Source organism: Actibacterium pelagium, from assembly GCF_002285415.1.
Classification (GTDB): Bacteria; Pseudomonadota; Alphaproteobacteria; order Rhodobacterales; family Rhodobacteraceae; genus Actibacterium_B; species Actibacterium_B pelagium.
On record NZ_NSBU01000005.1, the window covers coordinates 357170 to 401571 of the forward strand.

Annotated in this window: 50 protein-coding genes (1 of these 50 cut by a window edge); 29 read left to right on the top strand and 21 right to left on the bottom strand. The window is 58.1% G+C overall.

Annotation, left to right across the window (positions count from 1 at the left end):
- The 4 genes from CLM58_RS06710 to CLM58_RS06725 form a co-directional block, all read right to left on the bottom strand.
- On the bottom strand, nt 1-1109 hold the 5' portion of the coding sequence (locus tag CLM58_RS06710; RefSeq protein WP_095595153.1) for an RNA degradosome polyphosphate kinase. The gene continues 1060 nt to the left of window position 1, outside the view; the window shows 1109 of its 2169 coding nt (coding positions 1-1109); the start codon lies at nt 1107-1109; its stop codon lies off the left edge, out of view.
- A 52-nt stretch (nt 1110-1161) separates the two neighbouring features.
- Nucleotides 1162-1818 (bottom strand): P-loop NTPase family protein, encoded by a 657-nt coding sequence (locus CLM58_RS06715; protein WP_095595154.1) that lies wholly within the window; start codon nt 1816-1818, stop codon nt 1162-1164.
- A complete protein-coding gene (locus CLM58_RS06720; protein WP_095595155.1) occupies nt 1811-2908 on the bottom strand; it encodes an AI-2E family transporter in 1098 nt (365 codons plus the stop codon). Before CLM58_RS06720 ends, CLM58_RS06715 begins: the two co-directional genes overlap by 8 nt.
- 86 nt (nt 2909-2994) lie before the next feature.
- Nucleotides 2995-3501 carry a fasciclin domain-containing protein gene (locus CLM58_RS06725; RefSeq protein WP_095595156.1) on the bottom strand — a complete coding sequence of 169 codons (507 nt, stop codon included), beginning with the start codon at nt 3499-3501 and terminating at the stop codon, nt 2995-2997.
- Between the two features lie 152 nt (nt 3502-3653).
- Between CLM58_RS06725 and proS the strand changes: the two genes are divergently transcribed.
- Complete coding sequence (proS, locus tag CLM58_RS06730) at nt 3654-4991, top strand: proline--tRNA ligase (protein ID WP_095595157.1); 1338 nt, start codon at nt 3654-3656, stop codon at nt 4989-4991.
- A 113-nt stretch (nt 4992-5104) separates the two neighbouring features.
- Here the strand turns inward: proS and CLM58_RS06735 are convergent, their stop codons facing one another.
- Nucleotides 5105-6424 (bottom strand): ferredoxin reductase family protein, encoded by a 1320-nt coding sequence (locus tag CLM58_RS06735; RefSeq protein WP_095595158.1) that lies wholly within the window; start codon nt 6422-6424, stop codon nt 5105-5107.
- Between the two features lie 102 nt (nt 6425-6526).
- On the opposite strand from CLM58_RS06735, the gene CLM58_RS06740 reads away from it, so the two are divergent.
- The gene (locus tag CLM58_RS06740; RefSeq protein WP_308422215.1) at nt 6527-6727 is read left to right on the top strand and encodes a D-lyxose/D-mannose family sugar isomerase; all 201 of its coding nucleotides are present in this window, start codon (nt 6527-6529) and stop codon (nt 6725-6727) included.
- Nucleotides 6714-7988 carry a glycerate kinase type-2 family protein gene (locus CLM58_RS06745; protein WP_095595160.1) on the top strand — a complete coding sequence of 425 codons (1275 nt, stop codon included), beginning with the start codon at nt 6714-6716 and terminating at the stop codon, nt 7986-7988. The genes CLM58_RS06740 and CLM58_RS06745 overlap by 14 nt, the downstream gene beginning before the upstream one ends.
- A gap of 7 nt (nt 7989-7995) precedes the next feature.
- Here the strand turns inward: CLM58_RS06745 and CLM58_RS06750 are convergent, their stop codons facing one another.
- The 5 genes from CLM58_RS06750 to CLM58_RS06770 form a co-directional block, all read right to left on the bottom strand.
- Nucleotides 7996-8631, bottom strand: a complete 636-nt coding sequence (locus CLM58_RS06750) for a trimeric intracellular cation channel family protein (protein WP_095595161.1) — start codon at nt 8629-8631, stop codon at nt 7996-7998.
- A complete protein-coding gene (gene rnhA, locus CLM58_RS06755; RefSeq protein WP_095595162.1) occupies nt 8628-9083 on the bottom strand; it encodes a ribonuclease HI in 456 nt (151 codons plus the stop codon). The genes CLM58_RS06750 and rnhA overlap by 4 nt, the downstream gene beginning before the upstream one ends.
- Before the next feature lie 37 nt (nt 9084-9120).
- Nucleotides 9121-9738, bottom strand: a complete 618-nt coding sequence (locus CLM58_RS06760) for a class I SAM-dependent methyltransferase (RefSeq protein WP_095595163.1) — start codon at nt 9736-9738, stop codon at nt 9121-9123.
- Nucleotides 9735-10685 carry a 4-hydroxy-3-methylbut-2-enyl diphosphate reductase gene (gene ispH / locus CLM58_RS06765; RefSeq protein ID WP_095595164.1) on the bottom strand — a complete coding sequence of 317 codons (951 nt, stop codon included), beginning with the start codon at nt 10683-10685 and terminating at the stop codon, nt 9735-9737. Before ispH ends, CLM58_RS06760 begins: the two co-directional genes overlap by 4 nt.
- Before the next feature lie 99 nt (nt 10686-10784).
- Nucleotides 10785-11360, bottom strand: a complete 576-nt coding sequence (locus CLM58_RS06770) for a LabA-like NYN domain-containing protein (protein WP_095595165.1) — start codon at nt 11358-11360, stop codon at nt 10785-10787.
- 123 nt (nt 11361-11483) lie between these two features.
- Between CLM58_RS06770 and folK the strand changes: the two genes are divergently transcribed.
- The 6 genes from folK to CLM58_RS06800 all read left to right on the top strand — a co-directional run bounded on the left by folK (nt 11484) and on the right by CLM58_RS06800 (nt 16381).
- Nucleotides 11484-12059, top strand: a complete 576-nt coding sequence (gene folK / locus CLM58_RS06775; protein WP_229666151.1) for a 2-amino-4-hydroxy-6-hydroxymethyldihydropteridine diphosphokinase — start codon at nt 11484-11486, stop codon at nt 12057-12059.
- 88 nt (nt 12060-12147) lie between these two features.
- Nucleotides 12148-12498 carry a DNA-directed RNA polymerase subunit omega gene (gene rpoZ / locus CLM58_RS06780; protein WP_095595166.1) on the top strand — a complete coding sequence of 117 codons (351 nt, stop codon included), beginning with the start codon at nt 12148-12150 and terminating at the stop codon, nt 12496-12498.
- 34 nt (nt 12499-12532) lie between these two features.
- The gene (locus CLM58_RS06785) at nt 12533-14656 is read left to right on the top strand and encodes a RelA/SpoT family protein (RefSeq protein ID WP_095595167.1); all 2124 of its coding nucleotides are present in this window, start codon (nt 12533-12535) and stop codon (nt 14654-14656) included.
- Nucleotides 14657-14677: 21 nt separating this feature from the next.
- Entirely contained in the window at nt 14678-15319 is a 642-nt protein-coding gene (locus CLM58_RS06790; RefSeq protein ID WP_095595168.1) for a DUF2062 domain-containing protein, read from the top strand.
- A 25-nt stretch (nt 15320-15344) separates the two neighbouring features.
- Nucleotides 15345-16091: a pyridoxine 5'-phosphate synthase gene (locus CLM58_RS06795; RefSeq protein ID WP_095595169.1), complete on the top strand. Its 747-nt coding sequence runs from the start codon at nt 15345-15347 to the stop codon at nt 16089-16091.
- Nucleotides 16088-16381: an RNA 2'-phosphotransferase gene (locus CLM58_RS06800; RefSeq protein ID WP_095595170.1), complete on the top strand. Its 294-nt coding sequence runs from the start codon at nt 16088-16090 to the stop codon at nt 16379-16381. The genes CLM58_RS06795 and CLM58_RS06800 overlap by 4 nt, the downstream gene beginning before the upstream one ends.
- A gap of 3 nt (nt 16382-16384) precedes the next feature.
- Here CLM58_RS06800 and CLM58_RS06805 read toward each other — a convergent pair whose 3' ends face one another.
- Nucleotides 16385-17218 carry an ATP-grasp domain-containing protein gene (locus CLM58_RS06805; RefSeq protein WP_095595171.1) on the bottom strand — a complete coding sequence of 278 codons (834 nt, stop codon included), beginning with the start codon at nt 17216-17218 and terminating at the stop codon, nt 16385-16387.
- Nucleotides 17219-17447: 229 nt separating this feature from the next.
- On the opposite strand from CLM58_RS06805, the gene CLM58_RS06810 reads away from it, so the two are divergent.
- The 10 genes from CLM58_RS06810 to CLM58_RS06855 all read left to right on the top strand — a co-directional run bounded on the left by CLM58_RS06810 (nt 17448) and on the right by CLM58_RS06855 (nt 23985).
- Nucleotides 17448-17630, top strand: coding sequence for a hypothetical protein (locus tag CLM58_RS06810; RefSeq protein WP_095595172.1), 183 nt, complete (start codon nt 17448-17450; stop codon nt 17628-17630).
- Between the two features lie 64 nt (nt 17631-17694).
- Nucleotides 17695-18657 carry an aKG-HExxH-type peptide beta-hydroxylase gene (locus CLM58_RS06815; protein WP_095595173.1) on the top strand — a complete coding sequence of 321 codons (963 nt, stop codon included), beginning with the start codon at nt 17695-17697 and terminating at the stop codon, nt 18655-18657.
- A gap of 21 nt (nt 18658-18678) precedes the next feature.
- Nucleotides 18679-19080 (top strand): holo-ACP synthase, encoded by a 402-nt coding sequence (gene acpS, locus CLM58_RS06820; RefSeq protein WP_095595174.1) that lies wholly within the window; start codon nt 18679-18681, stop codon nt 19078-19080.
- A gap of 58 nt (nt 19081-19138) precedes the next feature.
- The gene (gene lepB, locus CLM58_RS06825) at nt 19139-19939 is read left to right on the top strand and encodes a signal peptidase I (protein ID WP_095595175.1); all 801 of its coding nucleotides are present in this window, start codon (nt 19139-19141) and stop codon (nt 19937-19939) included.
- Nucleotides 19936-20616, top strand: coding sequence for a ribonuclease III (rnc, locus tag CLM58_RS06830; protein ID WP_095595176.1), 681 nt, complete (start codon nt 19936-19938; stop codon nt 20614-20616). Before lepB ends, rnc begins: the two co-directional genes overlap by 4 nt.
- A gap of 74 nt (nt 20617-20690) precedes the next feature.
- A complete protein-coding gene (locus tag CLM58_RS06835; RefSeq protein WP_143226537.1) occupies nt 20691-21242 on the top strand; it encodes a cobalamin biosynthesis protein CobQ in 552 nt (183 codons plus the stop codon).
- 60 nt (nt 21243-21302) lie between these two features.
- Nucleotides 21303-22211, top strand: a complete 909-nt coding sequence (gene era, locus CLM58_RS06840) for a GTPase Era (protein ID WP_095595178.1) — start codon at nt 21303-21305, stop codon at nt 22209-22211.
- Complete coding sequence (locus CLM58_RS06845) at nt 22201-22539, top strand: DUF1491 family protein (RefSeq protein ID WP_095595179.1); 339 nt, start codon at nt 22201-22203, stop codon at nt 22537-22539. Before era ends, CLM58_RS06845 begins: the two co-directional genes overlap by 11 nt.
- 58 nt (nt 22540-22597) lie before the next feature.
- Entirely contained in the window at nt 22598-23323 is a 726-nt protein-coding gene (gene recO, locus CLM58_RS06850) for a DNA repair protein RecO (protein ID WP_095595180.1), read from the top strand.
- Nucleotides 23323-23985, top strand: a complete 663-nt coding sequence (locus tag CLM58_RS06855; RefSeq protein WP_095595181.1) for a DNA-3-methyladenine glycosylase I — start codon at nt 23323-23325, stop codon at nt 23983-23985. Before recO ends, CLM58_RS06855 begins: the two co-directional genes overlap by 1 nt.
- Nucleotides 23986-24047: 62 nt before the next feature.
- Here CLM58_RS06855 and CLM58_RS06860 read toward each other — a convergent pair whose 3' ends face one another.
- Nucleotides 24048-25733: an acyl-CoA dehydrogenase family protein gene (locus CLM58_RS06860; RefSeq protein WP_095595182.1), complete on the bottom strand. Its 1686-nt coding sequence runs from the start codon at nt 25731-25733 to the stop codon at nt 24048-24050.
- A 162-nt stretch (nt 25734-25895) separates the two neighbouring features.
- On the opposite strand from CLM58_RS06860, the gene CLM58_RS06865 reads away from it, so the two are divergent.
- Nucleotides 25896-26663: a sulfite exporter TauE/SafE family protein gene (locus CLM58_RS06865; RefSeq protein WP_095595183.1), complete on the top strand. Its 768-nt coding sequence runs from the start codon at nt 25896-25898 to the stop codon at nt 26661-26663.
- Nucleotides 26664-26679: 16 nt separating this feature from the next.
- Here the strand turns inward: CLM58_RS06865 and CLM58_RS06870 are convergent, their stop codons facing one another.
- Both CLM58_RS06870 and CLM58_RS06875 read right to left on the bottom strand, forming a co-directional pair.
- Entirely contained in the window at nt 26680-27447 is a 768-nt protein-coding gene (locus CLM58_RS06870) for a class I SAM-dependent methyltransferase (protein ID WP_095595184.1), read from the bottom strand.
- A 155-nt stretch (nt 27448-27602) separates the two neighbouring features.
- Nucleotides 27603-29201, bottom strand: coding sequence for a phosphoenolpyruvate carboxykinase (locus tag CLM58_RS06875; RefSeq protein WP_095595185.1), 1599 nt, complete (start codon nt 29199-29201; stop codon nt 27603-27605).
- A gap of 339 nt (nt 29202-29540) precedes the next feature.
- On the opposite strand from CLM58_RS06875, the gene CLM58_RS06880 reads away from it, so the two are divergent.
- From CLM58_RS06880 to CLM58_RS06910, 7 genes are read left to right on the top strand one after another with little or no spacing between them, the layout of a single operon-like run.
- On the top strand, nt 29541-30245 hold the full coding sequence (locus CLM58_RS06880) for a response regulator transcription factor (protein ID WP_095595186.1): 705 nt from the start codon (nt 29541-29543) through the stop codon (nt 30243-30245).
- Between the two features lie 24 nt (nt 30246-30269).
- A complete protein-coding gene (locus tag CLM58_RS06885; RefSeq protein WP_095595187.1) occupies nt 30270-31970 on the top strand; it encodes a sensor histidine kinase in 1701 nt (566 codons plus the stop codon).
- Between the two features lie 8 nt (nt 31971-31978).
- Nucleotides 31979-32407, top strand: a complete 429-nt coding sequence (locus CLM58_RS06890; RefSeq protein WP_095595188.1) for an HPr kinase/phosphorylase — start codon at nt 31979-31981, stop codon at nt 32405-32407.
- Nucleotides 32404-33315: an RNase adapter RapZ gene (rapZ, locus tag CLM58_RS06895; protein WP_095595189.1), complete on the top strand. Its 912-nt coding sequence runs from the start codon at nt 32404-32406 to the stop codon at nt 33313-33315. The genes CLM58_RS06890 and rapZ overlap by 4 nt, the downstream gene beginning before the upstream one ends.
- 5 nt (nt 33316-33320) lie before the next feature.
- A complete protein-coding gene (locus CLM58_RS06900; RefSeq protein WP_095595190.1) occupies nt 33321-33713 on the top strand; it encodes a PTS sugar transporter subunit IIA in 393 nt (130 codons plus the stop codon).
- Between the two features lie 8 nt (nt 33714-33721).
- Complete coding sequence (locus tag CLM58_RS06905) at nt 33722-34000, top strand: HPr family phosphocarrier protein (protein WP_095595191.1); 279 nt, start codon at nt 33722-33724, stop codon at nt 33998-34000.
- Between the two features lie 55 nt (nt 34001-34055).
- A complete protein-coding gene (locus CLM58_RS06910; protein ID WP_095595192.1) occupies nt 34056-34928 on the top strand; it encodes a lysophospholipid acyltransferase family protein in 873 nt (290 codons plus the stop codon).
- A gap of 14 nt (nt 34929-34942) precedes the next feature.
- Here the strand turns inward: CLM58_RS06910 and CLM58_RS06915 are convergent, their stop codons facing one another.
- From CLM58_RS06915 to CLM58_RS06945, 7 genes are all read right to left on the bottom strand, one after another.
- The gene (locus tag CLM58_RS06915; RefSeq protein ID WP_095595193.1) at nt 34943-35818 is read right to left on the bottom strand and encodes a 3-hydroxybutyryl-CoA dehydrogenase; all 876 of its coding nucleotides are present in this window, start codon (nt 35816-35818) and stop codon (nt 34943-34945) included.
- A gap of 238 nt (nt 35819-36056) precedes the next feature.
- On the bottom strand, nt 36057-36983 hold the full coding sequence (locus CLM58_RS06920; RefSeq protein ID WP_095595194.1) for an electron transfer flavoprotein subunit alpha/FixB family protein: 927 nt from the start codon (nt 36981-36983) through the stop codon (nt 36057-36059).
- Nucleotides 36983-37741, bottom strand: a complete 759-nt coding sequence (locus CLM58_RS06925; RefSeq protein ID WP_095595195.1) for an electron transfer flavoprotein subunit beta/FixA family protein — start codon at nt 37739-37741, stop codon at nt 36983-36985. The genes CLM58_RS06920 and CLM58_RS06925 overlap by 1 nt, the downstream gene beginning before the upstream one ends.
- A gap of 292 nt (nt 37742-38033) precedes the next feature.
- Nucleotides 38034-38783, bottom strand: coding sequence for a hypothetical protein (locus CLM58_RS06930; RefSeq protein ID WP_095595196.1), 750 nt, complete (start codon nt 38781-38783; stop codon nt 38034-38036).
- Nucleotides 38759-39331 carry a cob(I)yrinic acid a,c-diamide adenosyltransferase gene (locus CLM58_RS06935; protein WP_095595197.1) on the bottom strand — a complete coding sequence of 191 codons (573 nt, stop codon included), beginning with the start codon at nt 39329-39331 and terminating at the stop codon, nt 38759-38761. The genes CLM58_RS06930 and CLM58_RS06935 overlap by 25 nt, the downstream gene beginning before the upstream one ends.
- 4 nt (nt 39332-39335) lie before the next feature.
- Complete coding sequence (locus tag CLM58_RS06940) at nt 39336-39551, bottom strand: twin transmembrane helix small protein (RefSeq protein WP_095595231.1); 216 nt, start codon at nt 39549-39551, stop codon at nt 39336-39338.
- Between the two features lie 74 nt (nt 39552-39625).
- Nucleotides 39626-40450 (bottom strand): SDR family NAD(P)-dependent oxidoreductase, encoded by an 825-nt coding sequence (locus tag CLM58_RS06945; RefSeq protein WP_095595198.1) that lies wholly within the window; start codon nt 40448-40450, stop codon nt 39626-39628.
- Between the two features lie 292 nt (nt 40451-40742).
- Here CLM58_RS06945 and CLM58_RS06950 point away from each other — a divergent pair, with 292 nt between their 5' ends.
- The gene (locus tag CLM58_RS06950) at nt 40743-43049 is read left to right on the top strand and encodes a DNA topoisomerase IV subunit A (RefSeq protein WP_095595199.1); all 2307 of its coding nucleotides are present in this window, start codon (nt 40743-40745) and stop codon (nt 43047-43049) included.
- Nucleotides 43050-43228: 179 nt separating this feature from the next.
- A partial coding sequence (gene tuf / locus CLM58_RS06955; protein ID WP_095593906.1) for an elongation factor Tu occupies nt 43229-44402 on the top strand: 1174 nt, incomplete at its 3' end.

The following is a 44402-nucleotide window of genomic DNA, read 5'->3' on the forward strand; positions in this document are numbered from 1 at the left end:
CGAACCACCATGTCGAAGGTTTCATAGGGGTGATGCAGCAGCATGTCCTTTTGCCGGATGGCCGCGAACATATCGCCTTCGTGATCCTGTACCCGTTCGGGCACGCGCGGCTGAAAAGCAGGCCACTGCAGATCGTGGCGCGCATCCAGTACCAGTTCCTTCAAGTCGACCACACCGATCAGGCCCATGATTTCAATCACCTGACCTTCGTTGATCTGAAGCTCGTCCATGATGACTCGGCGCAGTTCTTCGGGCGCACCTGCGGACATCTTGATGCGGACAACCTCGCCGCGGCGACGGCGCTTCAGCGCAACTTCGAATTCGCGAACAAGGTCTTCGGCTTCTTCCTCGACCTCCAGGTCGCTGTCGCGCAACAGGCGGAAGGTGCAGCTGCCCTTGGCTTTGTATCCTGGGAACAGCTGGTCGACGTGGATCAGCAAAAGCTCTTCCAAGGGCAGGAACCGATGGCAACCGGCCTCGGACGGCAGGCGGACGAACCTTTCGATCAGCGACGGGATCGGCACCAGCGCCTGTAAGGGGCGGCCATCCCTGATCCGTTCCAGCTGAAGCGCCAGACAGAACCCGGTGTTCGGGATGAACGGGAAGGGGTGCGCCGGGTCGATCGCAAGCGGTGACAGGACCGGGAAGACGTTGTTCAGGAACCGGTCGTCCAGAAAGCTGCGATCCGCTTTGGTCAGCTTGTCGCGGGTCAGAAGGATGATGCCTTCCGATTCCAATTCCTCTTTCAGGTTATTCCATGTGGCTTGCTGGGATTGCAGCAGGCGGCGGGCATCTTTGTCGATCAGCTCTAGCTGTTCGGCCGGGGTCAGCCCGTCTGCGGCAGGCGTCGTGTTGCCCTCTTTCGCCAGTTCGCGCAGGCCAGCCACGCGGACGGTATAGAACTCATCCAGATTTGCGGCCGAGATCGACAGGAAGCGCACCCGTTCCAGCAATGGAACCCGGGGGTTCGAGGCTTCGCCCAGAACACGCCAGTTGAACCCGAGCCAGCTGAGCTCACGGTTGCAGAACCGCTTGGGGCCAGAGCGCTCGGAAACAGGGATTTCTGCCGGAACCGGCAGATCGGATTCAAGAAAATTTGCTGAAGTCATCTTGGTGGAAAAGTAATCCCGGACTTGGGGATGTTCAACCAGCCTTCGCGCGCTATAGCAATTCGCCCGCCAGCTTTTCGCTGATCTTGCGACCGCTCGCCAGCGCAGCCTGATCCAGTTTCGCGACAATATCGGCGGCGGCGGCGAAGGATCGGTCGATACGCGGCAGCAGGTAGGCGATCAGTTTGGCCGACACCGGAAGCTGCCGATCCGAGAACAGTTTTATCAAAAGGGCGGTCAACAGCGCGTCATCCGGCGCGTTCACCGTGGCTGTGGCTGTGGCCTCCATCCGGCTACGCAGGTCGGGCAGGGCCGTGGCCCAATAATGCGGAGCGCTGCGGGCGGTGAGCAGCAGATGACCGCCTTCGGCCAGCACAAGGTTGTGCAGGTGAAAGAGGGCGTTTTCGGCCTCTGCCTGCCCCGCGATCTGGTCGGCGTCTTCGACCACGACAGCGCCCGCCAAATCGGGAATTTCGGTCTGTGCCAACGCATTTGCCGGAACGATGCGCGCACCGGTCGCCGTGGCCCAGACATGGGCCAGATGGGTTTTGCCTGCGCCTTCGGGGCCGACCAGAACCAGCTTGTTCTGCGGCCAGTTGCGCCAGTCATCCAGCTGCGCCAAAGCCACCGCGTTGGCGGGCGACACAAAGAAATCCTCTCGCCCCCGCGCAGCACGGACCGGCAAATCCAAAGTCAGTTGTTCAGCCATCGGTGTCGTCTTTTTCCCAAGACAAGGCGCGGTCTCGGCCAGTATGCCCCTGATACAGGCGGCCCTGCTGGTACTGACCGACCAGATAGCGGACGACAACCCCAATGATGGCAGCGACCGGAACCGCGATCAGCATTCCCACGAAACCAAAGATCGAACCAAAGGCGGAAAGGGCGAAAATCAGCCAGACCGGGTGCAGGCCGACCGAGTCGCCAACCAGCTTGGGCGTCAGGAAGTTCCCCTCGACCAATTGCCCGGCGATGAAGATCGCACCAACCGCCCCGATCATCCACCACTCGCCCCAGAACTGGAACATGGCCAAGCTCAAAGCCAGCGCACCACCAACAATCGATCCGACGTAAGGGATGAAAGAGATTATGCCCGCAACCAGCCCGACGATCATGCCGAATTGCAGTCCGACGACCATCAGCGCAGCGGCATAGAACCCGCCAAGAATTATGCAGACGGTGCCTTGGCCGCGAATGAACGAGGCCATCGTACGGTCAATCTCGCTTGCCAGATGACGAATGGTCGGGGCGTGATCCAGCGGCAGCAGCTTGTTGATCTCGGCGACCATCCGGTCCCAATCCAGCAAAAGGTAAAAGGTGATCACGGGGACAAGCACCACCAGCGCCACGAGGTTCAGCAAACTCAGGGTCGAGGCCAGAACGCCGTTCAAAAGGTCGCCGCCCTTCGAGCGGATCGTCTCACCGATCGAGGTCAGCGTTTGGCGCAGCTCGGAGGTAGGTTCCTGCAAAGAGGGGAAGCGTTCAGACAGGAAGACGCGCAATTGTTCGAACAACTGCGGTGCAACCTCGAACAGGGCAGCGGTTTGCCGGATCAGGGTCGGAAGAACCAAAAGCGCAATCAAGGTGAAGATCACCGCGGCACAGATGGTGATGGTCACCGTGGCCCAAACGCGCGAAAACCCAACTTTTTCAAGCCGGTCTGCGACTGGGTCCAGCGCATAGGCAATTGCCATCGAAAGAATGAAGGGAAGAAGGATACCAGCCAGCAGCCAAGTCGCGATCAGGAACACGACAGCCGCAATGGCCCAGTATTTCATCTGTTGCTGCACCGGCAGGGGCATGGGAACTCTCCGTTACTGCCCATGTCTTGGACGATGCGGCCCGGTGTTGCAAGGGGGCGGATCCATGACCCGCCCCTCGGCATTGATCAGCAGGCGGGGCGTTCGCCCGGCAGCAGAACCTTGTCGATCACGTGGATCACGCCATTCGACGCCTGGATATCTGCGATGATCACGTTGGCCATCTCGCCTGTGCCATCCGAAATCATGACGCCATTGCTGTCTTTCGCGATGCACAGGCGCTCGGACGCCAGAACCGGTTTGAAATAGTTCTTGCCGGCAGGAATGTCGGCGGCAGCCAGATTGCGGTCGTCAACGTGGTACAGCAGAACGTCGGTCAACTGGCCTTTGTTTTCCGGCTTCAACAGCGTGTCGACGGTGCCCTCGGGCAAAGCGGCGAACGCGTCATTGACGGGCGCGTAAACGGTGAACGGGCCTTCGCCCTGAAGGGTTTCAACCAGACCGGCAGCGGTGACAGCTGCGACAAGGGTCGAGAAACGATCATCGCCAGCGGCGATATCAACGATGGTATTGGCCGATGCGACGGTCCCTGCGGTGGCAAAAGCAGCGGCGGCGACAAGAGTACGAAGTTTCATATTTAGGTCTCCCTGTTGGATCTATGACTTCGATTACGCAGGGGCATTCCGCCTGGTTCACGGCTGTCACGCTCCCGTGATTTTCTGTGATCTCTTGTCTGTTTCGGCGCAAAGCCATAAACGGGGACAAACCGTTTTCGTAAGGACCCAAGATGCGCCTGTCCCGCTATTTCCTGCCTGTTCTCAAGGAAACCCCCGCCGAGGCCCAGATCGTCAGCCATCGCCTGATGCTGCGCGCTGGCATGATCAAACAAAGCTCTGCCGGGATCTATTCCTGGCTGCCGCTGGGCTATAAGGTTCTGCGGAACATCGAACAGATTGTGCACGAAGAACAGCAGCGCGCGGGTCACGTGCCGGTGCTGATGCCGACCCTGCAATCTGCCGACCTATGGCGCGAGTCGGGCCGGTACGAGGATTACGGCGAAGAGATGCTGCGCATTCAGGATCGCCACGGTCGCGACATGCTGTATGGCCCGACCAACGAAGAGATGATCACCGACATCTTCCGGTCCTACGTCAACAGCTACAAAGACCTGCCGCTGACCCTGTATCAGATCCAGTGGAAGTTCCGCGACGAACGTCGTCCGCGTTTCGGCGTGATGCGTGGCCGTGAATTCCTGATGAAGGACGGCTACAACTTCGACCTGACCAAAGAAGACGCGATGCACGCCTACAACCGCCACCTAGTCAGCTATCTGCGCACCTATGAGCGCATGGGCCTACAGGCGATCCCGATGCGCGCCGACAGTGGTCCCATCGGCGGCGACGACACGCATGAATTCCTTGTGCTGGCCGAAACCGGCGAATCCGAGGTCTTCTATGACAGCCAGATCACCGATCTGAAGTTTGGTGACCGCGAGATCGACTATGACTCGGTCGAGCAGTGCCAGGCGGTGCTGGAAGAGTTCACCTCTCGCTATGCCCGCACCGACGAGACCCATGACGAGGCCGTCTTCAACGAAGTGCCGGAAGAGCGCCGCCGTTCTGCCCGGGGTATCGAGGTTGGCCAGATCTTTTACTTCGGCACCAAATACTCCGAAGCGATGGGCGCGACCGTCATCAATGACAAGCAGGAACAGATCCCGGTTCACATGGGCAGCCACGGTATCGGCGTCAGCCGCCTGCTGGGCGCGATCATTGAGGCCAGCCATGATGACAAGGGCATTATCTGGCCCGAAGGTGTGACCCCGTTCCACTGTGGCATTGTCAATCTGAAGCAGGGCGATGAAGAGGCCGACGCGGCCTGTGACAGCCTGTACCAGCAGTTGACTAATGCTGGGCTGGACCCGCTTTATGACGATCGCAAGGAACGTGCTGGCGCCAAGTTCGCCACCATGGACCTGATTGGTCTGCCGTGGCGTATCACCGTAGGCCCGCGTGGCCTGAAGAACGGTGTGGTCGAGCTGACCTGCCGCAAGACCGGCGAAAGCGAAGAGATGGCGCCGGAAGCAGCGGTCGCCAAAGTCGTAGAGATCTACAAGTCTCTCTGACGGATCAAAAGGCGCTGCGCAGGGCGAATCCTGCCAGCGCCAACCCGCCAATCAGGCAAAGCACCCAGAAGGTGAAAGAGATCCGCTTGGACAGGGACAGGCGGTTCCAGAATTTAGTCATAGCTGAACCTTTCAGAGATGATCCGGCTGGACGGGATGCCAAGGTTGATCAACGCCTCCTCGACCACCTCCAGCATCGCGGGTGGACCGCATAGGACATAGATCCAGTCGCGATGACTGTCGTCGCCGAACTCACGTTGCAGCAGGGCAGGGGTGATGAACCCGACTTCGCCGGTCCAATCCTTGTCGGGTTCTGACAAAGAGTGGATGATCTTCGTGCCATGCTCTGCCGACAGCTGTTCCAGCTCGTTCGGCCGGGCAATCTGATCCCGACTGCGGTTGGTGTAGATCAGCGTCGTCGGGCGGGTGTCGCCGGTGCGGTGCAATTCTCGCAGGATGCCCATCATCGGGGCGATCCCAACGCCCCCTGCAATCAGCGCCACACCTTTCGCCTTGCGTCCCTTGATTGTCAGGTGCCCATGCGGTGCGTCCAGATAGGCGCGCGTTCCCGGTTGGACCTGTCCAATCTTGTTGGTTGTGTCGCCCAGTTCCTTGATGATGAACCGTACCTCGGGGCCATTTGCCGGGGCGGAGCTGATCGAAAAGGGGTTTTCGGCCAGTGAAAAGGGGCTATGACCGATATTCAGCCACGCGAATTGCCCTGCTTCATAGGCAAGCTTGTGATCCCCTTCGGGTGTGACGGAAACCTCCCAAGTGCGGGTGCCGACGGGCTCGACTGCGGTGACTTTCCACGGGCGCAATGACCGCCAAAAGGGTCGGAGCAGATAGGTGTTCACCAGCGCGAGCAGCGCGATCCCAAGTAACACCCACCAAACCGTACTTAGAACCGGATCGGCGCTATATCGTCCCGCCCGCACCGTGTGCAGCACCCCAAACCCCGCGATCAGGACAGAGCCAAGCCCGTGCGTCAGCCGCCATGTTTCGTATTTGAAATCCATCTTGCTGCGCCCGATCGCCAACAAAACCAGCGTTGGCAGTAGAACCCATGCCAAGGCCCCGGGCCAGATCGCCCAAAACTCGTTGGTGACAAAATACTGTCGGCTGACGTCCCAATCCGGCGCGGTTTGACGGCGTGCGGTGTAAAGAAACGGATGGATCAGCGCCAAAATCGCGGCGGCCCGCGCCAGCAATTGGTGCATTCGCATGACGATATCGGTTCCCGCTTTCCGCGCGACGACGCGGTAGCGGCTCAATAGAAGGAACTCGGCCAGCAACACCGACATGGCCAACAGCCCTGCACCTGAAGCGATCTCGTCCAGAATTGGGCGTGGCGGCAGGCCTTGCGACCAAGCCAGCCCAAGAGGCAATAGCGAGATCGCAACGTAGAACAGGAACAAAAACCAGACAGGCATCGTCTTACCCCTTTATGCGCGCCGTTTAACGGCTAACGGGTCGTGGCCAAGGGAGCTAGAGAAAACGTAGGTTTTCATGCGCTTAAGTGTCAGCTGTCGGTCTTGGGTAACACCTCCGATGTGCAGATCGGCGAAGCCTTAATCGTCAATGACGGTGAAACGGACAATATCTTGCAAGAGCCTGTTGGCCTCTTCCCAGATATCGAAGAAGATAAGGTCCCGACCCACCTTCTGGTTCGTGACCAGGTCTATTGGTTCACGGCCCGGCGACCCGAGCGACTAAAGATACATGACCAAACCTAATCCAGACCCTAAGGGCTTTCTGACAGAGCTTTTTCAAGTGGCCGTTTCCGAGGCTGACCCGATGAAGGTAATCCCGCGTCATCTGCCGCCTAAACCCGAAGGGCGCTTGATGGTCATCGGGGCTGGCAAGGCCAGTGCGCGCATGGCCGAAGCGGTTGAAGGCGTCTATGGCCCCTGCGAAGGGTTGGTGATCACCCGCTATGGCTATGCCCGGCCCTGTCAGGGCATAGAGATTGTCGAAGCCGCCCACCCGGTGCCCGATCAGGCCGGGGTCGATGCCACGCGCCGCATGCTGGACCTGGTCCGCGGGCTTGGTCCTGATGATACCGTCTTGGCACTGATCTCTGGGGGAGGCTCAGCGTTGCTGTGTGCCCCGATCGAGGGAATGACCCTTGCCGACAAACAGGCGGTGAATGCCGCCCTTTTGGCCTCTGGCGCCCCGATCGGTGAGATGAATATCGTCCGTCCGCAGCTTTCGCAGGTGAAAGGCGGGCGCCTTGCTGCGGCCTGCCACCCGGCCAAGGTGATCAGCCTGATCATCTCGGATGTGCCAGGCGATGACCCGGCCGAAATCGCCTCGGGTCCAACATGTGCTGGCAACAGCACCCCCGAGGCCGCGCTTGCGGTTCTTGACCGCTGGAACATCCAGCTTGATCCAAAAGTTCGCGACCTGATCGCCAAACCGAAGATCGCGCAAGATGCGAACTCAGGTTCCGAGGCTGCGGATGTTTTGCAGATCGTGGCTGCGCCGTCCCAATCGCTGGACGCCACAGCGGCCCTTGCACGGAAGCAAGGGTACGAAGTGCGCATTCTGGGGGATGCCTTGGAAGGAGAGGCCCGCGATTTGGCGCGCCATCACGCCCAAATGGCCATCGAGTTGCAGGCCGGGATGGCACCAAGCGACACGCCGGTCTTGTTGCTGTCGGGGGGGGAATGCACTGTCACGCGAACCGGTAACGGGGTGGGTGGCCCGAATGCCGAATACACTTTGTCTGCGGCAATCACTCTGGCAGGGCATGCGGGTATCCACGTCCTGTCTTGTGACACCGATGGCGTGGATGGGGCCGCCGAAGTCGCCGGCGCTTACGCGGGTCCGCAAACACTTGTTGGCGAAGGTCGCCTAGAAAGTGCCAAGGCAGCATTGGCCAACAATGACGCGCATACGTTCTTTGGTAACATCGACAGCCAGATCGTGACCGGCCCCACACTGACAAACGTGAATGACTTTCGGGCGTTGCTGATCTTTCCGGCGGGCAACTGATGTCGGCTTAGTTTGACGGCCCGTCCTTCTTGGGGCGCGGACGGTAGACGGGCAGGGACCACCCGAAGATGATGCTGCCTGCGCGCAGCAGGAAGGTCATGCTGCCACAGGCCAGCAGTACGAAAACCACGGGAAGCCCCAACCACAGACACAGGACAGCCGCCAAGCCCCCCGCAAAAGCGGTGGTCACATAAAGTTCGCCCTTCTGCAGCACCAGCGGAACCTCGTTGCAGACCACGTCGCGCATCAGGCCTCCAAAGCACCCGGTCACGACCCCCATCATCAGGATGACAGCGAACCCATGGTCCAGCGACAGGGCGACGAACACCCCGGCAGGCACCGCAACAGCCAGTGCTGCCGCGTCCAGCCATAGGATGGCCTTGTACCGGCTTTCCAGAAGGTGCGCTGTGAAGAACACCAGAAGTGCTGCAACCGAGATCACGCCGATATAGGTCGGATCCTTGACCCAGAAGACAGGCAGCCGACCCAGAAACAAGTCACGCAACGTACCGCCGCCGACCGCAGTCAGGGCGGCGATGAAGATGAACCCGACCACATCCAATTGCGCCCGGCTGGCCGTCAGCGCCCCGGTCAGCGCAAAGACGAACACCGCCGCAAGGTCTAGGCCCGTCGTCAGTGTCATGACGCGCTCTTTTTGAACGGCGCCATCCCGGCGCGGGCCAATTCATCGGCACGCTCGTTTTCTGGATGGCCTGCGTGGCCTTTGACCCACTCCCATGTCACGTCATGGCTGGCCTGCGCTGCATCCAGCCGCTGCCAAAGCTCCACGTTTTTCAGGCCGCCCTTCTTCTTCCAGCCATTGCGCTTCCAGCCGTGAATCCACTTTGTGATCCCGTCCTTCACATAGGCACTGTCGGTGACAACCGTGATCGCAGTGGCCCGGTCTAGCGTTTCCAAAGCGGTGATCGCGGCCATTAGTTCCATTCGGTTGTTGGTGGTCTCGGGCTCTCCGCCATTGAGTTCACGCTCTTTGACAACCGCGTCCCCGTCCTTGGCTTGCAGCAACACGCCCCAGCCCCCCGGGCCGGGATTGCCGGAACAGGCACCGTCGGTATAAGCGAACAGCTTCGGCATCAGGACCGGCCTGCCAATGTCAGAGTTAGGGGTGCTGTCACAGGGTATCTCCTTCGGCCACGGCCTGGGCTATGATGATGATAAAGGAAGAGACTTCTCCGCTTAACCCTACTTCGCTGCCGGTGTGGCTATGCAGGATTTTCAGGCCAGCATCGGCCAGCAGAGATCGCAATTCGGTCTCTTCATAGAAACTGTAAAACCGTCCCAGCTTGTCACGTTGCTCGCCCGAGCCCAGCTTCAGGCCAAGCAGGACATGACCTTCGGGCTTCAGCGCGCGCGCAATCTGGTCCAGATGGCCCGGGAAGTCCGCGCGCGGGGCGTGCAACAGGCTGAAATGCGCCCAGATGGCGTCGAACTGGTTCTCAGCGCTCAGCGCTGCAAAGGGTTCAATCCGTACCTCAACCCCGAACTTATCGCGCGCCAAAGCGGCCATCTCGGGCGAGGCATCGGTGGCCTCAACCGTGAACCCTGCCTTCGCGAACCGAGCAGCCCAATGCCCGGGGCCACAGCCCCAATCCAGCACGTGTCCCCCTTCGGGAATGTATCGGATAAACTTGTCGAACGTCGGTTTGGGTTTGTCCGTATCCGTCGCGAACTTTTGAGCATAGCGACCCGCTTGCCCAGCATAGACGTCCAGCGTTTTGCGGTCGGTCATGCGGGTTCGCGCAAAACGCGCGGGACTTTGAACTCGACGTTCTCCTGAGCAGTCTCGACCTGCTCTATGGTGACGTCGAAACGGTCACGAAACGCGTCGATGACTTCGTTCACCAGAACCTCGGGGGCCGACGCCCCGGCGGTGATGCCAACCGATGTGATCCCTTCCAAGGCGCGCCAGTCGATATTCTCGGCCCGCTGCACCAGCTGGGAATAGTCACAGCCAGCCGCGGCCCCGACCTCGACCAACCGTTTCGAGTTCGACGAATTTGGTGCCCCGATCACCAGCAGCGCATCTGCCTTTGGCGCAATCGCCTTCACGGCTGCCTGTCGGTTTGTGGTGGCGTAGCAGATGTCTTCTTTATGTGGGCCAACGATCGCTGGGAAACGGTCCTGAAGTGCGGCGACGATTCCGGCGGTGTCATCAACCGACAGGGTGGTCTGGGTGATGAACGCCAGCTTGCCCGGGTCACGCGGATCCAGCGTTGCAACGTCTTCGACGGTTTCGACCAGCAGAACCTCGCCCTCGGGCAGTTGGCCCATTGTTCCGATGGTTTCCGGGTGGCCCGCATGACCGATCATCACCATCTGCAAACCGTTGGCGTGGTGGCGTTCGGCCTCGATATGGACTTTGGAGACCAAAGGGCAGGTGGCGTCGACATAAACCATCTCGCGCCGTTCGGCCTCGGCTGGCACAACCTTTGCCACGCCGTGGGCTGAAAAGATCACGGGGCGATCATCGGGGCAGTCAGACAGTTCTTCAACAAACACCGCACCCAGATCACGCAGCCCGTCGACCACATATTTGTTATGCACGATCTCATGGCGCACATAGACCGGCGCCCCCCACTTTTGCAGGGCCATCTCGACGATCTTGATCGCGCGGTCGACACCGGCGCAGAACCCACGCGGGGCGGCAAGATAAAGGGTAAGGGGCGGTTTGGTCATGGCGGGCTCCTGCTCTGGGTCACAGAGGTAACCCCCGCGCTGCGACCCGTCCAGACCTGCAGAACGAAAAACCGGGGCGCTGGGCCCCGGTTCTGATCTTTAGCTGTCTGCGTATTCCGCAGGTTCGCGCGTCGGCGCCGGCATCTCGCGCGGCGGGCGCCCGATGACATCGCGCAGCTCTGACAGTTCGATGAAGTTGTCAGCCTGGCGGCGCAGCTCATCTGCGATCATCGGCGGTTGGCTCTTGATTGTCGAAACAACCGAAACGCGGACGCCCTGACGTTGTAGGCTTTCGACCAGCGGGCGGAAGTCGCCATCGCCCGAGAACAGGACGATATGGTCCACGCGCGGGGCCAGCTCCATGGCATCGACGGTCAGTTCGATATCCATGTTGCCTTTGACCTTCCGGCGGCCTTGGGCGTCGGTGTATTCCTTCGCCGGCTTCGTCACCATGGTGAAGCCGTTGTAGTTCAGCCAGTCCACCAGCGGGCGGATTGGCGAATAGTCGTCGTTCTCCAGCAAAGCGGTGTAATAGAACGCACGCAGAAGTTTCCCTCGACGCATGAATTCCTGACGGAGAAGTTTGTAGTCGATGTCGAACTCAAGCGCTTTTGCGGCTGCGTAAAGGTTCGAACCATCGATGAACAGCGCAAGCCGTTCGTCGCGATAAAACATCTAATAGTCCTTTCAAAAACATTCTGATCAAAAGGTGGTGAGTGGAGTTTTGGAGTGAGTGAGTGGAATAATTTGATCAGAACGGATAACCAAAGTTAATCCATTCTTTCGCGGAGTCAAAGAGTGTCTTTTTACAAAAGTGACACAATTTTCCTTGTTGCATTGGGGGCGAACGTAGCGTCAACCGCCGGTACCCCGCTGGAAACGCTGCAAGAAGCTCTTCGTTTGCTGGTGAACGATTCGGTCCAAATTAAGAAGGTTAGCCGGTTTTTCGCGACCCCTTGCGTGCCCGCTGGGTCCGGGCCTGACTATGTTAACGCTGCTGCGATATTACGCGCACAGATGACACCCGCTCAGATTTTGGCGCACCTGCACGGTGTCGAGGATCAGTTGGGCCGTGTGCGTGAAACCCGTTGGGGGGCGCGGGGGATCGACTTGGATCTGCTGGCTTGTGATCAAATTATTCTGCCCGATCCGCAGACCCTGCGCCAATGGATAGACCTGCCTTTCGAGGATCAGATGAAGGACGCCCCAACCGAACTTTTGTTGCCGCACCCTCGCCTTCAGGACCGGGGATTCGTTTTGCTGCCGCTGGCCGAAATTGCCCCAGAGTGGTGTCATCCGTTGCTGGGGAAGACCGTAACCCAGATGTTGGCCGCCCTTCCGCCTGCAGAAACCGCCGAAATCACGGTAATCTGACCCGATTTTCAACCGCATCGCTCTTGTCAAGGCGAACGGCAGCCTTTAGGTAGGCTTTTCTAGTTTTCCACATGGATTGGAGTCCCTCATGGCCCGCGTGACGGTTGAAGATTGCGTTGACAAGGTTCCGAACCGGTTTGAGCTTGTAATGCTCGCCGCGCATCGTGCGCGTGAAATCTCGGCAGGCGAAGCCCTGACCGTGGATCGCGACAACGACAAAAACCCCGTTGTGTCCCTGCGTGAGATTGCGGAAGAAACCCAATCTGCCGACGATCTGCGCGAGCGCATGATCGAAAGCCTGCAGACCCAGATCGAGGTCGACGAGCCGGAAGAAGATTCGATGGCTCTGCTGATGGGCAGCGACAACGACAAGCCCGAGGACGACATGTCCGAAGAGAACCTGCTGCGCGCCTTGATGGAAGCACAGGGTCAGAAGTAATCGGCGCTATGCGCCCACAGGATAAGCGGACCGGATGGCCAAGATCGACGTCGAAGACCTGATCTCTCTGGTCCGCAACTACAACCCCAAGACAGACGAAGCCCTGATCCGCGAAGCCTATGCCTATGGCGAGGAGATGCACGAGGGTCAGTTCCGCCGGTCCGGGGAACCTTATTTCACACATCCCGTTGCCGTTGCCGCCATCCTGACCGAACAGCGTCTGGATGATGCGACCATTATCACGGCGCTTCTGCACGACACGATCGAAGACACAAAGGCCAGCTATTCCGAGGTGGCCCAGAAGTTCGGCACCGAAGTTGCTGAACTGGTCGATGGGGTCACCAAGCTGACCAACCTGCAATTGTCCTCGTCCGAGACCAAGCAGGCAGAGAACTTCCGCAAGCTTTTCATGGCCATGTCCAAGGACCTGCGGGTGATCTTGGTGAAACTGGCTGACCGTCTGCACAATATGCGGACGATCAAGTCCATGAAGGACGAAAAGCAGGTCCAGAAAGCGCGCGAGACGATGGATATCTTTGCGCCGCTCGCGGGCCGCATGGGTATGCAGTGGATGCGGGAAGAGCTGGAAGATCTGGCCTTCCGCGTTCTGAACCCCGAAGGCCGCAGCTCTATCATCCGGCGCTTCATCACGTTGCAGCGGGAAACCGGCGACGTGGTGCATCAGATCACCAAAGACATCCGGACCGCTTTGGAAGCAGAGCAGATCAACGCCGATGTCTATGGCCGCGCCAAGAAACCCTATGGCATCTGGCGCAAGATGCAGGAAAAGGATCAGGGCTTCTCGCGCCTGTCCGACATCTATGGATTCCGCGTCATTACCGGGTCCGAGGCCGATTGCTATCGTGTCCTTGGTGTCATCCACCAGCGTTGGCGCGCGGTGCCGGGGCGGTTCAAGGACTATATCAGCCAGCCGAAATCGAACGGCTATCGCTCGATCCACACCACCGTATCGGGGCGCGACGGCAAACGCGTAGAGATTCAGATCCGCACCCGTCAGATGCACGAAGTTGCTGAATCCGGCGTCGCGGCACATTGGTCCTATCGCGATGGGATCCGGGCCGAAAACCCCTTTGCCGTTGATCCGGCCAAGTGGCTGGCCTCGTTGACAGAGCGGTTTGAAAATGCCGACGACCACGGTGAATTCCTCGAACACGTGAAGATGGAAATGTATTCCGACCAGGTCTTCTGCTTCACGCCGAAGGGGGATGTGGTCAAGCTGCCGAAGGGCGCAACGCCGCTGGACTATGCCTATGCGATCCACACGCGGATCGGCGACAGCTGTGTCGGCGCTAAGGTCGACCACATCCGCGTGCCCCTTTGGACCCGCCTGCGCAACGGCCAGCATATCGAGATCATCACCGCCGAGGGCCAGCGCCCGCAGCCAACATGGCTGGATATCGTGGTTACGGGTCGGGCCAAGGCCGCAATCCGCAAATCGCTGCGGGAAGAGGACCGGGAACGGTTTATCAAGCTTGGGCGTGAACTGGCCCGCGTGGCGTTCAACCATGTTGGCAAGAAATCCACTGACAAGGCGCTCAAGACCGCCGCCAAGCATTTCGGTCTGGCTGATGCGGATGAACTCTTGTCCCGTCTGGGCAGCGCCGAGCTGCGCGCGCGCGACGTGGTGACGACCATCTACCCCGAGGTTGCAGCCCTTGCGCCCGCCAATATCGACCCCAAAAGCGCTGTTATCGGCCTGTCGCCCGACCAGTCCTTTACCCGTGCGGGCTGTTGCCAGCCGGTTCCGGGAGAGCGGATCGTAGGCATCACATATCGCGGCGAAGGCGTTGTTGTTCATGCCATCGACTGCCCCAACCTTGCCAAGCTCGAAGACCAGCCAGACCGGTGGGTCGATCTGCATTGGCACAGCGGAACGCACCCGGCGATTCACACGGTCTCACTAGAGATCACTATCCGAAATGATGCCGGTGTACTGGGACATATCTGCACATTGATCGGAGAGCATAAAGCCAATATCTCCGACCTGCATTTCATGGACAAGAAGCCTGACTTTTACAAAATCATGCTGAATGTGGACTTGCGGGACGTAGAGCACCTGCACATGGTCATGACCGCGCTGGAAGCGGAAAGTGACGTCGCAGAGCTAGTCCGACACAGAGACGCCGAGCCCGAGTAGGGCCAAAAGGAGAATGACGTCTTGGTCTTCAAGCGTCGACATAAGCGCAGTTGGCTTCAGATCGTCGCTGACAGTCTCTATCCCAAAGGGGGATGGGGTCGCGCAGCTCTGTATATCCGCCACCGCCTGCATCGGCTTCCTGATACGCCCCACAAAATCGCCCGCGGAATCGGGGCAGGGGTGTTCACGACATTCACGCCATTCTACACGCTGCATTTCTTCATCGCCGCAATCCTTGCGCGGATGATGAAAGGCAATGTGCTGGCGGCCCTTCTGGCGACCTTCTTCGGCAACCCGCTGACCTATATTCCGATCGGTGTGATCTCTTTGAAAACCGGTCATTTCCTGTTGGGAACAGAGTTCGACGAAGAGGTCGACAAATCTTTGGTCGACAAGTTCTTCGGGGCGGCCTCTGATTTCGTGACCAACCTTTGGGCGCTATTCACCGAGGCAGAAGCCGACTGGTCCCATCTCAGCCTGTTCTATGACGAGGTCTTCTTCCCCTACATGGTTGGCGGGGTCATTCCCGGGATCATCGCTGGGGTCATCGCCTACTACCTGTCTCTGCCGGTGATCACGACCTATCAGAAACGCCGTCGGGCAAAGCTGAAGAAAAAGCTGGAACAGCTGCGCGCCAACGCGGTAGCAAAACCCAAAGACTGAACCCGGAATCGTCAGGGGGGCTTCAATGACCCAGAATAAACTGCGCCTTGGCGTGAATATCGACCATGTGGCCACCTTGCGGAATGCCCGCGGCGGCGCCTATCCCGACCCGATCCGCGCGGCCCTTCTGGCCGTAGAGGCTGGCGCAGACGGTATCACCGCCCACCTGCGCGAAGATCGCCGCCACATCGTGGACAGTGATATCGACGGGCTGATGGACGTTCTGACAAAGCCGTTGAACTTCGAGATGGCCGCCACCGAAGAAATGCAGACCATCGCCCTGCGTCACAAACCTCATGCCGTCTGTGTTGTTCCCGAAAAGCGTGAAGAACGGACAACCGAAGGCGGCCTTGACGTGGCCCGCGACGAAAGCAGGCTGGCGGCTTTCATCGCGCCCCTGCGCGAGGCGGGATCACGTGTCTCGATGTTTATCGAGGCCGATGCCGATCAGATACAAGCCTCGGCCCGTATTGGCGCGGCCGTGGTAGAGCTGCATACCGGCACCTATTGCGACCTGCATGCCGAAGGTAACTTCACCGCCCGCGATGCCGAACTGGAAAAACTGCGCGAAGGCGCTGCACTGGCCCATTCTCTTGGGCTAGAGGTGCATGCCGGCCACGGTCTGACCTATGACACCGTGACCCCCATTGCGGCGATGCCCGAGGTGGTCGAGTTGAACATCGGGCACTTCCTGATGGGCGAAGCCGTCTTCCGCGGCCTTGGCCCCGCGATCGCCGAGATGCGCCGCTTGATGGACGAGGCACGCGCGTGACCCAGACCCCACCCGATATGCTGTACCACGGTACCAGCTCGGAAAACGCCACGTCGATTCTGGTCGAAGGGCTGAAGCCGGGGGCAGACGACCATGTTCACCTGTCGTCAGATCCCGCCAAGGCCCGAGAGGCCGCTGCTCATCTGGTAAAGCCTGTGGTCTTTTCAGTCTACGCGGGTGCTGCGTTCTCTGAGGGCCAATCCTTTAGCTCTGCTGCAGACGACCTATGGCTTACAGAGTCGGTTCATCCAGACTTTCTGTATCTGCCCCACGTCAGAGGCGCGGAATAGGGTCTAGGGGCGCTTGGACCGATAGTCACGCCATCCAAGCCCAGGAATGACGCCTTTCATCGAAATGCTGCCACCTCGTTGAGCTGGTGCCAACTTTGAAAGCTCGGCCACCAAGGCCTGTAGCGCCTCTTTGTCTGTTTGGACGCGGGTCTGGGAGCTGTGTTTCGTCAGCGGTTTCATCATCGGGTTAGAGTTGACCTCGTAGATCTGGGGCTTCCCATCCACCATCCCATAATCGATACGCCCGTATTCCAATCCAGCGATTTTCGCTACGTCTTGCATGAGCCTTGTGTGGGGATATTCACGCTGTTCCACCAAATCAGCCAAATAGTTCTCTTCAGTGGCTAGTCCCAGTTCGCCCAGCTTCGCCTGCCAGCCGGAATCGGTCACCGTGAGCCCGCGAATAATCTTTCCGTTCACGAAATGCGCGGCATGTTTGCGGAAGATCTGCGTCCCCGGTTCCGGCTGGGCGCAATACTCGACAAAGACAAGATCGGACAGAACCTTTCCATCCGTCTTCGCGCGATCCAACGCCTGCTTTGCGTCGTCTATCGAGTGAAGTAAGTCCGATTCCGTTCCGCGATGCGCGTGGATCGTGCGCAGAAAAACGGGAAAGCGGTCGGGCCACTCGTCCTGCGCGGGCTGCCAACACGTGAAAGCGTTCACGCCGCGCGCCTTCAAGCGCCTAAGCAACGCAGCCCGGTGCATGAAATTTCTTGGATTGTTCAGAATAGACAGGCCTTCTCGCGTCAAGCGCTCATAGACGAAACCTGCTGCCTCTAAAGTCCAAGGATGAACGCGGTCGAAATCCGCCAGAATGTAACCCGCGCGGGGCAATCGTTTTGCCGTCAGAAATTGATCGTAACTCCACCGTTCCAGCCTCACCCCTGCCTGCCGCATCGGTACAACGAGATATTTGAACGAGTTTCGTTTGGGTGCCGTCGTTACTGATATCAACGTCCGATCCGAGGCCAATCGCCAAGGCCTGTTCAGGAAAGCTAGGTTTGAAACGTTGACCCAAACTGACAAAGTTGTACCGTAACGAAAAGTGAACAGAGAGGGTCCCATGAATAACGTCAAACTGAATATGAGCAAGCTTCTTGGTTATCGACTGTTTACACAAGATTGCACCGAGACGACTTCTGCTTCGGCTATTGCAATTAAACTGGGCGTTAAGAAGGGCGACAAAAGGATCAAAGCCAAGGTTGGCGGTAAGCTTGGCGGCAAGGAAGGCCGTAAGGTTACCTGATAGCTGTTCAATTTAAATAGCAAGGGGCTCTTCAAGGGCCCCTTCTGCGTTTCAGGATGACTTTATGACCCCCTCTTCGGAATTTGCACCCTCTGCCAAGCAAGGCCTTATGGCGGATGAACGGATGCACCACGAACTCGCCGCCAGCCTTGACCACATTGCCGACGCGTTGTCGGAGAGCTTGCCGCTGCAGGCGCAGACACTGCGAGGTCAGGTCGTGGCTTTGCGTGGAGGACGTAAAGTCCCGTCGCACTGTTTTAGGGACTATTACAACCTCGTAGACTCAATACTGACCGATAACAAGAAAGACGTTGAGGCCTTTGTCGAAATGATCGGGGCCAGCGCAGACCGCGTGTCGGGGATGCAGTTCCAGCACTATGGCCAGCCAGAAGCAGCTGCGCTTTGCACGCAATTGATTGAAGAGGGCATGGAATTCGGGGTCGTAGATCCGACCACAGCGTCCGACTTTGAAAGTCTGGTGCGAGAGGGCCTCGCTCTGGCAAAACAAGCGATTCCTGATTTGTATGATGAGGTAACCGCCATCGTTCACGAAGTCCTTTTGGCTCATGCCCCAGAAGGAGCAGCCTTTGAGTTCGACGGTGCCTCGCACTACCAATTCTGGGGGCTATTGATGCTGAACCCAAAGCATCATCGTACACCGATTGCGGTTATAGAGGTTCTGGCTCATGAGGCGGCGCATTCTTTGCTGTTTGGTCTGACGATCGAAGAGCCCTTGGTACTGAACCCAGATGAAGATCTGTTTGCGTCTCCGTTGCGAGTTGATCCTCGGCCGATGGACGGCATCTATCATGCGACTTTTGTTTCGGCGCGAATGGCGTGGGCGATGGAAGCCTTGGCCAAAAGCGATTTGCTGGATGCTGCACAGAAGGAGTGGGCACTGGACGCTGCGGCGAAAGACCGGGAAAACTTCGCAAGTGGCCTATCGGTAGTTGATCAACACGGGATATTAAGCCAGACCGGGGCATCCATTCTAAAAGGCGCGCGCGACTGGATCAACGCCGCCTAGGCGCGTTGAGGGAGCAGCTTCATGATCCTTGGCATTGGCACTGACCTTGCGAATATCGAGCGTATCCAAGGTACGCTGGATCGTTTCGGCGACCGATTTCGCAATCGCGTTTTCACCGAGACAGAGCAGAGCAAGGCAGAACGCCGAGCTGACACAGCTGGCACCTATGCCAAGCGGTGGGCCGCGAAAGAGGCCTGTTCCAAGGCGCTTGGCACGGGGCTGCGGATGGGAATCAGCTGGAAAGACATGGCTGTGACCAACCTGAAAACTGGCCAACCCGTGATGCATGTCACCGGGTGGGCCGCGGAACGGCTGGCCGAAATGACGCCCGAGGGCCACGAGGCCATCATCCACGTCACATTGACAGATGATCACCCCTGGGCGCAGGCCTTTGTCGTGATCGAGGCGCGGCCCTTGGGTTGACACCAAGCGCGCAGCCGACCATTTAGCGATATCCCTTTATTTGCAGGCAGGAACGGGCATGGCTGAGAAGCAAAAAGACGGTTGGCTGGTCGATAACGTCAAGACCATCGTCTACGCACTTTTGATCGCGGGCGTCTTCCGGACGCTGTTCTTTCAGCCGTTCTGGATCCCGTCGGGCTCTATGAAGGACACGCTGCTGATCGGTGATTTCCTGTTCGTGAACAAAATGGCCTACGGCTATTCCCAGTATTCCTGCGAAGTGCCGATCGCCCGGGTCAGCTTCTGCCCCTTTGAAGGTCGTGTTCTCGAAAGCGAGCCTGAACGTGGCGACGTCGTGGTCTTCCGTCACCCGACCCAGAATGTCGACTATATCAAGCGATTGATCGGTATGCCGGGTGACACGGTTCAGGTGCGTGATGGGCGCCTGTTCTTGAACGGGACTGCGGTGGCCCTTGCTGACGGCGGTACCTTTGAAGAGATTAAAGAGGCTCAGGGCCCGCAACGACGTGAACCTCGCTGCATGAACGGACCCGTTGGCATGGGCGGTATCTGCGAAAAGCAACGCCTTATCGAGACCCTGCCAAACGGCGTATCTCACAGCATCCTGAACACGTTCGACAATCACACCGGGGACAACACCCCGCTGTTCACGGTGCCCGAAGATCACTATTTCTTCATGGGTGATAACCGCGACAACAGTATCGACAGCCGGTATTTGCAGCGTGCTGGTGGCGTGGGTTACCTGCATAAAGACCTGCTGATTGGCCGTGCAGATCGGATCATGTTCTCGTCCGCTGGCAAGTCGCTGTTCTACTTCTGGACATGGCGCAGCGATCGTTTCTTCAAGGCGATTGAATGAAGCTGTCTGCGGACCTCAGATCTTTCTGCGATCGGCTTGGCCATCAGTTTGGTCAGCCAGAGCTGATCCAGCGTGCCCTGACGCACCCATCGATTTCCTCGGCGACCCGGCCCGACAACCAGCGGCTGGAATTTCTGGGGGACCGGGTGCTTGGGCTGGTGATGTCAGAGGCCTTGCTGGCCGCCGATCCCAACGCGGCAGAAGGCCAACTGGCCCCACGTTTCAACGCACTGGTGCGCAAGGAAACCTGCGCAGATGTCGCCAGAGAGATCGATCTGGGCGAAGTGCTGAAACTTGGCCGCTCCGAGATGCTGTCAGGCGGACGCCGCAAACAGGCCCTGCTTGGGGACGCGATGGAGGCGGTGATTGCCGCCGTCTATCTGGACGCTGGCTTTGACACGGCCAAGTCACTGGTCCTGCGCCTGTGGGGGGATCGTATACACAAGGTGGATGCCGACGCCCGCGACGCCAAAACGGCCTTGCAGGAATGGGCGCAGGCACGCGGCCAGAAGCCCCCGCAGTATATCGAAAAATCACGCACTGGCCCTGACCACGCCCCGGTTTTTGTAATCGAGGTTCTTCTGGATAGCGGGCAAAGCGCTCAGGCAACAGCCGGTTCGAAACGTCAGGCCCAACAGGCCGCGGCACAAACCTTACTGGATCAGCTGCCAAGCTGAAACGATCTCGAAAATTTGTGGTGCGGGACGATAAGTCGGGCGTCTAGACTGTTGGTACAGCGACAGGAGGCACCATGAACACTCCCGCACATATGGCCCTTGCCTGGGCCGTGCTTGGCCGCAAGTCCCATCCGCCCGGATCCGTCTGGTACATTCTGGGCGGTGCCTTCCTTCCGGATATGGCTTTGTTTGCGCGCGCTGCCTTGGGGGAGCGCGACGGGCTTCCGATTCTGGTGGACGCGCTGAACTCTTTACCGGTCTACGCAGTGCTTCTGGGTGTGGCCTTGTGGTTGGGTAAAAGGGGCGTCGCGTTGCTGGCAGCGGCAGCTTTGCTGCACATCGCTATGGACCTGCCCCTGCATGCCGATGATGCCCGTGCGCATTTCTGGCCGTTGACCGACTGGCGCTTTCAAAGCCCTGTCTCATTCTGGGATGGGGATCACCATGGTCGGATCTTTGGAATTCTGGAAGCGGTGTTGTTTATGGGCTGTGGCATGCTTATCTGGCAGCGGCAGGAGCATTTCGCCGCAAAAGCCCTGCTTGTAGCCTTTGGCGCGCTTTATGCTGTGACATTTGTGCATTTTGTCGGTCATGCCTTCGCCAACGAGCATTGGGCACCGTGGTAAGGCTTTGCAAACCGTACTCTTTGGGCTAAAGCGCCCCCTTGTCAGATAAAAAGGGTCACCATGACAACCAAAGCCGGCTTCGTCGCACTGATCGGAGAGCCCAACGCGGGCAAATCCACGCTTCTCAACCGTATGGTGGGGGCGAAGGTTTCTATTGTGACGCACAAGGTGCAGACCACGCGCGCCCGTATTCGTGGTGTGGCGATGGAAGGGGATGCGCAGATCGTCTTCGTCGATACGCCGGGTCTGTTCCGTCCGCGCCGTCGGTTGGACCGTGCGATGGTGGCCGCCGCTTGGGGCGGTGCCGCAGATGCCGATATCGTTGTCCTGTTGATCGAAGCACACCGTGGTCTGACTGAAGGTGCGCAGAAGATTATCGACGCCCTGCACGAACGAATCAACCCGAACCAGACCGTTGCGCTGGCGATCAACAAGATCGACCGGGTGAAGGCCGAGCAACTGCTGGCCCTGACCACCCAGATGAACGAGGCCTACCCCTTTGCCCAGACCTTTATGATCTCGGCTGAAAAGGGTCACGGCGTCGATGACCTGCGCGGCTGGCTGGCCAATCAGTTGCCCGAAGGTCCGTGGATGTACCCCGAGGATCAGATTGCCGATCTGCCTATGCGCATGATCGCCGCCGAGATGACGCGCGAGAAACTGACCCTGCGCCTGCATCAGGAACTACCCTACCAGCTGACGGTCGAGACCGAGCAGTGGGAAGAACGCAAGGATGGTTCGGCCCGGATCGATCAGGTGATCTATGTCGCGCGTGATGGCCACAAGGGCATCGTGCTGGGCAACAAGGGTGAAACCATCAAGGCTGTCAGCCAAGCTGCCCGCGCCGAGTTGAAAGAGTTCCTAGGTCGCGAGGTGCACTTGTTCCTGCAGGTGAAAGTCCGTCCGAAATGGCTGGAAGAGGCAGAGCGCTATTCCGAAATGGGCCTCGACTTCAAAGATGGTAACTGAGCCACGCCTGACCGCCGACTTCTGGGTCCGCGCCTATCTCGCGCGGCTACGGCTGGCCGATATCCCGGTCTTCGTGACCTCTAAGGGGGATGAAACGGCCGGGGCGGTTTTGGTCAAGCTGAACACGTTGGATGGGCAGGCCAAGCTGTTTCATCGCAGCTATGACCTGATGTCTGGTGCGCGCGAATGGGCGGTTCTGGCGGAAGGGCCAGAGGCTGACGTCGATCAATCCGTCACCAAGCAGCGAGGTTTTGACCCCGATATCTGGGTGATCGAAGTCGAAGATCGCAATGGCCGCCACCTGTTGGACGAGGACGGGCTGGCCTAAGGCTTGACTTTGCCCTCGCACGCCCAAGTACTGTGGCAAGACCAAGCGGAGGGGTTCGATGGATTGGCAGGATGAAGGGGTGATCCTTGGGGTGCGGCCCCACGGCGAGACCTCTGCCATTGTCGAGATTTTCACCCATGGCCACGGGCGTCACGTAGGTGTCGTACGCGGCGGGGTCAGCCGCAAACTTTCCCCAATATTGCAGCCCGGATCACAAGTGGCCGCCACTTGGCGGGCTCGGTTGGAAGAACATATCGGCAGTTTCACAGTTGAACCCTTGCAATCGCGTGCAGGCCTATTGTCTGACCGTGACGCGCTGGCCGGGCTGAATGCGCTATGCGCCCTATTGCGCTTTGCCCTGCCAGAGCGCGAAGTTCATCCGCGCCTTTATTCGCAGACCATGACCGTACTTGAAATGTTGGAAGGGTCTGACTTCTGGCCCTTGGCCTATCTACGGTGGGAGGCCGCACTTTTGGAAGAGCTGGGCTTTGGCCTTGATCTGGCCACCTGCGCCGTCACCGGGACGACCGAAGGCCTTTGCTATGTCTCTCCCAAATCGGGCCGCGCGGTTTCCGCTGAGGGGGCTGGAGAGTGGGGCGACCGGTTGCTGCCCTTGCCACCCGAACTGACAGGGGCAGGAGACGGTAATATCGGCGGTGTATTGGACGGGTTGCAGACCACGGGCTACTTTCTGGACACACGGCTCGCACCGGCCTTGGGGGACAAGCATATCCCAGAGGCACGCCGCCGCCTGCTGGAACGCCTGAGACGGAGATCAGAGTGATGAAGACCTACGCCGAACTTCTGGACATCGCGACCAAGCGGAAAGGCGAAGAGTTCTTGGCCGATCACCTGACAGTTTCTGAGGTGTCGCTGGCTGACCTGACAGATGATCGCATCCTTTCAGAATTCTCGCGCGGGGTATTTCAAGCCGGGTTCAGCTGGAAAGTCATCGACAACAAGTGGCCCGGTTTCGAAGAGGCTTTCGAGCGTTTTGATATCGCGCGTAACGCCTTCATGTCCGATGAGGATTTGGACCGACATCTCGCGAACAAGGCAATCGTCCGCAACGCTCAGAAAATCCTGTCGATCCGCGACAACGCGATCTTCCTGTCCGACCTCGCGCAAGCGCACGGCAGTGCCGCGTCTTTCTTTGCTGCTTGGCCGTCGACTGACGCCGTGGGGCTTTATGATCTGATTAAGACGCGCGGTAGCCGGTTGGGAGGGATGACGGGGCCCTATTCCTTGCGACGACTTGGCTACGATGGGGTGATCTTCTCGAAATCGGTTGTGTCGGCCCTGAACATGGCCGGGGCGGTGGACGGGGCCGTGACCTCGAAAACCGCGATGAGGAAGGCGCAAGAGGCGATCAATACTTGGGCCGAGGAAAGCGGACAGCCCCACGCCGTGATCAGCCGTGTTCTGGCTTTCAGCGTTCCGGATTGAGGGGCCGAAACGAAAAACGCCCCGGGAACCCCGAGGCGCCTTTGATGTTGATGTGAACTGGCTTAGCCCAGAAGACGGCGCGCGATCACTTGCGCCTGAATTTCAGCAGCGCCTTCAAAGATGTTCAGGATGCGCGCGTCACACAGAACGCGGCTGATCTGATACTCCAGCGCAAAGCCGTTGCCGCCATGGATTTGCAGTGCGTTATCCGCACAGGCCCATGCGATACGGGCACCAAGCAGCTTGGCCATGCCAGCCTCAAGGTCGCAGCGTTTGTCGTGGTCTTTCTGCCATGCCGAGTAATAGGTCAGCTGGCGCGCGATCATGATTTCAACCGCCATCATGGCAATCTTGTTGGCCACGCGGGGGAAGTTGATCAGCGACTTGCCGAACTGCTTGCGCTCATCGGCGTATTGCATGCCGATCTCCAGCGCGTTCTGCGCAACACCGATGGCGCGGGCAGCAGTTTGGATGCGCGCGGCCTCGAATGTCTTCATTAGCTGTTTGAAGCCCTGACCTTCGACGCCGCCAAGCAGGTTCTCACCCTTCACCTTGAAGCCGTCGAACCCCAGTTCGTATTCCTTCATGCCGCGGTAACCTAGAACCTCGATCTCGCCACCGGTCATGCCGGGGGTCGGGAACGGATCTTCGTCGGTGCCCGGGGTTTTCTCGGCTAGGAACATCGACAGACCACGGTGGTCGGTCGAGTCCGGATCAGTCCGGGCCAGCAAGGTCATTACATGGGTCCGTGCCGCATGGGTGATCCATGTCTTGTTGCCGGTGACCTCATAGTTACCGTCTTCGGTTTTCACAGCGCGAGTGCGCAGAGAGCCAAGGTCGGACCCGGTGTTCGGTTCGGTGAAAACAGCCGTCGGCAGAATTTCGGCCGAGGCCAGTTTCGGTAGCCATTCGGCTTTTTGCTCGTCGGTGCCGCCTGCTTCGATCAGTTCGGCCGCGATCTCGGACCGGGTGCCAAGCGAGCCAACGCCGATATAACCGCGCGACAGTTCTTCGGAGACAACAACCATCGAAGCCTTCGACAGGCCGAAGCCACCGTATTCCTCGGGGATGGTCAGCCCAAAGACACCCATTTCACCAAGCTCTTCGATGATCTCCATCGGGATCAGCTCGTCTTTCAGGTGCCATTCATGTGCATGCGGGATCACGCGCTCGTCGGCATAGCGACGGAATTGCTCGCGGATCATCTCCAACTCTTCGTCCAGACCCGTGTTGCCAAAGGTGGCGTGGCCGTGGTTGTCCTGCATCAGCTCGACCAGACGCATACGCGCCGCAGCAGAGTTGCCGCTATCGGACAGGGTCACGATGGCATCGTTCACCAGTTCGCGACGTTCTTCTGCGGACAGGCCAAGATCTTGCAGGCGGGCAACCTCGTTCTGGCTCATTGGGATGCCGCCGCGGATGTGCAGCAGGTATTCACCAAAGCCGATTTGCAGAAGCAGCTGCTCCATCTCGCCAAGTTTGCCGTCTGCCTGCAGGCGCTCGGCCCAGGCCTGCATCTGGCGCAGCGATTCCACGTAGGTCGCAAGCCACGACAGCGCATGCGCCTCGTGCTGATACTGTTCCAGCTTGCCACCGGAAACGCGCCCGTCGACCTCTACCAAGGCTCGCAGGTTGCTCTTGGCGGTTTCAAACGCCTTCTCAACCGGCGCAACCGCCGCTTTGGTTAGGCTAAGCAGGTCAGGCAGGATGGCTTGGGTCATGGGTGTCGCTTGTCCGTCATGTGGCATGAATCAGCTCGTCTTATCTCGGTTCACTGTGACTTAGACATTTTGCAGGTGCAGCGCAACAAAAATACGTCAAAGAGTTCTAAATTGAAGCAATATGTCCCTCTTGATTTGCGGTGCTTTGGCTCTAAGGCTCGGGTATAAAGGGCCAAGAACGGAGCTTACATGACCGGAATACTCTCTGAACTGCCTGTTTTTCTTGTTTTCGCCGCTGTTTTGGTTACAGGCGTCGCAGGTTTCGTAAAAGGGACCGTAGGCTTTGCTATGCCGATGGTGATGATTTCCGGCCTCAGCACTTTCCTGCCCGCCGATGTTGCGCTTGCAGCGTTGATCGTTCCGACACTGACGACGAATTTCCTTCAAGCGTTAAGGCATGGGGTTAAAGCTGTCGTAGCCTCGGTCGTTCAGTACCGGGTGTTTCTTTTGGTCGGCTTGGTCACCTTGCTAGCCTCAGCACAGCTGTACAACCTACTTCCGCCCAAAGTTCTCTTTGCCTGTATTGGCGTTCCGATCGTTTTGTTCTCGATCTATCAATTGGCAGGGAAAAGCTTTTCGATCCCCCCAGAGCGCCGAAAAAGGGCAGAGGTCATCGCTGCGGGGTTTGCGGGTCTGAGCGGGGGCATCTCTGGCGTTTGGGGGCCTCCGACCGTCGCGTTTTTGACTGCGGTCGGGACCGAGAAGTCGGACCAGATGCGCCTGCAGGGCATTATCTATGGGCTAGGGGCGGTCGCGCTATTTGGCGCGCATGTCCAGTCCGGAGTTGTAAATGCCCGAACTTTACCATTTTCGATTGCGATGGTTGTGCCAGCCTTCATTGGTATGTGGCTTGGGATGCGGGTGCACGACCGCATGGACGCGGCCAAGTTCCGGAAGGTGACTTTGATCGTTTTGGTGATCGCAGGGGGCAATCTAATTCGAAAGTCGCTGATATAACGCGGACCGGGGTCGTCTAAGGTGTTACGAACCTAGGTACTGAATGGCCTTCTTCCGTCATTCGAATGTTTTTGAATGGATCTGTCTTCTTCGCCAATACCTCTAGGGCGGGAACATATTCGAAGCTATCGTAAAACTTCTCGGGCCCATAGTCGGAAAGCTCAATCGCTTCCCACTTTGCGACAATTTTCTCGTAGTTCTTGGACAGTGTGGCGTCATTGGGGTTTAGATCGGACACCAGGATTAGCCCGGTTGGTTTGCATGGCAGCACATCGATTGTCAGGTCAGGCCGGTATTCCTGCAATATGGGAAGAAGTTTCCACACGTCTCCTGTCCAGTCTCCACGCGGGAGATTGTTCAGGTCCCGAGTGGTCATTCGAAAATTATACGGGCAGCAATCGTGCAGTGCGATGGCGGAATTCTTGCCTGAATGGGCTTCGGTGTTGATGAAATCCCGGAGCAGAAATTCAAACAGGTGCATCCCATCCAAAAAGCTGAAGCTAAGGGTCGCGCCTATTCGCTCTAAGGCGTTTGAAGCAAAGAAGTCGTCGCTGGTGCGCTGGAAGATATACAATTCCGGTTTTTGCTGAATGACATTCTGTTCGACCTTGAAGAACGGGTCTACGGCGATTGTTTTACCGCGGACGTTTTTAAAAGTGTCGCCGGATCGGCACCCTACTTCCATGTACCAATCAAAAAGATTGTCATCGTGAAGTCGGGACAGAAACCGCGAATACTTCATCCCCATCGGTCTGTTGAAGCCAGTGTTTTCGTCGGAATTCATGATTTAACTTACTTTCAAAGCCCCAGTTCTTCAGTGGTAGTTAGCGCAATTCTGCTGCACTTGGAAACCGGGGTAAGCAAAGAATAGGCCGCGCTGTCGCTCAGACAAAAAAGGCCGCCCCGAAGGGCGGCCCCAAAATGCTATTGTGATCGCGATTAGCCGATCGCTGCCGCCTTCACGTCATCGTCGATGAAGGGGACGTATTGGGCGAAGTTGTCCGAGAACATGCCGACCAGTTTTGCGGCCTGTTGATCGTAAGCTTCTTGGTCGTTCCAAGTGCGGCGCGGGTCCAGCAGAACTTCTGCCACGCCCGGGACGGACACAGGGACTTCGAAGCCGAAATTCGGATCCTTGCGGAACTCGGAGCCGTTCAGCGAACCGTCCAGTGCGGCGGTCAGCAGGGCGCGGGTTGCGCGGATCGGCATACGAGAGCCGGTGCCGTAGGCGCCACCGGTCCAGCCGGTGTTGACCAGCCAGCAAGTTGCGCCGTGCTTTGCGATCTTTTCGCGCAGCAGGTTGCCATAGGCTTCCGGGCGGCGCGGCATGAAGGGTGCGCCAAAGCAGGTCGAGAAGGTCGGCTCTGGTTCAGTCACGCCTTTTTCGGTGCCCGCTACCTTCGAGGTGAATCCAGACAGGAAGTGGTACATCGCCTGTGCCGGGGTCAGTCGTGCAATCGGAGGTAGGACACCGAAAGCATCACATGTCAGCATGATGATGTTCTTCGGGTGACCGCCAAGCGAAGAGGACGACGCGTTCGAGATGTACTCGAGCGGGTAGGCGCAGCGCATGTTCGCGGTCAGGCTGTCGTCGTCGAAGTCCAGTTCCTTGGTCTCTTCGTCGAAGATCATGTTTTCGATCACGGTCGCGAACTTATTGGTGGTCGCGTAGATCTCTGGTTCAGCTTCAGCCGACAGGTTGATGGTCTTGGCGTAGCATCCGCCTTCGAAGTTGAAGGTGCCGCGGTCGGACCAGCCGTGCTCGTCGTCACCGATCAGCACGCGGGCCGGGTCGGCGGACAGGGTGGTCTTGCCGGTGCCCGACAGGCCGAAGAAGACAGCGGTGTCGACCGGGTTATCCACGGCATGGTTGGCCGAGCAGTGCATCGCCATGATACCTTTGCCGGGTAGAATGTAGTTCAGCAGGCTGAAGACCGACTTCTTGTTCTCGCCTGCATATTCGGTGCCACCGATCAGGATCAGTTTCTTTTCGAAGTTCAGCGCGATCACGGTACCCGAACGGCAGCCATGCTTCTCAGGATCGGCCGTGAAGCTGGGGCAGTTGATGATGGTGAACTCGGGGGTGAACGTGTCCAGCTCTTCGCGGTCGGGGCGACGCAGCAGGTGGCGGATGAAGAGGTTGTGCCAGGCCAGCTCGGTTACCATGCGCACGTCCAGACGGTGTTCCGGATCGGCGCCGCCGTACAGGTCCTGTACGAAATAGTCGCGGCCTTTCATGTGCTCCAGCATGTCGGCGTGAAGCACGTCGAACTTTGCCGCATCCATGGGCTTGTTGTTTTCCCACCAGATGTGGTCTTCCACATCGGCGGTCCGTACAACGAATTTGTCTTTCGGCGAACGACCGGTGTGCTCACCAGTCGAAACGAGGAATGCGCCGCCGTTTCCAAGCGTGCCTTCGCCACGTTTCAGGGCAGTCTCGACCAGCGCAGGCTCCATCAGGTTATAATAGACCTGACCCAGCCCTGTGATGCCTTGATCATCCAAACGCTGCGAGGGGTTTACCCGTCCAATAGTCATCTGCTAGCTCCTGCGCTTCCCGCGTAGGGTAATTTTTAGAACAGCAAGCTTTTAAAGCGCGGTAAAAGTCGCTGATCCGCGCGTTCGCTGCGCGAATGAGGGTGCTATATCATGCGATTTCAAATGTGGAACAGGGGCCTTTCGGATAGTTAGCGCTATCACGTCGGGAGTTAGCGCAACCGATCAGGAAAAAAATGTCACACTTAGGACTCACGCACGAAAAATCTGACTCGTATCAGCCTTCGAATTTATGCGATTCGTATTTGACCATTGATTCAAAAGCCGGAAACGGGGACAATGTGGCAAAAAAGGGACAAGGGCAGAGTTTAAGGAATTCATATGTCACGAATAGCGTTGGTCGATGACGACCGGAATATTCTGACCTCGGTTTCAATGACACTCGAAGCCGAAGGTTTTGAAGTCGAAACCTACAACGATGGTCAGTCCGCCCTGGAGGCTTTTAACAGGCGCCTCCCGGATATGGGTGTATTTGATATCAAAATGCCGCGAATGGACGGGATGGACCTGCTTCAGCGCGTGCGACAGAAAACCAACATGCCGGTCATTTTCCTGACCTCGAAAGATGATGAAATTGACGAGGTTCTGGGGCTGCGGATGGGGGCCGATGACTATGTGAAAAAGCCGTTTTCACAACGGCTTTTGGTCGAACGCATCCGCGCGCTTCTGCGCCGCCAAGAGGTGATCGCCGCAGACGAGATGGGCACCCAGACCGAAGAGACCAAGACCATGTCGCGCGGGTCGCTTACGATGGATCCGCTGCGCCACGCCGTGACTTGGAAAGGGCAAGACGTGTCGCTGACAGTGACTGAATTCTTGCTTCTTCAAGCGCTTGCGCAGCGTCCGGGCTTTGTCAAAAGCCGCGATCAGCTGATGGATGTGGCCTATGACGATCAGGTTTATGTCGACGACCGAACAATTGACAGTCATATCAAGCGTCTTCGTAAGAAAATGCGTCAGGTAGATGCGGAGTTCTCAGCAATCGAAACGCTTTACGGGATCGGTTACCGCTATAACGAGGAATAGGTTCACGCGCTGCGGGGCACGCCCATGAGGGACATTCATAGCGATACGACCGCAGAGGTTATTCTGGGCGACGACTGGGTCGGTCCAGGCGAAGAGACGTATTCCGAAGTCGCTTCACAACGGCGCGGGCGTGGCAAGATCCCGATCAAGCGGTCTCCTCTGGCGCGCAAGATTGTCATCTTCAACATCATGGCGTTGATCGTCATGATCTCGGGTATCCTGTATCTCAACCCTGGACGCGACAGTCTGATGTCGCAGCGTCTGGACACTTTCGTAAAGCAGGCAGAGCTGACGGCTGACGTGGTCGAAGCCAGTTTGCCCCGTTTTGGCCCGGTCAGCCTGATGGGGGGGGACGGTGTCAATGTTAAGGCTGTTCTGGAACAGATCACACTGTCTGAGGACGTCGAAGCACTGGTATTTGATCCGACCGCGAACCTTGTTGTTCACAGTGTTGGCATGTCGCCAAGAACCGCGTCGCGCATTTCCTACGCCAACGATGTTACTTTCTTGTCGGACTTTCTGTCTCTTAAGTGGGGGCAAATCAACCGTGCAGCGCACGACAAGTATGACGTTCCACCGCTTGAACAGCTTGAAGAATTTGCGCGAGAACATCTGACAACGGCCTTGATACAGGCGGAAACCAACGGATCGATTATACCCAATAGCAACGATCCCACTGTCTTTTCCATCGCCACCCCGATCGAGCGCCGCGGCCAAATCATTGGTGCTTTGGCATTGGTCAGCGCGCGCGGAGAGATCGACCTGTTGATCCGCACCGAACGCGAGCAGGTCTTGCGCATGTTCGTTATCGCGCTGTTCGTTTCTGTCGGGCTAAGCCTTGTTCTGGCCAGCACGATCGCCAACCCGCTGTCTGATCTGGCGAGCGCAGCAGAGGTTGGGCACGATTCAAACCAGAAGAAGATGCGCCCCTCTCGGGTGCGTATTCCCGATCTGACCGCGCGCCCGGATGAGATCGGCCGCCTATCCTCGGCGCTCCGCGGCATGGTGACCGCGCTTTATGACCGTATTGATTCCAATGAACAATTCGCGGCCGATGTCGCGCATGAGATCAAGAACCCGCTGGCATCTTTGCGGTCAGCGGTCGGGACCCTGCGTCTGGCGCAGCGAGATGACCAGCGCCAGAAACTTCTGGATGTGATCGAGCATGATGTGCGCCGCCTTGACCGGTTGGTCAGTGACATTTCGAACGCCTCGCGTTTGGACAGTGAACTGGTCAAAGAAGAAGAAACCGAATTCAGCTTGCGCCAAATGCTGGATAATCTGTCGATGTACCTGTCCGAAGAAGCATCGGGCAAAGGGGTGGATTTCATCACCGACCTGCCGGACGATCCCATTTCTATTCAGGGGCTGGAACCACGTCTGGCGCAGGTCTTCGTCAACTTGATTTCGAATGCCATCTCGTTTTGTGGGGAAGGGGATGCCGTGCGCATCTGGGCCCGCAAGCGCGAGAACCGGGTTCTGGTCGTTGTCGAAGACACTGGCCCAGGCATCCCTGCAGAAGCGTTAAGCAAGATTTTCAATCGTTTCTATTCCGAGCGTCCTGTCGGCCAATTTGGTAATCACTCTGGCCTTGGCCTTGCGATTTCCAAGCAGATCGTCGAAGCCCATGGCGGTGTGATCTGGGCCGAGAACATTTTGCCGGAAGACGCCGCGCCGGGGGCGGCCCCATTGGGCGCTCGGTTCGTCGTTGGCTTGCCGACCTGAGGGCTCAAATGCCTGATGACCAGACATTACTTCACGCCAGTTGTGTTGCTCTTGATGGGAAAGCCGTCGCAATCTGTGGTGCGTCAGGTCGGGGAAAGTCCGAGCTTGCCCTGCAGTTGATGGCCTTTGGCGCCACGCTTGTGGCCGATGACGGCACGATGGTTACACGCAGGTCTGAGAATGGGCTTTGGGTGTCATGTCCGCCCAGCATCATTGGTCGGATTGAGGCGAGAGGCGTGGGGATTTTGGCCGCGGACTCTATTCCGCAGGCGCGGTTGCGGCTGGTTGTCGATATGGATGTGAAAGAAGAACAACGACTTCCCCCAGACCGGAAAATCACGCTGCTTGGTGAAGAAGTTGACTTGCTTCTCCGGGTTGAACATGTCCATTTTGCAGCAGCAATATTCCAATACCTCAAGGCAGGACGAGTTGCGTGAGCGACACAGCACAGCCCAAAGACAGCCATCACGCGGTTTTCGTAACCGGGCCTTCCGGAGCGGGTAGGTCCACGGCGCTGAACGCGCTTGAAGATCTGGGGTTCGAAGTGATCGACAACCTTCCCCTGTCTTTGATCCCGCGTCTTATTGATGGCCCACCCTTAGGCAGACCCATCGCATTGGGGGTCGATAGCCGGAACCGAGATTTTAGTACCGAAAATCTGCGCGACCTGATTTCCCAAGTTCGTTCTAAACAGGATTTTCAGGTTGAAGTACTGTATCTGGATTGTTCGGACGATGTGCTGATACGCCGGTTCTCGGAAACCCGTCGCCGGCACCCGCTGGCGCCGGCGGAAAGTGCTGCCGAGGGGGTTGCGCGTGATCATGACCTGATGCGTCCGATCAAGGCGCTTGCCGACATCCTGATCGACACGACCGATACGACGATACACGATCTTCGCGCCGATCTTGCGCACCTGTTCGGGTCCGTGCAAGGCATGTCGCGACTGGCGGTCTCGGTGCATTCTTTTTCGTATAAGCGCGGCATTCCTCGCGGGGCTGATATGGTCTTTGACTGTCGTTTCCTACGGAACCCATATTGGAACCCGGATCTGCGGGGTATGAGCGGGTTGGACGAGGCCGTGGCCGAATATGTTTCCGCTGATTCTCGGTTCGACGCGTTCTTCACGCAGGTTCACGACCTCGTGCTGATGCTGCTTCCGGCTTTCCGAGAAGAAGGAAAATCCCATATATCAATAGCCTTTGGTTGCACAGGCGGGCAGCATCGTTCCGTCACTTTGGCTGAAAAATTGACCAATGCACTTGCAGAAAAAGGATGGCAGGTGTCTAAAAGACATCGAGAGTTGGAACGCCGGGCAAACCTGCCGGGCGCAGAGAAGACGGGATAACCCGATTGATCGGAATAGTGATCGTTGCACATGGGGGATTGGCGCGGGAGTACATTGCCGCGGTCGAGCATGTTGTGGGACGACAGCCCGGAATGACTGCAATCTCTATCGGCGCCGAAGACGACCGCGCCGCTAAGCAGCAAGAAATCGAAGAAGCCGCCAATGGCGTCGATACCGGCGACGGTGTCGTGGTTGTGACGGATATCTTCGGGGGCACCCCGTCGAACTTGTCCATTCGGGCCTGCGCAGCCGAAGATCGTTACATTCTTTACGGCGCAAACTTGCCGATGTTGATCAAATTGGCGAAGTCCCGGCACCTCTCTGTGCAGCGGGCTGTAGAAAACGCTTTAGCCGCGGGCAGAAAATATATAAATATTTTCGACGTAAAGGCTGAATAGAGCGAAGAATGACAACATCCGTAGTCCGGAAGCTGGAAATCCGGAACGAAAAGGGACTGCACGCGCGCGCCTCGGCGAAGTTCGTTGAAACGGTCGAGCAGTTTGACGCAGACGCGCTTGTCGAAAAGGACGGGATCGAAACCACCGGGGATTCGATCATGGGCCTTTTGATGTTGGCAGCTTCTCGCGGAACATCTATTGACGTCACCACCAGCGGTCCGGAAGCAGAACAGCTTGCTGGCGCGCTGCAGGCACTTGTCGACGACCTGTTCGGCGAAGGCATGTGAAATCTGACTTTAGGGAAGACTCTTGGTTGATAGCACGGAAATAACTCGGGGCCGAATGACCAATGCGCGCTCTGATCTGGGGCGCCAGGGCGACGGCAATCTGTCGGAAGAGCCCTATGACAGCCGCCGACTGTCCTATGCCAACACGTTCGAAAACCCTATTCAGGTCAAGATTATCCAAGCGATCGAATTGCTGACCGGTAAGCTAACGATCCTGCGCCGCATTCGTAAATTCGAAGCCATGGGCGTGCCCCATGGTCAGCCGTTCTGGAAGCAGGCGCTTGAGGTGATGAAGATCGACCTGCAAACGCCTGAAGACGAGATCGCGAATATTCCCGCCGAAGGCCCGGTTGTCATCACCGCGAACCACCCGCACGGGCTGATTGACGGCATGGTGCTGGCCGAACTGATTGGGCGGGTGCGCACCGACTACAAGATTCTGACGCGGTCTTTGCTGACAGGCGTGGGCGAGATCGAAGAATTCATGATCCCAGTTCCTTTCGCCCATGAGACCGATGCGCTGAAGAAGAACTTGGAAATGCGCAAAAGCGCGATGGACCACTTGTCAAAGGGTGGCGTGATCGTGCTGTTTCCGTCTGGCGTCGTGGCCGCCTCGGAAACGTGGTTCGGTGACGCGGTCGAGGCAGAGTGGAACCCCTTCACCGCCAAGATGATCCAGCGCTCTAAGGCGCAGGTCGTCCCGATCTATTTTCCGGGTCAGAATTCGCGCTGGTACCACATGGCGAACCGTTTTTCCGCGACCCTGCGCCAGTCGTTGCTGCTGCACGAGGTTGCCCACGCGTTCGACAAACCGCAGAAACCGCGGATCGGCAAAGCCCTGTCGCGGGAAGAGATCGAAAGCTGGTCTTCAAACCCGCGCGGGTTCATGAACTGGCTGCGCGAAAATACCCTGGGTCTGCGCGAGTAACCAAGCTCTGAACATTAGCGAGTGGGAACAGGCACGTCCCCGCGATAGTCGTAGAAACCACGTTTGGTTTTGCGACCAAGCCAACCTGCCTCGACATATTTCGTCAGCAGCGGACAGGGACGGTATTTCGTGTCGGCCAGACCGTCGTGCAGCACGTTCATAATCGCCAGACAGGTGTCCAGACCGATGAAGTCGGCCAGTTCCAGCGGGCCCATCGGGTGGGCGGCGCCCAACTTCATCGACTCGTCGATGGATTTCACCGATCCAACACCTTCATACAGCGTATAGACGGCCTCGTTGATCATCGGCATCAGGATGCGGTTCACGATGAAGGCCGGAAAATCCTCGGCGCTGGCAGCGGTTTTGCCCAGGTTTTCAACGACACTAAGGCACTCTTTGTAGGTCGCTTCATCCGTGGCGATGCCACGGATCAGTTCGACCAGCTTCATCACCGGCACTGGGTTCATGAAGTGGAAGCCCATGAACTTTTCCGGACGGTCCGTGCGAGAAGCCAGACGTGTAATCGAGATGGACGAGGTGTTCGATGTCAGGATTGTCTCGGGCTTGAGATGCGGCAGTAGCGCCTCAAAAATCTTGTTTTTGACGGTCTCATTCTCTGTCGCGGCTTCGATTACCAGATCAGTCTGACCAAGCTCTGGCAGATCAAGTGTGGTCTTGATGCGGCCGATTGCGGCGACTTTTTCTTCTGCGCTGATCTTTTCGCTGCTGACCTGACGGTCCAGATTGCGGGTGATCACGCCCATGGCCTTATCAAGGCTGTCCTGCGAAATGTCGTTCAGCATCACATCGTAGCCTGCAAGCGCCATCACATGTGCGATGCCGTTGCCCATCTGGCCTGCGCCGACGACCCCAACCGAAGAGATGCTCATCCGTAAATCCTCTTAAATTCAACGGCAGCTTATGCCCCTGAGGCAGGGCAGGGCAAGGGCTTAGAGTAGCCGGGAAAACAGCTTTTCCTGCGCGGTTTCCGGCACCGGAAGAATGTTTCAAATCCCGGGATCGTATTGGTGAAAACGAACTTTCCCAGCTCTGTTGAAAATTGGTCGGACAACAAAAAAACGGGGGCTGTGAAAGCCCCCGTTTCAATTCTGCGATCTGATCGAAAGCTTACAGCTTTTCGGTCATTTCCGGCACAGCCTCGAACAGGTCGGCGACTAGACCGTAATCGGCGACTTGGAAGATCGGGGCTTCTTCGTCCTTGTTGATCGCGACGATGATCTTCGAGTCTTTCATGCCTGCAAGGTGCTGAATCGCGCCCGAGATGCCGACAGCGACATACAGTTCCGGGGCAACAACCTTACCGGTCTGACCGACCTGCCAGTCGTTCGGAGCAAAGCCCGAGTCGACTGCCGCGCGCGATGCGCCAACAGCGGCGCCCAGCTTGTCGGCCAGTTTCTCGATCAGGGCGAAGTCCTCTTCAGAGCCAACACCACGACCACCCGAGACGACAACGCCGGCCGAGGTCAGTTCGGGGCGGTCGCTTTCGGCAACCTTGTCTTCGACCCAAGAAGACAGGCCTTCAGAGGCGGGGACAGAAACGGTTTCGGTCGCAGCCGAACCGCCTTCGCCAGCTGCGTCAAAGGTCGAAGTCCGGAAGGTGATGACCTTCTTCGCATCGCCCGATTTGACTGTCTGGATCGCGTTGCCCGCATAGACGGGACGCTCAAACGTGTCAGCGTCGACAACGGCAGTGACGTCCGAGATCACCATGACATCCAGCAGTGCGGCAACGCGCGGCATGATGTTCTTGGCGTCGGTGGTCGCCGGGGCCACGATGTGGGTGTAGTCACCCGCAAGCGAGGCAACCAGAGCTGCAGCCGGCTCGGCTAGGCGGTGGCCGAGGCTTTCGTCTTCGGCAACCAGAACTTTGGCTACACCGTCGATCTTGGCGGCTTGCTCTGCAGCAGCAGCGGCAGAGGCACCGGCACACAGGGCGGTTACTTCACCCAGTTGCGCCGCAGCCGAAACGGCTTTGGCGGTGGCGTCCAGCGCCAGTTCACCATTGGTAACTTCAGCAAGAAGAAGAACAGACATTATACGGCCCCCGCTTCTTTAAGTTTCGCGATCAGTTCGTCTACCGAACCGACGATTTCACCGGCTTCACGCTCGGCAGGTTCTGCGACTTTCACGACGGTCAGGCGCGGTGTGACGTCGACGCCCAGATCGGCAGCGGTGCGCTGATCCAAGGGCTTCTTCTTCGCCTTCATGATGTCCGGCAGCTTGGCGTAGCGCGGCTCGTTCAGGCGCAGGTCGGTTGTGATGATCGCGGGCAGCTTGACCGAGATGGTCTGCAGGCCGCCGTCGACCTCACGGGTGACGATGGCGTTGTCGCCTTCGACTTTGACTTCCGATGCAAAAGTCGCCTGGCTCCAGCCCAGAAGGGCGGACAGCATCTGACCGGTTGCGTTCATGTCGTTGTCGATGGCCTGCTTGCCGGCCAGAACGATCTGCGGCTGTTCCTCGTCCACGATCGCTTTCAGGATCTTGGCGACAGCCAGCGGCTCGATGTCGGTGTGAACGTCATCGGCGGCCACGATCAGGATTGCGCGGTCCGCACCCAGGGCCAAAGCGGTGCGCAGGGTTTCCTGCGCTTTTTCGACACCGACGGACACGGCGACGACCTCGGTCGCAATACCGGCTTCCTTCAGGCGGATTGCCTCTTCTACGGCAATCTCGTCGAACGGGTTCATCGACATCTTAACGTTGGCGAGATCAACATCAGAGCCGTCGGATTTTACCCGGACCTTGACGTTATAGTCGATCACGCGCTTGACAGGTACGAGCACCTTCATTTGCGCTTTTCTCCTTGGTTTTCTGAGGCCCGTTTGGACCACGGTTATTCGCTCTCGCCGTGTTGATATCGTCTTGCGCAGGCGGGAAACAGTGCAAAATCGTCACGTCAGAAGGTTGTGACGCAGTGTTCGGCACATTCTTCGTATAATTTTTGCAAGAATGTTTCCGATGGAAATTGAGTTTTGCCTTTTTTCGATACTTTTGTCTCTTTTTCGGGCGTGGTGGGAGAATCAATCGAAACGGTGGCATAGCATCGCTTGGATTGGGGCAGTTGAGGACCTCGGCCCGCCGCTAACGTTGGCTTATCAGAAGCCTCTCAACCTCTGATGCCTTCTGGCAAATCTCGTCGGGAAGATCTTCGGCCAACGCGATCTTGATCATGCGTTCCAGCAGGGCGTCGGACAGATACCAATTCCAGACATGTTGCGCCGCGTCAGAGTTCGCCTCCCAGAAGGCCGTGCGCCAGATGGAAGGACGAATGCAACTGCCGATCCAATCCTGATGCAGAACCTGCGTCAGGACCTCATCCGACCAGCCCATGATCTGGTCAGTCATGGCAGGCGCAGCAAACCCGGCAAGGGCAAACATGCATAGCGCATCGTCCAGCATGACGTGATCGCAGCGTTGGGGAATAAGGTCAAGATAGGCTTCTTTAAAGCGGGTCAGCAGCGCGTTTTGATCGGCGCTCCACCGATCGGAGTCTCCGGCGGCAAGCCGTTGCAGAACGACCTCGTCGCCGACGCTTGCGACTTCCTGACCTTTCGCCAGAATCTCTAGGACACGGGGCATTATCCAGCAGGCGATGGGTTTGTGAACGATCAGGCCGTCCTTGCTTGCAACAGCGGCAAAATACCAATCGCGAACATAGGCCTCTGTCAGGTCGCGCGGGGCATGGTTCAGGAAGTCGGCTTCGATCTCGGGCCACATGCAGCAGCCCTGACAGACCCCAAGGTCGGGCGGGGGTGGGCAGGCGAACAAGCGATAGGCCTGTTCGATAATCGCCCCCAGTTCCGGGCTTAGCGGTTCGCGCCGGGCACCCACAGGACGTCATCCTTGCCGTTGTTGTTAGCCACGCGGGCGGCAACAAAGAACCAGTCGGACAGGCGGTTCAGGTACTTGACGGCTGCGGGGTTGGTTGGTTCTGCTGTGGCCAGTTCGACCGCAAGGCGTTCGGCGCGCCGGGCCACCGTGCGGCAAAGATGCAGATACGCTGCCAATTCCGAGCCCCCCGGCAGAATGAAGCTGCGCAACGGGTCCAAATTCGCGTTCAGGGCGTCGATCTCTGTCTCAAGACGTTCAACCTGACTGTCGGCCATACGCAGCGGCGGGTATTCGGCCTCTGCATCCTTGTCCATGTCAGGGCGACATAGGTCTGCACCCAGATCGAAGAGGTCATTCTGGATGGCGGAGAGCATCGCGTCCACGTCGCCTTCGGCATGCAGCCGGGCCATTCCCACGGTCGCGTTCAACTCGTCCACGGTGCCATAGGCATTTACGCGCGGGTCGTATTTGGCAACCCGGTTGCCGTTGCCCAAGGCCGTGTCACCCTTGTCGCCTGTGCGGGTGTAGATCTTGTTGAGAACAACCATCGTGTCAGCCTCCGCGAGCAACCAGAACCCAGATGATAATCAGCGCGACGGCGATGGCCTGCGCGATGATCCGGTAACGCATGATCCGGTTTGCGTGTTTGCGATTGAAATCACCACCCTTGGCGAAACCGCCAAGACCGATCATCAGGATGATAAGCACCCCGATCGACGCAATTGCTGCGATGATGAACAGGGGATCATTCAGGGGACTATTGGCCATCAGGCTCTCCTTCATACCTTGCCCGGTGATCTAGTGCGTCGGCAGGCAAAAGGCGACATTCGATTTTGTCGCGGTCAGCCTTTGGTGATGATACGGTCCAGTGCTCTGGTTGGCAAAGCACGGCGCAGGAAGTTCATGATATAGGTCGGGCGGGTCACGAAATAGCGCGGCGCGGGCTTCGGGGATTCCAACGCTTTCAGCAGTTTTTCGGTAACTGCGGAAGCTGGCAGCTCGAACGGATCCGGTCCGCGGCTTTCGTACAGCCTTTTCATCAGGACCTTTTTGTATTGCTCTGTGCGAGGGGATGCCTCGACATCAATCCACTTCTCAAAATGCGGAATCGAATTCATCCGGATTTTGGAGGTGATCGGGCCGGGCTCTATCAAAATCACGTCGATCGGTGTCTCGCGCATCTCAAGGCGCAGGACGTCGGTCAGGCCTTCCAGTGCGTATTTGGTCGAGACATACGAGCCTCTCCACTTCATCGGGACAAGCCCAAGAACGGAAGAGCAGTTGATAATGCGTCCATGGCCTTGGGCGCGCATCACTGGAATGACCTGCTTTGCCAATTCGTGATAGCCAAACACGTTGGCCTCAAAGTTTTGCCGAAGTGCCTCTGTCGGCAAGTCTTCCAGCGCGCCCGGAACCGCATATGCGCCATTGTTAAAGATGGCATCCAGCGTGCCTCCGGTGCGTTCCAAAGCCTCGGCGACTGCGGCGCTGATCGTCTCTGGCGCTTCATAGTCCAGAACAAAGCTTTCCAGCCCTTCTTCGCGTAAGCGGTCACAGTCGGCCTCTTTCCGGCAGGTCGCAAATACGCGCCAGCCCGCTTTTGCCAGCCCATGCGCCGCGTCATAACCGATGCCGGAAGAGCATCCGGTGATCAGAATTGATTTCATTACCCTGCCTCACAAAGGAATTTGCGACGCACGCTATGGTACAGATTGCCAAGTCTCAAGCTATTGGGGGGCTTTAGGTGGCCGAGGCGCCGCAATTTCACCTCGACCAGTTGCGGTTCCACTCACGCATTGGATTGCCTGAAATCACAGACAAACCTTAGCACTCCCGCAGGGTTACCTTGCGTCAAACCGAAAAGAACCTCAAAGGGGAAAGGATAAGAATTTTCCCCCCTACGGATTTGCGGTCGCAATGCGGCTTGCCCCGGTATGGGGGCTTGGCTACACAAGATGCATGAGCGATCTCATCGACGATAACAATATCGAGCCTTCAAACCCCGCTGAACCCTTGCGCCGCGCCATTGGTGAGCGGTACCTGACCTATGCGCTAAGCACGATTATGGATCGTGCGCTTCCGGATGCGCGGGACGGTCTGAAACCGGTTCACCGCCGAATCCTTTATGCGATGCGAGAGCTGAAGCTGACTGCGACCGGAGGCTTCCGGAAGTCGGCCAAGATCTCGGGCGATGTGATGGGCAACTATCACCCGCACGGGGACGCTGCGATCTATGACGCGATGGCGCGTTTGGCGCAGGACTTTGCTGTGCGTTACCCGCTGGTCGATGGGCAGGGGAACTTTGGCAATATCGATGGCGATAACCCTGCGGCCTCGCGCTATACAGAAGCGCGCCTGACCGCCGCGGCAGAGGCCCTGATGGAAGGGCTGACCGAGAACGCCGTTGATTATCGCGACAACTATGACGGCACGCTGACCGAACCGGTCGTGCTGCCCGCCGCCTTTCCGAACCTGCTGGCCAACGGGTCCAGCGGGATCGCCGTGGGCATGGCGACCAACATCGCCCCGCACAATATCGAAGAGCTGATCAATGGCTGCCTGCATCTGATCAAAGCGCCGAATGCGCGGGATGAAACCCTGCTGGAACACATCCCCGGACCCGATTTCCCGACCGGCGGGGTGATCGTCGAGCCGAAGGAAAACATCCTGGAAGCGTATCGCACCGGCCGCGGCTCTTTCCGCCTGCGCGCTAAGTGGGAGGTCGAGGAACTGCCGCGTGGTTTGTGGCAGATCGTGGTTACCGAGATTCCCTATCAGGTTCAGAAGTCCAAACTGATCGAAAAGATCGCCGAGCTGATCCAGCTGAAGAAGATCCCGATTCTTGGCGATGTCCGAGACGAATCTGCTGATGACATCCGTCTGGTGCTGGAACCCAAGTCGAAGAACGTGCAGCCGGATGTTTTGATGAACACGCTCTTCCGCCAGTCTGATCTGGAAACGCGGTTCAGCCTGAACATGAACGTCCTGATCGACGGGCGCACCCCCAAGGTCAGCAGCCTGAAAGAGGTCCTGCGCGCCTTCCTTGATCACCGGCGCGAGGTTCTGCAGCGCCGCAGCCAGCATCGTCTGGACAAGATTGACCACCGACTGGAAGTGCTGGAAGGCTTTATCACGGCCTTCCTGAACCTTGATCGCGTGATCGACATTATCCGTTATGACGACGCGCCCAAACCTGCCCTGATGCGGGAAAACTGGGCGGGTACGCACCCCCGGGCAACCTCAGAGGATGACTATGTCTCGCCCGCCGAAGGTAGTGCAGACGGCCTGACCGAAGTGCAGGCCGAAGCGATCCTGAACATGCGCCTGCGGTCCTTGCGCAAACTCGAAGAGATCGAGCTGCGCAACGAATATGACGCCCTTCTCGTCGAACGCGCTGATCTTGAAGACCTGTTGGCAAGCGAAGAACTACAGTGGGACCGTATCTCTGACCAACTGCGTGAAACCCGCAAACAGTTCGGCAAGAAGTCCGAAGGTGGCGCCCGCCGCACCGAGTTCGCCGAAGCGACAGAGATCGAAGACGTGCCGCTGGAGGCCATGATTGAGCGTGAGCCGATCACCATCGTTTGCTCGAAGATGGGCTGGATACGAGCCATGAAGGGCCATATCGCGCTGGATCAGGAGTTGAAGTTCAAAGACGGCGACGAAGGCCGATTTATCTTCCACGCAGAAACCACCGATCGTCTGCTGATGTTTGGTGCGAACGGCCGATTCTATACGCTTTCGGCCTCGCAACTGCCCGGTGGTCGCGGCATGGGAGAGCCCGTGCGCCTGATGGTCGACCTGCCCAACGAGGCAGAGATCGTGGATCTTTTTGCCTACAAGCCCGACACCAAGTTGCTTGTGGCCTCTACCGCTGGCGACGGTTTCATCGTGCCGACGGATGAGGTTTTGGCCCAGACCCGAACTGGCAAACAGGTGCTGAACACGCGTGGCGACGTGCGGGCGCTGGTCTGCAAGTTCGTTGAAGGCGATCACGTCGCCTGTGTTGGCGAGAATCGCAAAGTTCTGGTCTTCCCGCTGGACGAGCTTCCGGAAATGGGGCGCGGCAAGGGTGTCCGTCTGCAGAAATACAAGGACGGTGGCCTTAACGACGCGATTACCTTCACGCTGGCAGATGGCCTCAGCTGGAAAGACCCGGCTGGCCGAACCCGGACTGAAACCGACCTGACCGAATGGATTGGCAAGCGGGCAGGGGCGGGCCGCATGGCACCGCGCGGTTTCCCGCGGGACAATCGGTTCAACTGACTGAAATCACCTTGTCGAAGAGGCGGAAAGCCGCCTCGACAGGGCCTTCACCTATATTAACGCCCAGTAACTGTCGGGCAGGTGTAACTGGTGCTTGATTTCCGCCCTTCAAGCCAATATTTAGCGCGCGATGTTGAATCGGGCCGAGGTGGCCCCCCAGAAGCATGAGGCGCCCTGTTATGGCTAAGGAAAAGTTTGAGCGTAATAAACCGCACGTGAACATTGGCACCATTGGCCACGTTGACCACGGTAAGACCACCCTGACCGCAGCGATCACCAAGTATTTTGGTGACTTCAAAGCCTACGACCAGATCGACGGCGCGCCCGAAGAAAAAGCCCGCGGCATCACCATCTCGACCGCACACGTTGAGTACGAGACCGAGAACCGCCACTACGCGCACGTCGACTGCCCCGGCCACGCTGACTATGTTAAGAACATGATCACCGGTGCGGCGCAGATGGACGGCGGCATCCTGGTTGTGAACGCAGCTGACGGCCCCATGCCGCAGACTCGTGAGCACATCCTGCTGGCGCGCCAGGTTGGCGTTCCTGCTCTGGTAGTCTTCCTGAACAAAGTTGACCAGGTTGACGACGAAGAGCTGCTGGAACTGGTTGAGATGGAAGTTCGTGAGCTTCTGTCCGAGTACGACTTCCCGGGCGACGATATTCCGATCATCGCAGGTTCGGCTCTGGCCGCAATGGAAGGCCGTGACCCTGAGATCGGCGAAAACAAGATCAAGGAACTGATGGAAGCTGTTGACAGCTACATCCCCGAGCCGCCGCGCGCGATCGACGAGCCGTTCCTGATGCCGATCGAAGACGTGTTCTCGATCTCTGGTCGTGGTACCGTTGTAACCGGCCGTGTTGAGCGTGGCGTGATCAACGTTGGCGACGAGATCGAAATCGTTGGTATCCGCGACACCTCGAAAACCACCTGTACCGGTGTTGAAATGTTCCGCAAGCTGCTGGACCGTGGTGAAGCAGGCGACAACATCGGCGCGCTGCTGCGTGGTGTGGACCGTGAAGGCGTTGAGCGTGGCCAGGTTCTGTGTAAGCCGGGTTCGGTTAACCCGCACACCAAGTTCGAGTGTGAGGTTTACATCCTGACCAAGGAAGAAGGCGGCCGTCACACTCCGTTCTTCGCGAACTACCGTCCGCAGTTCTACTTCCGTACCACCGACGTCACCGGCACCGTTGAACTGCCTGCCGGCACCGAGATGGTCATGCCCGGCGACAACCTGAAGTTCACCGCCGAGCTGATCGCGCCGATCGCGATGGAAGAAGGTCTGCGCTTCGCGATCCGCGAAGGTGGCCGCACCGTCGGTTCGGGCGTCGTCTCGAAAATCATCGAGT

What these genes read in the sequence shown, in the direction of transcription:
- CLM58_RS06715 (WP_095595154.1), bottom strand. Translation starts at nt 1,818, where the DNA reads ATGGCTGAACAACTGACTTTGGATTTGCCGGTCCGTGCTGCGCGGGGG.
- CLM58_RS06720 (WP_095595155.1), bottom strand. Translation starts at nt 2,908, where the DNA reads ATGCCCCTGCCGGTGCAGCAACAGATGAAATACTGGGCCATTGCGGCT.
- CLM58_RS06725 (WP_095595156.1), bottom strand. Translation starts at nt 3,501, where the DNA reads ATGAAACTTCGTACTCTTGTCGCCGCCGCTGCTTTTGCCACCGCAGGG.
- proS (WP_095595157.1), top strand. Translation starts at nt 3,654, where the DNA reads ATGCGCCTGTCCCGCTATTTCCTGCCTGTTCTCAAGGAAACCCCCGCC.
- CLM58_RS06735 (WP_095595158.1), bottom strand. Translation starts at nt 6,424, where the DNA reads ATGCCTGTCTGGTTTTTGTTCCTGTTCTACGTTGCGATCTCGCTATTG.
- CLM58_RS06745 (WP_095595160.1), top strand. Translation starts at nt 6,714, where the DNA reads ATGACCAAACCTAATCCAGACCCTAAGGGCTTTCTGACAGAGCTTTTT.
- CLM58_RS06750 (WP_095595161.1), bottom strand. Translation starts at nt 8,631, where the DNA reads ATGACACTGACGACGGGCCTAGACCTTGCGGCGGTGTTCGTCTTTGCG.
- rnhA (WP_095595162.1), bottom strand. Translation starts at nt 9,083, where the DNA reads ATGCCGAAGCTGTTCGCTTATACCGACGGTGCCTGTTCCGGCAATCCC.
- CLM58_RS06760 (WP_095595163.1), bottom strand. Translation starts at nt 9,738, where the DNA reads ATGACCGACCGCAAAACGCTGGACGTCTATGCTGGGCAAGCGGGTCGC.
- ispH (WP_095595164.1), bottom strand. Translation starts at nt 10,685, where the DNA reads ATGACCAAACCGCCCCTTACCCTTTATCTTGCCGCCCCGCGTGGGTTC.
- CLM58_RS06770 (WP_095595165.1), bottom strand. Translation starts at nt 11,360, where the DNA reads ATGTTTTATCGCGACGAACGGCTTGCGCTGTTCATCGATGGTTCGAAC.
- rpoZ (WP_095595166.1), top strand. Translation starts at nt 12,148, where the DNA reads ATGGCCCGCGTGACGGTTGAAGATTGCGTTGACAAGGTTCCGAACCGG.
- CLM58_RS06785 (WP_095595167.1), top strand. Translation starts at nt 12,533, where the DNA reads ATGGCCAAGATCGACGTCGAAGACCTGATCTCTCTGGTCCGCAACTAC.
- CLM58_RS06795 (WP_095595169.1), top strand. Translation starts at nt 15,345, where the DNA reads ATGACCCAGAATAAACTGCGCCTTGGCGTGAATATCGACCATGTGGCC.
- CLM58_RS06810 (WP_095595172.1), top strand. Translation starts at nt 17,448, where the DNA reads ATGAATAACGTCAAACTGAATATGAGCAAGCTTCTTGGTTATCGACTG.
- CLM58_RS06815 (WP_095595173.1), top strand. Translation starts at nt 17,695, where the DNA reads ATGACCCCCTCTTCGGAATTTGCACCCTCTGCCAAGCAAGGCCTTATG.
- acpS (WP_095595174.1), top strand. Translation starts at nt 18,679, where the DNA reads ATGATCCTTGGCATTGGCACTGACCTTGCGAATATCGAGCGTATCCAA.
- lepB (WP_095595175.1), top strand. Translation starts at nt 19,139, where the DNA reads ATGGCTGAGAAGCAAAAAGACGGTTGGCTGGTCGATAACGTCAAGACC.
- rnc (WP_095595176.1), top strand. Translation starts at nt 19,936, where the DNA reads ATGAAGCTGTCTGCGGACCTCAGATCTTTCTGCGATCGGCTTGGCCAT.
- CLM58_RS06835 (WP_143226537.1), top strand. Translation starts at nt 20,691, where the DNA reads ATGAACACTCCCGCACATATGGCCCTTGCCTGGGCCGTGCTTGGCCGC.
- era (WP_095595178.1), top strand. Translation starts at nt 21,303, where the DNA reads ATGACAACCAAAGCCGGCTTCGTCGCACTGATCGGAGAGCCCAACGCG.
- CLM58_RS06845 (WP_095595179.1), top strand. Translation starts at nt 22,201, where the DNA reads ATGGTAACTGAGCCACGCCTGACCGCCGACTTCTGGGTCCGCGCCTAT.
- recO (WP_095595180.1), top strand. Translation starts at nt 22,598, where the DNA reads ATGGATTGGCAGGATGAAGGGGTGATCCTTGGGGTGCGGCCCCACGGC.
- CLM58_RS06855 (WP_095595181.1), top strand. Translation starts at nt 23,323, where the DNA reads ATGAAGACCTACGCCGAACTTCTGGACATCGCGACCAAGCGGAAAGGC.
- CLM58_RS06860 (WP_095595182.1), bottom strand. Translation starts at nt 25,733, where the DNA reads ATGCCACATGACGGACAAGCGACACCCATGACCCAAGCCATCCTGCCT.
- CLM58_RS06865 (WP_095595183.1), top strand. Translation starts at nt 25,896, where the DNA reads ATGACCGGAATACTCTCTGAACTGCCTGTTTTTCTTGTTTTCGCCGCT.
- CLM58_RS06870 (WP_095595184.1), bottom strand. Translation starts at nt 27,447, where the DNA reads ATGAATTCCGACGAAAACACTGGCTTCAACAGACCGATGGGGATGAAG.
- CLM58_RS06875 (WP_095595185.1), bottom strand. Translation starts at nt 29,201, where the DNA reads ATGACTATTGGACGGGTAAACCCCTCGCAGCGTTTGGATGATCAAGGC.
- CLM58_RS06880 (WP_095595186.1), top strand. Translation starts at nt 29,541, where the DNA reads ATGTCACGAATAGCGTTGGTCGATGACGACCGGAATATTCTGACCTCG.
- CLM58_RS06885 (WP_095595187.1), top strand. Translation starts at nt 30,270, where the DNA reads ATGAGGGACATTCATAGCGATACGACCGCAGAGGTTATTCTGGGCGAC.
- CLM58_RS06890 (WP_095595188.1), top strand. Translation starts at nt 31,979, where the DNA reads ATGCCTGATGACCAGACATTACTTCACGCCAGTTGTGTTGCTCTTGAT.
- CLM58_RS06905 (WP_095595191.1), top strand. Translation starts at nt 33,722, where the DNA reads ATGACAACATCCGTAGTCCGGAAGCTGGAAATCCGGAACGAAAAGGGA.
- CLM58_RS06910 (WP_095595192.1), top strand. Translation starts at nt 34,056, where the DNA reads ATGACCAATGCGCGCTCTGATCTGGGGCGCCAGGGCGACGGCAATCTG.
- CLM58_RS06915 (WP_095595193.1), bottom strand. Translation starts at nt 35,818, where the DNA reads ATGAGCATCTCTTCGGTTGGGGTCGTCGGCGCAGGCCAGATGGGCAAC.
- CLM58_RS06920 (WP_095595194.1), bottom strand. Translation starts at nt 36,983, where the DNA reads ATGTCTGTTCTTCTTCTTGCTGAAGTTACCAATGGTGAACTGGCGCTG.
- CLM58_RS06925 (WP_095595195.1), bottom strand. Translation starts at nt 37,741, where the DNA reads ATGAAGGTGCTCGTACCTGTCAAGCGCGTGATCGACTATAACGTCAAG.
- CLM58_RS06935 (WP_095595197.1), bottom strand. Translation starts at nt 39,331, where the DNA reads ATGGTTGTTCTCAACAAGATCTACACCCGCACAGGCGACAAGGGTGAC.
- CLM58_RS06940 (WP_095595231.1), bottom strand. Translation starts at nt 39,551, where the DNA reads ATGGCCAATAGTCCCCTGAATGATCCCCTGTTCATCATCGCAGCAATT.
- CLM58_RS06945 (WP_095595198.1), bottom strand. Translation starts at nt 40,450, where the DNA reads ATGAAATCAATTCTGATCACCGGATGCTCTTCCGGCATCGGTTATGAC.
- CLM58_RS06950 (WP_095595199.1), top strand. Translation starts at nt 40,743, where the DNA reads ATGAGCGATCTCATCGACGATAACAATATCGAGCCTTCAAACCCCGCT.